42 protein-coding genes (1 of these 42 running past the window's edge) are annotated in these 57,671 nt (G+C 69.6%); 26 read left to right on the forward strand and 16 right to left on the reverse strand.

Going from position 1 to position 57,671, the window contains the following annotated elements:
* Positions 1–142, reverse strand: a 142-nt coding sequence (locus IT184_18390; GenBank protein ID MCC7010787.1) for a hypothetical protein, incomplete at its 3' end; no start/stop codon positions are given.
* 247 nt (positions 143–389) lie between these two features.
* On the opposite strand from IT184_18390, the gene IT184_18395 reads away from it, so the two are divergent.
* Positions 390–2,240 (forward strand): VCBS repeat-containing protein, encoded by a 1,851-nt coding sequence (locus tag IT184_18395; protein ID MCC7010788.1) that lies wholly within the window; start codon positions 390–392, stop codon positions 2,238–2,240.
* A gap of 24 nt (positions 2,241–2,264) precedes the next feature.
* On the opposite strand, the gene IT184_18400 is transcribed toward IT184_18395, so the two are convergent.
* On the reverse strand, positions 2,265–3,029 hold the full coding sequence (locus tag IT184_18400) for a sulfite exporter TauE/SafE family protein (protein ID MCC7010789.1): 765 nt from the start codon (positions 3,027–3,029) through the stop codon (positions 2,265–2,267).
* Between the two features lie 125 nt (positions 3,030–3,154).
* On the opposite strand from IT184_18400, the gene IT184_18405 reads away from it, so the two are divergent.
* Positions 3,155–4,219 (forward strand): exo-alpha-sialidase, encoded by a 1,065-nt coding sequence (locus IT184_18405; protein MCC7010790.1) that lies wholly within the window; start codon positions 3,155–3,157, stop codon positions 4,217–4,219.
* 119 nt (positions 4,220–4,338) lie between these two features.
* Entirely contained in the window at positions 4,339–5,745 is a 1,407-nt protein-coding gene (locus IT184_18410; protein MCC7010791.1) for a sodium:solute symporter, read from the forward strand.
* Positions 5,746–5,759: 14 nt separating this feature from the next.
* On the opposite strand, the gene IT184_18415 is transcribed toward IT184_18410, so the two are convergent.
* The 3 genes from IT184_18415 to IT184_18425 form a co-directional block, all read right to left on the reverse strand.
* A complete protein-coding gene (locus tag IT184_18415) occupies positions 5,760–6,533 on the reverse strand; it encodes a DNA alkylation repair protein (GenBank protein MCC7010792.1) in 774 nt (257 codons plus the stop codon).
* Entirely contained in the window at positions 6,530–8,371 is a 1,842-nt protein-coding gene (locus IT184_18420) for a PQQ-binding-like beta-propeller repeat protein (GenBank protein ID MCC7010793.1), read from the reverse strand. The genes IT184_18415 and IT184_18420 overlap by 4 nt, the downstream gene beginning before the upstream one ends.
* A gap of 145 nt (positions 8,372–8,516) precedes the next feature.
* Entirely contained in the window at positions 8,517–9,416 is a 900-nt protein-coding gene (locus IT184_18425) for a TIM barrel protein (GenBank protein ID MCC7010794.1), read from the reverse strand.
* A gap of 146 nt (positions 9,417–9,562) precedes the next feature.
* Here IT184_18425 and IT184_18430 point away from each other — a divergent pair, with 146 nt between their 5' ends.
* Positions 9,563–10,615 (forward strand): YncE family protein, encoded by a 1,053-nt coding sequence (locus IT184_18430; protein MCC7010795.1) that lies wholly within the window; start codon positions 9,563–9,565, stop codon positions 10,613–10,615.
* 269 nt (positions 10,616–10,884) lie between these two features.
* Here the strand turns inward: IT184_18430 and IT184_18435 are convergent, their stop codons facing one another.
* The 4 genes from IT184_18435 to IT184_18450 form a co-directional block, all read right to left on the reverse strand.
* Entirely contained in the window at positions 10,885–11,655 is a 771-nt protein-coding gene (locus IT184_18435) for a 3-oxoacyl-ACP reductase FabG (GenBank protein MCC7010796.1), read from the reverse strand.
* A gap of 103 nt (positions 11,656–11,758) precedes the next feature.
* Positions 11,759–12,625 carry a PEP-CTERM sorting domain-containing protein gene (locus IT184_18440; protein ID MCC7010797.1) on the reverse strand — a complete coding sequence of 289 codons (867 nt, stop codon included), beginning with the start codon at positions 12,623–12,625 and terminating at the stop codon, positions 11,759–11,761.
* Between the two features lie 106 nt (positions 12,626–12,731).
* Positions 12,732–16,589 (reverse strand): AAA family ATPase, encoded by a 3,858-nt coding sequence (locus tag IT184_18445; protein MCC7010798.1) that lies wholly within the window; start codon positions 16,587–16,589, stop codon positions 12,732–12,734.
* Positions 16,590–16,648: 59 nt separating this feature from the next.
* On the reverse strand, positions 16,649–17,248 hold the full coding sequence (locus IT184_18450) for a sigma-70 family RNA polymerase sigma factor (GenBank protein MCC7010799.1): 600 nt from the start codon (positions 17,246–17,248) through the stop codon (positions 16,649–16,651).
* A 175-nt stretch (positions 17,249–17,423) separates the two neighbouring features.
* Here IT184_18450 and IT184_18455 point away from each other — a divergent pair, with 175 nt between their 5' ends.
* From IT184_18455 to IT184_18475, 5 genes are all read left to right on the forward strand, one after another.
* The gene (locus tag IT184_18455) at positions 17,424–18,947 is read left to right on the forward strand and encodes an OFA family MFS transporter (protein ID MCC7010800.1); all 1,524 of its coding nucleotides are present in this window, start codon (positions 17,424–17,426) and stop codon (positions 18,945–18,947) included.
* A 64-nt stretch (positions 18,948–19,011) separates the two neighbouring features.
* Complete coding sequence (locus tag IT184_18460) at positions 19,012–20,145, forward strand: hypothetical protein (protein MCC7010801.1); 1,134 nt, start codon at positions 19,012–19,014, stop codon at positions 20,143–20,145.
* A 64-nt stretch (positions 20,146–20,209) separates the two neighbouring features.
* On the forward strand, positions 20,210–21,337 hold the full coding sequence (locus IT184_18465; protein ID MCC7010802.1) for a helix-turn-helix transcriptional regulator: 1,128 nt from the start codon (positions 20,210–20,212) through the stop codon (positions 21,335–21,337).
* A 210-nt stretch (positions 21,338–21,547) separates the two neighbouring features.
* Positions 21,548–21,835, forward strand: coding sequence for a helix-turn-helix domain-containing protein (locus IT184_18470; GenBank protein ID MCC7010803.1), 288 nt, complete (start codon positions 21,548–21,550; stop codon positions 21,833–21,835).
* Between the two features lie 106 nt (positions 21,836–21,941).
* The gene (locus IT184_18475; protein MCC7010804.1) at positions 21,942–22,871 is read left to right on the forward strand and encodes a PEP-CTERM sorting domain-containing protein; all 930 of its coding nucleotides are present in this window, start codon (positions 21,942–21,944) and stop codon (positions 22,869–22,871) included.
* On the opposite strand, the gene IT184_18480 is transcribed toward IT184_18475, so the two are convergent.
* Positions 22,843–25,149 (reverse strand): PQQ-binding-like beta-propeller repeat protein, encoded by a 2,307-nt coding sequence (locus tag IT184_18480; GenBank protein ID MCC7010805.1) that lies wholly within the window; start codon positions 25,147–25,149, stop codon positions 22,843–22,845. The two genes, IT184_18475 and IT184_18480, sit on opposite strands and share 29 nt — an antisense overlap.
* 201 nt (positions 25,150–25,350) lie before the next feature.
* Between IT184_18480 and IT184_18485 the strand changes: the two genes are divergently transcribed.
* On the forward strand, positions 25,351–26,064 hold the full coding sequence (locus tag IT184_18485; GenBank protein ID MCC7010806.1) for a phosphoadenylyl-sulfate reductase: 714 nt from the start codon (positions 25,351–25,353) through the stop codon (positions 26,062–26,064).
* Here the strand turns inward: IT184_18485 and IT184_18490 are convergent.
* The gene (locus tag IT184_18490; protein MCC7010807.1) at positions 26,061–26,408 is read right to left on the reverse strand and encodes a hypothetical protein; all 348 of its coding nucleotides are present in this window, start codon (positions 26,406–26,408) and stop codon (positions 26,061–26,063) included. The genes IT184_18485 and IT184_18490 overlap by 4 nt on opposite strands.
* Before the next feature lie 52 nt (positions 26,409–26,460).
* Positions 26,461–27,759, reverse strand: coding sequence for an HDOD domain-containing protein (locus tag IT184_18495; GenBank protein ID MCC7010808.1), 1,299 nt, complete (start codon positions 27,757–27,759; stop codon positions 26,461–26,463).
* A gap of 182 nt (positions 27,760–27,941) precedes the next feature.
* Between IT184_18495 and IT184_18500 the strand changes: the two genes are divergently transcribed.
* The 6 genes from IT184_18500 (at position 27,942) to IT184_18525 (ending at position 35,514) form a co-directional block, all read left to right on the forward strand.
* On the forward strand, positions 27,942–29,003 hold the full coding sequence (locus tag IT184_18500; GenBank protein ID MCC7010809.1) for an aldo/keto reductase: 1,062 nt from the start codon (positions 27,942–27,944) through the stop codon (positions 29,001–29,003).
* Positions 29,000–29,947, forward strand: coding sequence for a glycosyltransferase (locus IT184_18505; protein MCC7010810.1), 948 nt, complete (start codon positions 29,000–29,002; stop codon positions 29,945–29,947). The genes IT184_18500 and IT184_18505 overlap by 4 nt, the downstream gene beginning before the upstream one ends.
* A gap of 53 nt (positions 29,948–30,000) precedes the next feature.
* On the forward strand, positions 30,001–31,020 hold the full coding sequence (locus tag IT184_18510; protein ID MCC7010811.1) for a ThuA domain-containing protein: 1,020 nt from the start codon (positions 30,001–30,003) through the stop codon (positions 31,018–31,020).
* A gap of 12 nt (positions 31,021–31,032) precedes the next feature.
* Positions 31,033–33,768, forward strand: a complete 2,736-nt coding sequence (locus IT184_18515; protein MCC7010812.1) for a HEAT repeat domain-containing protein — start codon at positions 31,033–31,035, stop codon at positions 33,766–33,768.
* Complete coding sequence (locus IT184_18520) at positions 33,765–35,225, forward strand: hypothetical protein (protein ID MCC7010813.1); 1,461 nt, start codon at positions 33,765–33,767, stop codon at positions 35,223–35,225. Before IT184_18515 ends, IT184_18520 begins: the two co-directional genes overlap by 4 nt.
* A gap of 85 nt (positions 35,226–35,310) precedes the next feature.
* Positions 35,311–35,514, forward strand: a complete 204-nt coding sequence (locus IT184_18525) for a hypothetical protein (protein MCC7010814.1) — start codon at positions 35,311–35,313, stop codon at positions 35,512–35,514.
* A 135-nt stretch (positions 35,515–35,649) separates the two neighbouring features.
* Here the strand turns inward: IT184_18525 and IT184_18530 are convergent, their stop codons facing one another.
* A complete protein-coding gene (locus tag IT184_18530; GenBank protein MCC7010815.1) occupies positions 35,650–37,533 on the reverse strand; it encodes a VCBS repeat-containing protein in 1,884 nt (627 codons plus the stop codon).
* 168 nt (positions 37,534–37,701) lie between these two features.
* On the opposite strand from IT184_18530, the gene IT184_18535 reads away from it, so the two are divergent.
* Positions 37,702–38,754 (forward strand): Gfo/Idh/MocA family oxidoreductase, encoded by a 1,053-nt coding sequence (locus tag IT184_18535; protein MCC7010816.1) that lies wholly within the window; start codon positions 37,702–37,704, stop codon positions 38,752–38,754.
* A 34-nt stretch (positions 38,755–38,788) separates the two neighbouring features.
* Here the strand turns inward: IT184_18535 and IT184_18540 are convergent, their stop codons facing one another.
* Positions 38,789–41,185, reverse strand: coding sequence for a DUF2723 domain-containing protein (locus tag IT184_18540; GenBank protein MCC7010817.1), 2,397 nt, complete (start codon positions 41,183–41,185; stop codon positions 38,789–38,791).
* A gap of 127 nt (positions 41,186–41,312) precedes the next feature.
* Between IT184_18540 and IT184_18545 the strand changes: the two genes are divergently transcribed.
* Positions 41,313–43,106: a DUF1080 domain-containing protein gene (locus IT184_18545; GenBank protein MCC7010818.1), complete on the forward strand. Its 1,794-nt coding sequence runs from the start codon at positions 41,313–41,315 to the stop codon at positions 43,104–43,106.
* Between the two features lie 79 nt (positions 43,107–43,185).
* On the opposite strand, the gene IT184_18550 is transcribed toward IT184_18545, so the two are convergent.
* Complete coding sequence (locus tag IT184_18550; GenBank protein ID MCC7010819.1) at positions 43,186–43,578, reverse strand: hypothetical protein; 393 nt, start codon at positions 43,576–43,578, stop codon at positions 43,186–43,188.
* 157 nt (positions 43,579–43,735) lie between these two features.
* On the opposite strand from IT184_18550, the gene IT184_18555 reads away from it, so the two are divergent.
* The 4 genes from IT184_18555 to IT184_18570 are packed head-to-tail and all read left to right on the forward strand — an operon-like array spanning position 43,736 to position 47,622.
* Positions 43,736–44,656: a TIM barrel protein gene (locus IT184_18555; protein ID MCC7010820.1), complete on the forward strand. Its 921-nt coding sequence runs from the start codon at positions 43,736–43,738 to the stop codon at positions 44,654–44,656.
* A gap of 47 nt (positions 44,657–44,703) precedes the next feature.
* Positions 44,704–45,327 (forward strand): DUF1080 domain-containing protein, encoded by a 624-nt coding sequence (locus IT184_18560; protein ID MCC7010821.1) that lies wholly within the window; start codon positions 44,704–44,706, stop codon positions 45,325–45,327.
* A 22-nt stretch (positions 45,328–45,349) separates the two neighbouring features.
* Entirely contained in the window at positions 45,350–47,416 is a 2,067-nt protein-coding gene (locus IT184_18565) for a carbon starvation protein A (GenBank protein ID MCC7010822.1), read from the forward strand.
* Positions 47,413–47,622, forward strand: coding sequence for a hypothetical protein (locus tag IT184_18570; GenBank protein MCC7010823.1), 210 nt, complete (start codon positions 47,413–47,415; stop codon positions 47,620–47,622). Before IT184_18565 ends, IT184_18570 begins: the two co-directional genes overlap by 4 nt.
* A gap of 78 nt (positions 47,623–47,700) precedes the next feature.
* Here IT184_18570 and IT184_18575 read toward each other — a convergent pair whose 3' ends face one another.
* The gene (locus tag IT184_18575) at positions 47,701–50,415 is read right to left on the reverse strand and encodes a protein kinase (GenBank protein MCC7010824.1); all 2,715 of its coding nucleotides are present in this window, start codon (positions 50,413–50,415) and stop codon (positions 47,701–47,703) included.
* 272 nt (positions 50,416–50,687) lie between these two features.
* Between IT184_18575 and IT184_18580 the strand changes: the two genes are divergently transcribed.
* The 4 genes from IT184_18580 to IT184_18595 all read left to right on the forward strand — a co-directional run.
* Positions 50,688–51,992 (forward strand): Gfo/Idh/MocA family oxidoreductase, encoded by a 1,305-nt coding sequence (locus IT184_18580; GenBank protein ID MCC7010825.1) that lies wholly within the window; start codon positions 50,688–50,690, stop codon positions 51,990–51,992.
* Positions 51,993–52,049: 57 nt separating this feature from the next.
* On the forward strand, positions 52,050–52,832 hold the full coding sequence (locus IT184_18585; protein ID MCC7010826.1) for a nucleotidyltransferase family protein: 783 nt from the start codon (positions 52,050–52,052) through the stop codon (positions 52,830–52,832).
* Positions 52,832–54,184 (forward strand): galactokinase, encoded by a 1,353-nt coding sequence (locus IT184_18590; GenBank protein MCC7010827.1) that lies wholly within the window; start codon positions 52,832–52,834, stop codon positions 54,182–54,184. Before IT184_18585 ends, IT184_18590 begins: the two co-directional genes overlap by 1 nt.
* A gap of 228 nt (positions 54,185–54,412) precedes the next feature.
* A protein-coding gene (locus tag IT184_18595) for a TonB-dependent receptor (GenBank protein MCC7010828.1) crosses the window boundary here: on the forward strand, positions 54,413–57,671 show its 5' portion. Its footprint extends 461 nt past the window's final position; the window shows 3,259 of its 3,720 coding nt (coding positions 1–3,259); it begins with the start codon at positions 54,413–54,415; its stop codon lies off the right edge, out of view.

A 57,671-nucleotide genomic window follows, 5' to 3' on the forward strand; every position in this document is an offset into this window, starting at 1 on the left:
AATCCAACGACTGCGTGTCGGTCAGCCACCGGCGGTAGCGTCCGGTAGGTCCGGTTCCGCCGATGAAGTCGGTCGTCACGAACCACGAGACGCCGATCGCGTCGCGTCGTCCGATATTCCACATCACGCCCAGATCTCCCATGACTCGACCAGGCTGATTGCGAGCGGAACCTGGAGTTCGAGCGTGATCGCGACTCGTCCTCTGAGTATCTCCGCGTGGCCTCAGTGAGATTCCACGACCGTGGAGCGAATTGGCGAGAGGCGCGTTCGAGGGCCAGAAGGTGCTCTGGGCGTCCCGCGCCATGTGCCCACACACCAGGATAGGATTTTCGCGGCAGATCGGCCGGAGGGCGGGGGACATGGTGTCGGTGCGATGGATCGTAGGAGTCGTGAGCGCGATGCTGTCGTGGCCCGTGGTGGCCGCGCCGGGTAACTTCGTGCCTGACTGGACGTTCACGGGCACGGACCTCAGCGCGTGGCAGCGCATGGGTGACGCCGACTGGCGCGTCGAGCAGGGTGACATCGTCGGCGTGTCGCGTGGGGCGTCGGGAGGATGGCTCGTGCTGGAGCGATCGCTCCAGGACCTGCACGTGGCGGTGTCGTTCCGCTGCCAGGGCGCGTGCGAGGCCGGTGCCGCGGTACGACTGGAACAGACGCCCCAGGGATACAAGGGGCTGATGGTCAGGTTCGCGGGCGTGGATCCCGGTTTGTACGCCGTGGTGCTCGACCCTCAGGGGCACGAAACGTCGCGGGCGGCGCTCCAGCCGTCTGGCGGGAATTTCAGGCTCTCGCCGGGCGTCGCGCCGAATCCATGGGGACCACCAGGGCCGATGCCGGGCGGCGTGCCGTCCCCGTACGCGCCGCTGCCTCCCGCCGCAGCCGTCACGGGCGAGTGGAACGACGCAGAGGTCGTCGTCGACGCCAACATCCTCCGCACGTTCATGAACAAGCTCCGCGGTGCGGGCGGTACGGCCGACGAGGCATTCGGCGCATTCGGGCGTATCGCGCTGTACGTCGGCGGTGCCGGCGAGGTGCGGTTCCGCGGCGTGGCGCTCAAGGATCTCGCGCGCCGCATGACGCCGCCTGAGATCACCGGCGACGGGTTCCGCACGCAGAAGATCGAAGACTTCTACACGGCGTGGTCTGCCGCGGCGGGTGACTTCAATCGCGACGGCGTGCTCGATGTCGCGGCGGGCCATCGCTACTACCTGGGCCCGTCGTTCACCGAATCGCGCGAGATCTACCTGGCCCAGCCGTTCAATCCGGCGAAGGAGTACGCGCCCGGCATGATCAACGTCGCGTTCGACTACACCGGTGACGGGTGGGACGACGTGCTGATCACCGAGGGGCGGACGCCGGTGTTGCACGTGAACCCGCGCGGCGAATCTCGTCGATGGGATCGCTATGCGGTCTTCCCGCCCGTGACATCGGAGACGATCGTGTTCCGCGATGTGGATGGCGATCGCCGGCCCGACGGGGTGTTCGTGGGGAGCGATGTCGTCGGCTATGCGAGCGTCGATCCGGCGCGGCCCACCGCGCCGTGGCAGTTCCGCGCGGTGTCGGCGAAGGGGCCGTGGCCGATTCACGGAGTCGGCGTTGGCGACATCGACGGCGACGGCCGCCTGGACATCCTGACGCCGTACGGCTGGTGGGCGCAGCCGGCGACCGATACGGGACGCCCCTGGGCGTACTCGCCGGCGCGGCTGGGCCGCACGGGCCCGCCGTGGGGACCCGGTGGCAGCGAGATGTCGGTGTACGACGTCAACGGCGACGGGCTGAACGACGTCGTCACCAGCCTGGCCGCGCACGGGTGGGGTCTCGCGTGGTACGAGCAGCGTCGCGACGCCGCTGGAGCGCGCACGTTCGTCGAGCACATGATCATGGACGACTTCAGCACGAAGAACGCCGGCGGCGTGACGTTTTCAGAGCTGCACGGCTCGACCGCTGCGGACATGGATGGGGACCGTGTGCCGGATCTCGTCGTCGGCAAGCGCCACTGGTCGCACCTCGAAAGCTACTCCGATCCCGATCCGAACGGTCCCGGCGTCCTGTACTGGTACCGGACGGTTCGCAACCCGAAGGCGCCGGGCGGCGCGGAGTTCGTGCCGCATCTCGTTCACAACCGATCGGGCGCCGGATCGACCGTCACGGTCGTCGATCTCAATCGCGATGGGCTGCCTGACGTCCTGACCGGCACGACCCGCGGGACTTTCGTGTTCTGGGGCACGAGAAGGAGGTGAACGCGTGCATTGGGAACTGCCTCCCTACGTGACCAGATAGATGAGCCCGACGACCGCTCCGATCGCCACCACCGTCCACCGCAACGTGCTCGGCGCGATCATCCCGGCGACTTTTCCGCCGACGACACCGCCGAGCAGCGCGCCGGCGGCCATGACGGCGGCGGCGGTCCAGACGACCTGGCCGGAGAAGACGAAGAACAGCGCGGCGGCGACGTTGATCACCAGGCCGAGCGCGGACTTGAGCGCGTTCAGCCGCGTCAACGAATCGTCGAGCATGAGCCCCAGCACCGCGAGCATGATCACGCTGAGCCCGGCTCCGAAGTAGCCGCCGTACACCGCGCCGAGCGCGAGCGGCACGGCCACCCGCATGTCGGAGCCGTGGCCGGTGGTCCGGTGCCACGGCCGGCGGGCCAGCCACGCGCGCAGCCGATCCTGGGCGGCCAGCAGCGCCGACGCGCCGAGAATCAAGAACGGGATCAGCGAGCGGAAGACGCGTTCGCCGCCGATGACGAGCAGGATGCCACCCACGATGCCGCCGACGGCGCTGGCCGGCAGCACGATGCGCAGCCGGCGCTCCTGGCCGTCGAGATCGCGCCGCTGCGCGTACACCGCGCCGAGGAAGCCGGGGCAGAGCGCCACCGCGTTCGTGATGTTCGCCGCAACGGCCGGCACGCCGACCGCCGTCAGCACGGGGAACGTGATCAACGTTCCGCCGCCGGCGATGGCATTGACGAGCCCGGCCGCGAGGGCGGCGAGGCCGATGACGACGTAATCGGTGACGCTCAGCATCGGGTGCGAAGACCTGCCAGGTGAGTATTGGTCATTTGAGCATCGATCCCCAACCCTTCGGTCGAGGCCGATGCGGCGCCTGATACGATCGCCGTCCTCGTGCCGACGCAACCGCGGTGTGGCCTATGACGATCCGAACGGTGCTCACGCTCGCCTGCGGCCTGATGCTCACGGCCGCTGTTTCCGCCTCGCTTCGACATCAGTCGCCGATCATCCTGTCCGAGCTCATCTACGAGACCGCGCCGTTTCCCTCCTGCCATGCCTCGACCATCGCCGAGACGCCGAGCGGCCTGGTCGCCGCGTGGTTCGGCGGCACCGCCGAGCGCAATCCCGACGTCGGCATCTGGCTGTCGCGTCATGAGGGCGGCCGCTGGACGACGCCAGTCGAGGTCGCGAACGGCGTGCAATCGCCTGCGCTGCGCTATCCGACGTGGAATCCCGTCCTGTTCCGCCCGGCGGCCGGCCCGCTGTACCTGTTCTACAAAGTCGGCCCTTCGCCGTCGTCGTGGTGGGGCATGTCGATGACGTCGAGCGACGACGGGCGCACGTGGACGACGCCCGTGCGCCTGGCGGACGGCATCATCGGGCCGGTGAAGAACAAACCGGTGCAGCTCGCCGACGGCGCGATCGTCTCCGGTTCGAGCACCGAGCACGACGGATGGCGCGTGCACTTCGAGCGATCGACCGACGGCGGCCGAACGTGGCGCGCGACCGAGACCGTGGCCGACGGCACCACGAAGGGCGCGATTCAGCCGAGCGTGCTCGTGCACCGCGACGGCCGTCTGCAGGCAATCGGCCGCACGCGCTCGGGCCGTCTGTTCGAAACGTGGTCGGCCGACCAGGGACAGACGTGGAGCCCGCTCGGGCTGCTCGACCTCCCGAACCCGAGCGCCGGCACCGATGCCGTGACGCTGCGCGACGGCCGGCAGCTCCTCGTCTACAACCACACGGCGAGCGGCCGCAGTCCGCTGAACGTGGCCATCTCTGACGACGGCCGCGCCTGGCGCGCGGTCGCGGTGCTCGAGGACGATCCCGGGCGCGAGTACTCGTATCCGGCCGTCATCCAGACGGCCGACGGGCTCGTGCACGTGACGTACACCTGGCGCCGCGAACGCATCCGCCACGTCGTCCTCGATCTGTCGAGGGCAGCGACGCCACGTCCGATCGCCAACGGCGCCTGGCCGCGATAGACGTGTCGCGCCAGGCACTGCTCGGCGCGGTCGACGTCGCGGTGCTCGTGATCTACCTCGTCGGCACCGCGCTGCTGGGCCTGTGGGCCGGACGCCGCAGCCGCACGAGCGACGCGTTCATGTCGGCGGGCCGTCGCGTGCCCGCCTGGGCCGTGGGCCTCTCGATCGTCGGCACGTACGTGAGCAGCATCAGTTTCCTGGCGCTGCCGAGCAAGGCGTTCTCGAGCGACTGGAACCCGTTCGTCTTCAGCCTGGCGCTGCCGTTGACGACGTGGGCGGCGGTCCGGTGGTTCGTGCCGTTCTACCGCCAGTCGCGTGCGCTCTCGTCGTACGAACATCTCGAAGCGAGGTTCGGAGGATGGGCCCGCTCGTACGCCGTCGGCTGCTACCTGCTCACACAGCTCGCGCGCGTCGGGACGATCACCTATCTGCTGGCGCTCGCGCTCGCGCCGCTGACCGGCCTGTCGGTGCCGGCGCTGATCTTCATCACCGGCGTCGTCGTGATCGGCTACACCCTGTATGGCGGAATGGCCGCCGTCATCTGGACCGACGTCGTCCAGACGATCGTCTTCATCGGCGGGGCCGCGGCCTGTGTCGCCGTGCTGTTCGCCGGGATGCCAGGCGGTGCGTCGCAGGTGTGGTCCCTGGCGGCCGCGAACGGCAAGTTCAGCCTCGGCAGCGCGTCGGCCGACGTCGGGCAGTCCACGATCTGGGTCGTGCTGCTGTACGGCATCGTCATCAATCTCCAGAACTTCGGGATCGATCAGAGCTACGTGCAGCGATATCAGACGGCCGACTCGGATGCGGCCGCGCGCCGGAGCGTCTGGCTGGGAGCGCTCTTGTACGTGCCGATCAGCGCGGCGTTCCTGTTCATCGGCACGGGGTTGTTCGCGTTCTACACGGCCCGTCCGGATCTGCTGCCCGCCGGCATGGCGTCGCAGCCCGACGCCGTGTTCCCGCACTTCATCGCCACGGCGCTGCCGGCCGGCGTGGCCGGGCTCGTGATCGCCTCGGTCTTCGCGGCCGCGCAGTCGACGATTTCGAGCAGCCTCAACGGCTCGGCCACGCTCGTGCTCTGCGACGTCTACCTGCGATACGTGCGGCCGGACGCGCCGGAGGGCCGGCGCCTGCTCGTCCTGCGCGCCTCGACGCTCGTGTTCGGCGTCGCCGGTGTGGGCGCCGCGCTCGCGATGATGCGCATCCGAAGCGCGCTGGACGCCTGGTGGCAGCTCGCGAGCATCTTCAGCGGCGGCATGCTGGGGCTCTTTCTGCTCGGGCGCCTGTCGCGCGGCGCGCGCAGCGGCAACGCGGCGGCCGGCGTCGCCGCCGGCGTGCTGCTGATCGTGTGGATGACGTTCTCGCCGGGCTGGACCGGGGTCCTCGCGTCATGGCGCAGCCCGTTCCACCCGAACCTCATCATCGTGATCGCGACCGCCGCGATCCTGGCGGTCGGGTGGCTCGGCAGCGCGGTCGGGACGGCGCGGGAGGATGCCGGTGCGCCGGCGAAAGGCTCGATCCAGCCATGACGGCCCGGGAAACGTCAGGCCTTCGCGGCGCGCCGTCCGTCGCGCCGCGCGCGCGGGCGACCAAGGTACTCCTGCCGCAACGTGGTGGGGAACTTCTCGACGGCGTAGCGCAGCATCGTGCGCGGCATCGTCGCGGCGTGGCGGTCGAGGAACTGCTCGAGCGCGCGTCGATCCTGCTTGCCGACCTCGCGCAGCATCCAGCCGACGGCCTTGTGGATGAGATCGTGCGGATCGCCGAGGAGCTGTTCAGCCAGCGCGAACGTCCGATCGAACCGTCCCTGCCTGATGTCCCAGGCCGTGGCCAGCACCGCGATCCGACGATCCCACACGCTCGGCGATGCCGCCAGCTCCGCCAGCCGGCCGCCGTCGGCGTCGGCCCAATGGGCGCCGAGAATCCCCGGCGCCGAGCAGTCGACGAGATCCCAGTTGTTCACGTGCTTTCGGTGGCGGAGGTACATCGACACGATTCGCCGTCGCTGTTCCGGCGTACCCGCCGCGTGCTGGCGGACGAGGATCAGCAGGGCGAGCGTTCGCTCCTCGTGCCATCGCGAGGTGAGCAGCGTCTCGAGCACCGCGAGGCTCGCATGGGAGTGCGCGCGGACGGACGCTCGCACGGCCGACAGCGTCAGGCCAAGGAAACGGTCGCCCTCGCCGTAGCCGCCGGGGCCGGTCTTGAAGTAGCGGCCGAGCTGTGCGGCCCGCGCCGCGTCGGCCGTGCGTCGAAGGTCTCGTCTGATGACCGCGAGCGAAGACCCCCGGTGTGTCGTGGCCCCCGGGGACCGCGTCACGGCAACGCGTACGCGACGATGCCGGCCGGCCCGCTCCAGGCAGCGCCGCCTCCGCTCGCGGTGACGAGCAGGTACTGCTTGCCACCGTGCTCGTACATCGACGGCGATCCGCTCGTGTTCGCGCCGAGCGGCAGCTCGTGGAGCTGCCGGCCCGTGTCGCTGTCGTAGACGTGGACCTTCTGATCGGGCGCGGTCGCGAACACGAGTCCGGAGGCCGTCGGGATGACGGCGGTCTTCGTAGAGGACGCGGAGCCGGTGCCGGTGATCCCCTGACGCACGAGACGCAGGTCGTCGCCGAGGCCGATCTGCCATTTGATCGTGCCGGTGTTGAGGTTGTATGCCGTGAGCGTCTGGTACGGCGGGCTCACGATGGTCGGATACAGCCCGAAGCCGTCCATGATCGGGCGCTCCAGCGTCGAGACCGTGCCGGCCGCGCCGCCGCCGTTCGTCTGGCGCACCTCGCCGGGCTTGAGCAGCCGGATGAGCGCCGGCATGTTCAGGCTGATGACGTACACCGTGCCGTCGTTCGGGTTGGCGGCCGTGCTGCCCCAATTCGACCCGCCCGAGTTGCCCGGCACGTGCAGCGTGTCCTCGTAGGCGATCGGCGTGAAGGGGCCGTCGTAGCGCGCCGCCGCGACGCGCCGCCGGAACTGCTCGCGTTCATCGGGCGTGAGGATGTGCGGGTTCACCTCGTCCGGCTTCAGCGAGAGCTTCGAGAAAGGCGGCGGGCTCGTCGGGAACGGCTGTGTCGGCCAAACGCTCTCACCCGGAATCTCCGTGCGCGTCGGCACGGGCCGCTCTTCGATCGGCCAGATCGGCGCACCGGTGACGCGATCGAACACGTACAGATAGCCGGTCTTGCCGGCGACCGCGACGACGTCGATGCGCCGGCCGTTCTGCTCGACGGTCGTCAACTGCGGCGCCGAGTTGTTGTCGTAGTCCCAGATGTCGTGGTGGACGGTCTGGAAGTGCCACAGCCGCTTGCCGGTGCGCGCGTCGAGCGCCAGGATGCAGTCGCCGAAGAGGTTCGTACCGTGGCGATGACCGCCGTAGAAGTTGTGCTTGGGGCTGCCGGTCGGCACGTAGACGATCCCGCGCGCCACGTCGATCGACTGCTCGCCCCAGTTGTTGGCGCCGCCGACGGTCTTGTACGCGTACTCCGGCCACGTCTCGTAGCCGAACTCGCCGGGGCGCGGCACGGTGTGAAACGTCCACGCGAGCGCGCCCGTGCGGACGTTGTAGGCGCGGACGTCGCCCGGCGCGGAGTTGTATTCCTGATTCGTCGCCGATCCCAGGATGATGAGATCCTCGAACACGCGGCCCGGCGTGCCGGACTGCACCTTGATCGTGGACGGGTCGCGCTCCAGCCCCGCGCGCAGATCGACCTTGCCGTTCGTGCCGAACGTCGTGATGCGCTCGCCCGTGCGCGCGTCGATCTCCTGCAGTTGCTCGTCGATGGCGAAGATCAGCCGCCGATCGCTGCCGTCGGGCGCCTCCCAGTAGTTGAACCCGCGGCTCGTCATCCCCTGCAGGCCGTCGCGCAGCCACAGCTCTCGGCCCGTCGCGGCGTCGAGCGCCACGATGGCGTTGTTGCGAGCGCGGGCGTAGACGACGCCGCGCGCGACGATCGGGTTCGAGCCGGTCTGCCCGCCCGGATACGTCCAGGCGACCCTGAGCTCGGCGACGTTGGCTTTCGTGATCTGGGTGGTTGCGACGAATCTCGAACTGTCCGGGCCGCCCGCGTAGTCCTTCCATTCCCGCGGCGCCTGGGCGGGGAGGCGCGTGCCAGTGACGGCGATCATCGCCGCCGTCGCGACCAGGGAGAGGGCGATCGTCACGCGTCGAGTGGATGTCATAGCGAGGCCGGCGTGCGTGCGCCGAAACGAAAAAGGTCCCGGCGCACCGCGACGGGACCTTCGGACCAGTGGACCACGGGACGATGACGAACTCGGGACCTTGGACCAGGGACCCGGGACCGTGTCCTCATCCCTTGAACGCGAGCAGGAACTCCGCGCTGCGGCGGTACGATTCCAGGATGCTGAGATCGGCCTTCTCGAGCGGTGCGCCGTCGAGCGTGTTGGCGCCGTAGGCACCCACTTCGGCGATGACGCTCTCGACCTTGGCCTGCAGCGCCAGTTGGAAGATCGTCTTCCAGTCGAGCGTGCCGGCGCCCACTGGGACGGCGGCCTTGCCGCGCACGAAGTCCTTCGCGTGGAACGAGAAGTACCGGTTGTTGTACTTCCGCAGGTGCTCCACGGCGTCGCCGCCGCCGAACGTGAGATTGCCGACGTCGATCTGGTAGCGGACGATCGCCGGATCGGTGTTCATCATCAGAACGTCCCAGGGCACGTCGCCCTGCGGCGTCTTGACGAACTCGATCTCGTGGTTGTGATAGGCGATCGTGAGCCCTTCCTTCTTGGCCATCGCGCCGAACTTGTTGAGGTCGGCCGCCATCGACTTCCAGTCGTCGGTCGTTCGCAGTTGCGGCTTCGGCCCGCAGATGACGTGCTTCACGCCGAGGCCGTTCGAGTAGTCCATCGTCTGGCCGAACGTGTTGTTCCACGCGGCGTAGCCCCAATGGCAGACGTTGCACTGCAGCCCGACGCGCGCGAACTCCGCCTTGAGCTCCTTCGACGTCCGCAGGTTGTACGGATTCATGGCGACCATGTCGATCAGCTTGTAGCCCATCGACACCATCTGCTTGAGGGTGCCGTCCCAGTCCTTGTTCAGGTCGGGGACGATCTCGAACGCCTGGAAGCCGAGCGGCAGGTTGCCCGGCACGACCGGCGCCTCCGCCGCTTCCAGGGACGCGTGCGACAACATGGCCGTGCCGGCAACGGCAAGGCCGCTCTTCGTGAGGAACTGGCGGCGTGTTGATGTCATGGGCGACATTCTAGTAGGGCAAAGGGCAGAGGGCAAAGGGCAGAGGTAAAGGGGAAAGGGGAAAGGGAGGGGAAAGGGGAAAGGGTAAAGGGACTGCGCGCTGCGGCGTATCATCCTGAGAACGACCCACCAGGGAGGATTCGGTCATGCGTACGCGCCTCGTCGCTTTGCTCCTGTCATTGGCCGTCGGCTCGGTGTGGGCGGTCGGGTCGTCGCAGACGCCTCCGGCCGGCAAGGGGCGCCTGCTCGTGTTGTCGAAGGGTGCGCTCACGCTGTCGGTCGTCGACCCGGTCACGCTGAAGGTCATCGGCAAGGTGCCGTCCGGTCCCGATCCGCACGAAGTGGCGGCCACGCCCGATGGCCGCCGCGCCTACATCTCGAACTACGGCACGGCCAAGGGCGGGTTCAACACGCTCACCGTGGCCGATCTCGTCGAGTTCAAGCCGCTGCCGCCGGTGGATCTCGGCCCGTTGCGCGGTCCGCATGGCATGACGGAAGCCGGCGGCAAGATCTACTTCACCGCCGAGGTCGCGAAAGCGGTGGGGCGCGTCGATCCCGCGACGAACAAGGTGGACTGGGCGCTCGGCACCGGTCAGGACATCTCCCACATGGTCGTCGTGGCGCCCGATCTCAAGCGCATGTTCACGGTCAACGTGCAGTCGGCGAGCGCGAGCATCATCGAGCGCGCGGTCGGCCGCGCGGGCCGCTTCGCGCCAGCCGCCGACGATGACTGGACGGTGACGTCGGTGAAGGTGGGCGAGCCGTCGGACGACTTCGAGGGCTTCGACGTGTCGCCAGACGGCCGCGAGCTGTGGACGGCGAGCCCGCGCGGCAAGATCTCCATCGTCGACACGATCGGCAAGAAGATCGCGCAGAGCTGGGACGCGGGCGTCACGGGCGCCAACCGCGTGAAGTTCACGCCCGATGGCAAACGCGTGCTGATCTCGCGCCTCTCGGCGCCGGCCGGCAGCGGCGGCACGATCGTCGTCTTCGACGCGGCGACGCGCAAGGAGATCAAGAAGATCGATGCCGGCGCCGGCGTCGGCGGCATCCTGATGCAGCCCGACGGCGCGCGCGCCTACGGCGCCTCGTCCCGCAGCGGCTTCGTCGTCGTCATCGACCTGCACACGCTCGAGGTGGTGGGCAAGATCGACGCCGGCCCGAATCCGGACGGGACCGCGTGGACGGTACAGCCTTGACGGGTACGACGGGTACGACCGGTACGACGGGTACGACAGGTTCAAGGAACGCGCTGACGCTGGCCGACTGGTTCACGGGTGCGACAGATCAGGGCGGGTTCGTAGGTTCAAGGAACGCGCTGGCGGTCCGCTTCCGAGTCGTGACATGCCGTAGCGGGCATGAGCCCGTCGCTCAGCCTTCAAGAAGACCAGTTGGCCAGCGTGAGTTCGTTCTTTGGACCTGTCGTACCCGTCGTACCCGTCGTCCCCGTGGTCCCTGTCGTCTCCCGTCAATACGCCCAAACGGCCTGCGTGAACAACCCGCCGTCGACCCAGATCGTCTGTCCCGTGATGAACGACGCTTCGTCGCTTGCGAGGAACACGACGGCGCGGCCGACGTCGGCGGGGGTGCCGACCCGGCGGAGCGGCGTGACGCGGCCCCACACGCCGGCGTAGTCCGTGTTCTCTTCCCGCGTGCGTTCGATCTCGATCGCGCCGGGGGCGACGCAGTTGACGCGGATGCCCGCCGGCCCGAGCTCCACGGCTGCGACGCGCGTGAACATCTCGAGGCCGCCCTTGCTCGCGGTGTAGGCGGCCAGCTTGGGGAACGGCGCCTTGTTCGACCCGGAGCCGATGTTGACGATGGCGCCGCGCCCTTGCGCGGTCATCTGCCGCGCGGCCGCCCGCGTGCAGAGGAAGCAGCCCTTGAGGTTCGTGTCGAGCACGCGATCCCATTCGACCTCGGCGAGGTCGACGAGCGGGCCCCACGTCTGCACGCCGGCGTTGTTGACCAGCACGTCGAGCCGTCCCCAGCGCGACACGAGGGCGTCGAACATCGCCTCGACGTCCCGCGCCTGGCTCACGTCGGCGCGCACGGCGAACGCGTCGACGCCGATCGCGGCCAGCGCCTCGACCGTGTCGAGGGCGGCGTCCTCGCCGCTCGCGTAGTTGACCGCGACGTGGCAGCCGGCGCGCGCGAGCTCAAGCGCGATCCCCCGGCCGACGCCGCGCCCGCCGCCGGTCACGAGCGCCGTGCGTTCCGAACGCGTGAGTGGGGCCATGCCCACGACTATATCGAGGTCACGGCGACGCTCGTCATGGTGCCGCGTTGTCCACGCGGCGCGCGTCTCGGCGACGGTATGCGGCGATGCGTGCTGCCGACGATCAGGGTCTCCGACTGGTCGAGCCGCCTGCCCTGGCGAGTCGTCGCCGGGCCATGGCCACCAGGCCGCCGCCGAGCAGCAGCAGCGTCGACGGCTCCGGCACGGGCGAGGCGCCGGGATCGGGCGGCGCCGCGAGGCTGTAGACGCGACCGGACGCCGACGTGTACGTCACGTTGTCCGGCAGCGTGATGATCAAGGGATCGGTGATCGACGCGTCGGCCCCGTTCGAGGCCTCGGCCTTGACGCTGGCGAAAAGGAAGTAGTTCCCGTTCGTGATCTGCCAGGGCGTGGTGAACGTGTAGTCGCCGGCGACCTCGCCGGACGGCGTCGTGAACGGCGGCGACGGTAGGCGCGTGAAAGCACTCGTGTAGACCAGCGGGTCATTGAAGGCGGGATTGGGAACGCCCCAGCCGTTGTAGCGGTTGAAGCCGCTGGCGCCTGGTTTCGAGAGCATCAGGTCGAATTCGACGCGGAAGTCGGCATTGACGCTGTAGTCGTACGTGCCCCCCCAGCCGCCGGACATCGTGACCCAGACGGTGGCGCTCGAAGCTCCGGTGATGGTGAACGTGATCAGGTCGTCGAGGAACGCCCGCGCCATCACGCCTTCGCCCGGCGCGGTCGTGAGATCGACCGAGAGAAACCCCGTGGCGAAGCTGGCGCTGCCCGCCGCGCTGCTGGATCCACAGTCCTGAGCGTCGGTTGCCGAGGAGACCCCTGTGACCAGGATTTCCGGGGTGCAGGCCGTGATGCCGACGCCGGCGATGGGCGACGATGCCGCCGAACGCGGTACGAGAACCACGATGAACAGGAATCCCAGTGTCTGCGCCACACTGCTGAAGGTCCAGCGGGCGGCGAATGATGTGCTCATGATCCGGCTCCAGGCTCAACGTCTTCGTGAGGAAGAACTTAGTCTTCCCGCCGAGCTCTCCCGCTCGCGCGTTATTCCTACACGCGTCAACCACGGGAAAACCGGGTCAACCGGGCAGGTCGCGGAATCCAGGGACGAGCAGGCGGGCCATCGCCAGCGGATTGCGGATGTCCTCGTCGGCCATGTAGCGGTCGGATTGCTGCCGCAGCGTGCGTCCTCGTTGGCTCGGCGCGAGCGCCGCCAGGCGCCGGCGACCAGCGGCCGCGTAGAGCTGCATGTCCGCGCGGTCGAACAGGTCGATCGCCGCTTGGAGCCGATCGGCCGCCGCGCGCTCGTCGCCCTCGAGGTTCGCCGCCGCCGCGCGGACGACGAGCGCGGCAGCGCCCGCCCAGTCCGTCCCTTCGCGCGCCAGCACGCGGGACGCCCGCTCGGCCGTCGCGAGCATGCTCCTGACGTCGCGGCCCTCGGCCGCCATGGCGATCGCGCATCGAGCGTGGATGAACGTGAACTCCACGCGCATGTACTGCACGTGGAGCCACAGGCTTCGCCGGATCGCCGCGTGCGACGCGGTCACGGTGTGCCACGCGCGCTCCGCGTCGCCACGGTACAGCGCCGCTTGCACCCGCGCGATCACATGGTTGTAGTGCTGCCGGTAGAACCCGGCGGCCGACCAGCGGGCGATCGCCTCGTCCGCCTGCCGCTCCCCCTCGTCCGGGCGATCCTTCGCGAGCCACGCGAGGCTCATCCGGGCGCTGATTTCGACTTCGAAGTAGAGGTTTCCCCGCTCCCGCGCCGAGCGAAGCAGATCGGGCAGCCAGGTCGTGACGCGCCGTATCTGGCCCCGGAACATGAGGGCTCCGAGGAAGAAGTTCTGCGCGAGCGTCGATTCCCACACGGCGCCGGTGCCCTGCTGGCGAAGCAGAGTCAGGGCCCGCTCGCAGAGATCGGTGGCCGTCGTCCAGTCGGAGCGGACGAACCGCGCGATGCCGGCGGTGAGCCATGACAGGGCGATCACGTGGGGATGATGCAGACGATCGGCGAGCCGGCGTGCGCGCTGGGCGAATGCTTCCGAGCGTGCCATGCCGGCCCGGCTGCCGGAGGCTGCTGAGAAGCAGGCCTCGAGCGCGAGAGCACGCGCCACCCGGTAGGGTTCGCCCGTGTCGAGCGCCAGCCGCAGGTGGCCGACGTGAAACGATGCCGCGCGCAGCGTGTCGACGAGCATCAGCCCCGTGGAGATGGCCCAGCACGTATCGATGCGGAGGAGCTCCGCTCTCGTGACCGCGTTCGGATCGCGGGGCTCGAACTCGAGCCCGCGCCACGCCAGCCTGGCGCGCCGGAGCAGGAGCAGTCCAACGGCGGCCCGCGGCCCGCGGGGTTGCCTGAGGCCCACGGCAGGCAGCACCGAGTCGATGATGGCGAGGCCACGATCGATATGGCCGCCCATCAGCAACTGTTCGGCTCCCTTGCGTTTCCACTCGACCTGCTGGATCCCGGAGGTTTCGGTCGCGGCCTCGAGATAGGCCTCCGCCGCCTCAGCGGGCCGGCCCGCATGTTCGAGCGAGCGGGCGAGGCCGATGCGCCACGCCGTGCGATCGCTCGCGTCCGGCTGCAACTCGAGCGCGGAGCGGAAGAAACTCGCCGCGCGGTCGAATGCGAGGACCTGCCCGGCTCGTGTCGCGGCGGCCGCGGCGCAGGCGGCGGCTGCCGACAGTTCCCCAGCTCCCCGCCAGTGGTCGAAGAGCGCCTCGGGCTCGTCGTCGCCGTGGGCGAGCAAGACGTTCGCGACGCGAGCATGGATCGCTCGAACGGCTGCCGGGCTGGTCGCGCCCAACAACGTTTCCCGGATCCGGTCGTGGTACAGCTCGACGTGGTCCGACGATCGGCTGGTGCGGAGAAAGTGCGTGGCGCACAGTCGCGCCACGAGAGGGCGTTCGTCGCCCGTCAGCCCGCAGGCTTCGAAGACGCGTGCGGCCGGCATCGGCCTTCCGCAGACGGCCAGCGTTTCGACGAACGGACGGCACCCGGGCGGCAGGGCCGACAGGCGTTGCTGCAGCATCGCGCCAAGCCCCGGCCGCCCGCGCGCGGCACGGCCGGCGCCAATCGCGCGCGTCAGTTCCTCGACGAGGTACGGGTTGCCCGCCGCTTCGCGGGCGATTCGGTCGCGCTCGTCCGCCGAGACGCCGGCCGACCGCGCGTGCGCGTCGATCATCCGAGCGCATTCGTCCGCCGTCATGGGCGCAAGCGTGATCACGGCCTTCTGAACGGGATCGACCGGGTCGATCAACGCGCGCAGAAAGGGCTTGGCATCCACCTCGTCCGTGCGGAACGCGAGAAGCAGCAGAAAGGGCGGCGGAGCGGGTGGTCGCAGCAGCGTCGTCAGGATCGCGGCGCTATCGGCGTCGGCCCAATGGAAGTCGTCGATCGCCGCGACGACCGGCGCGCGCGCGGTGAGCCGGCTCAGCAGGTCGCGAAGCGCCGCAAAGGCCTGCTGCTGGAGCATGACCGGGTCGGTGTCGTCATCGGCCGGCACGTCGTCGACGTTCCTGAACACCGGAAACAGCCGTGCAAGGGCTCGCGCCGCGTGATCAGCCAACGGCACCGTCCGGATGTGCCGGCTGAGGCTGTCGACAAGGCCGTCGAGGCCTTTGTAGGCGACCGACTCGTGTGCGTGGCATCGACTGCGCAGGACGATGGCATCTCGAAGAGCGGCCGTGGAGTCGAAGAAGTGCTGCAGGAGCGCGCTCTTCCCGATGCCTGCCGGACCGTGCACGCAGACCAGCACCGGGCAGCCGGTGGCGGCCTGGTCGAACGCGCGGCTCAGCATCGCGAGCTCACTCGCGCGGCCGACGAACGGCGGTGCGGTGGGCGTCGCGGCGCGCGGATCGGTGTTGCCGAGGCCAAGGCGTGCGAGCGCGTCGGATCCGGTGATGCGTGCCGTGGGGTCCGTCTCGAGCAGTGCCATGCAGACGTCGCTCAGATCCTGCGGAGCGCCCGGTGCCACGGTCAGCACGGCCGGCGGCATTGCCGCGATCTTGCGGCGCAGGACGTCGAACACCGGGCCCTCGAAGGGCGCGTGCCCCGTCAGCGCGTGATAGAGCGTCGCGCCCACGCCATACCAATCGCTCGCCTGCGTCGCGACGGCGCCGAGGCACTGTTCGGGAGAGACGTACGCGGGCGTACCGGCGACACCGCCCTCGTGCCGTTCACGATCTGGACCGGGCCGCGACGCGAGGCCGAAGTCGACCAGAACCACGCGACCCTCAGGCGTCACCAACACGTTGGACGGCTTGACGTCCCCATGGAGCGTGCCGTGTCGGTGGAGCTCCTCGACGGCGCGGACCAGTTGCCCGAACACGTGACGGGCTCTCGTGTGGTCGGGTGCTCCGGCACCGCGCACGTGGACATCGACGCTCACGCCTTCGACGAGCTCCATCGTGAAGAAGCAGCGCTCGTCGTCGACCACGAGGTCGTACAAGGAAACGAGGTTCGGGTGAGCGAGATCGGCGAGGCTGCGGAACTCCCGCTTGAACTGGAGCAGGGCCGCGCCGTCGGCGCGGTGAAGCACTTTCAGGGCAACGGGCTGACGACGCAGCCGATCCTCGACCTCGTAGACGACGCCCATGCCGCCGGCGCCGATCAGGCGGCGGACGGCGTATCGGCCGGTTCCGCGGAACTCGCGCTGTGGCCGCGGTCCGCTCGCCTCCACGACGACCGGATCTTGCGCCCGGTCCGCGAACGCCCCGTCCGTGAGGGCGTCGACGAAAGACCGCGCGCCGCTGACGAGGACGGCCGGGTCCGTGTACAGGTCCGTCGCGGCTTCCGCCGCGGCGAGCAGTGAGGCGGCTTCGCGACGCACGTCCTCGTCGCTGGTCTGTGTTTCGAGGTAGTGCTGCCGCTCGATGATCGGCCGCGCGAGCGCCTCGGCAACGAGGTGCTTGATCCTGGACCAGTCGGCGGGAATCATGACGCGGCCATCCGGCACCGGATCACATCCCGGTACGCGTCATCGCTTCGGTCCCGGGCTCAGGCCGAGTCCGGTCCGCGCGCGCCGGTCAGCTCCCCGTACAGCCACCCCTTGGCCACTGCCCATTCCCGCTTGACCGTGGCAGGCGAGATCCCGAGCGCCGCGGCGGTCTCTTCGATGGTCAACCCGCCGAAGAAACGAAGCTCGATCATGCGGGCCTGACCTGGATCGAACGATTCGAGCTTGGACAGGGCGCGGTCCAGATCCAGCGCGTCCACGGCATCCGTGGGATTGTCGGTCGCCACGGCCGACGCTTCGTCGAGCGCGAGCGGCAGCTCGACGCCTCCGCGCTTCTGCCGGGTCAGGAGCCGGCCGTGATCGATGAGGATCCGCCGCATCAGCCGCGCGGCAATCGCGAAGAAGTGCCCGCGGTTCTGCCAGTCGACCTGCTGTTGCTGCAGGAGCCGCACGTAGGCTTCGCTGACGACCGCCGTCACGTTCAGACGGTCGTGACGCCATTCGCGCGAGAGCTGCCGAGCGGCGATCACCCGCAGCTCCTCGTAGATCATCGGCACCAGCCGGCCGAAGGCCTCTTCGCTGCCGGTCTGCCAGGCGTGGAGCAGTTGCGTGATGTTCGCGGCGTCGTCGGCTGCGTCCAAGAACGAAGCCTCCTTGGGAACGGGTCCGCTTGCTGCCGCCAAGTGTGTATGAACGGTGAGTGGACTTAAGCACAGCGGCACGGCAGCGTCAAGGCGCGCCGCAGCGGGCGTGGGCTCTGTCCGCGGGTGCCTGCGGGGGGCCGCCGTTTCGTGCTAGCGTCTGTCCCCGAAAAACATGGCGGCTCTCTCGTTTCTCGATCGTGCTCACACCGTGGCGCCAGCGGGCTACAGCCGCTGGCTCGTGCCCCCGTCGGCCCTGGCCATCCATCTGTGCATCGGCCAGGCGTACGCGCTGTCGGTCTTCAACCTTCCGATGAACCGGCTCCTCGGCATCACGGCGCCGGCACCTGGCGACTGGCCGCTGACGACGACGGTCTGGATCTTCAACATTGCGATCGTCTTCCTGGGCCTGAGCGCCGCCGTGTTCGGCACGTGGGTCGAACGTGTGGGGCCGCGCAAGGCGATGTTCGCGTCGGCGTGCTGCTTCTCGGGCGGGTTCCTCGTGTCGAGCGTCGGCGTCTCGCTGCACGTCATCTGGCTGGTCTACCTCGGCTATGGCGTGCTCGGCGGCATCGGCCTGGGCCTCGGCTACATCTCGCCGGTGTCCACGCTGATCAAGTGGTTCCCGGATCGCCCGGGGATGGCGACCGGCATGGCGATCATGGGCTTCGGCGGCGGCGCGATGATCGGCTCGCCCCTCGCGGAGATCCTGATGCGCGCCTACGCGTCGCCCGCGTCGGTCGGCGTGTGGGAGACGTTCGTCACGATGGGGCTCGTGTACTTCGCGTTGATGATGTTCGGCGTCTTCAACGTGCGCGTGCCGCCCGATGGATGGACGCCGGCCGGGTTCGTGCCGAAGGCCGCCACGAACCGGCTGATCACGACCGCGAACGTCACGGCCGACGAGGCCATCCGCACGCCGCAGTTCTGGCTGCTCTGGGGTGTGCTGTGCATGAACGTGACGGCGGGCATCGGCATCCTCGCGCAGGCCTCGCCGCTCATCCAGGAGTCGTTCCCCGGCCGCGTCACGGCGGCGGCCGCTGCCGGGTTCGTCGGCTTGCTGAGCCTGTTCAACCTGGCCGGCCGCTTCTTCTGGTCGTCGCTCTCGGACCTCGTCGGACGCAAGACCGTCTACATGATCTACCTCGGCCTCGGCATGCTGCTGTACTACCTCGTGCCGTCGTTCGCGAGCGCGGGCAACCTCGTGTTCTTCGTCGCCACCTTCTGCGTCATCCTGAGCATGTACGGCGGCGGCTTCTCGACGATCCCGGCGTACCTGCGCGATCTGTTCGGGACGATGCAGGTAGGGGCCATCCACGGCCGTCTGCTCACGGCCTGGTCCACGGCCGGCGTGCTCGGCCCGTCGATCGTCACCTACATCCGCGACTACCAACTGCAGCGCGGCGTGGCCAAGGCCGACGCGTACTCGATGGCCATCTACATCATGGTCGTCGTGCTCGCGGTGGGATTCGTCTGCAACCTGCTCACGCGCCCGGTCCACGAGCGCCATCACTACAAAGGCCCCCTGCCGCAGAAGGCGCCGGCATCGCGTGGCGGCTCGGTTGCGAGCGCCGTGCCGCTCGAGGCGGGCACGCCCACGTCCTCCGCGCGGCTCGCCGTGGCGTGGGTGTTCGTGAGCATCCCGCTGCTCTGGGGCGTCTACCAGACCCTCCTCAAGTCGTTCGCGCTGTTCGCCTGAAGATCAGTTAAGATTCGCCCACTCCGTTCGACATCGACGATGGCCGGATGACTCGGGTGGTTGCATGGATCCTGGGAGTCACCTGTTCGGGCTGATTCAGCAGCTCTACGCCGCACCCGGAAGCGTGGACGGGTGGAGCACATTCCTCGACCGCCTGCGGGCCTCCCTCCACGGATCGACCGCCCACCTGATTTCGCACGATCTGCAGTCGCGCCACGGCGACATGGCGGCCACCGCCGGCGCCGATCGCGGAGCCCTGACGCAATACCAGGAGTACTGGTCTGCCTTCGACGCCTGGGCCTACAGCCCGAAGCACGCGCAGCTCGGATCGGGAGCCGTCACGGTCGGAGACTCGCTCGTCGACCACACGCAATTGCAGCGCACGGCGTTCTACGCCGACTTCGCCAGGCACTACGACCTGGTGCGAATCATCGGCGGGGTCATCGAGGCCAGCCCCGCAGCGGCCTCGGTGCTGTCCATCTCACGAAGCGAACGGCAGGAGCCGTTCGCCGGCGCCGAGGTGACGCTCCTCAACGCGCTCGTTCCGCACGTTCAGCGCGCCCTGCAACTGCACCGGCGGCTCGTCGAATCCCGGGCTGCTGCCCACAATCTGGCCGTGGTGCTCGACCGATCGGCGCGTGCCGTGCTGTTCCTCGATGCATCCGGACGCATCACGTTCATGACAGACGCGGCCTCGCGCCTGCTGACCCGGCATGACGGCCTGAGCGTGGAGCGGCGCGAACTGTGGGCGTCGAACATGGCGGACCGCACGCGGCTGCGGGCCGCGATCTCGGGCGCGTTGAGCACGTCCAGCGGATCGGGATGCGCGACCGGCGTCGTGACCGTCGACCGCCATTCAGGACGGCGGCCCTGGATCGTCCTCGTGAGCCCGGTCACGCGCCAGCGCACGCCCTTCCCGGGCATCGAATCGACCGCGGCGATCGTGTTCGTGAAGGATCCGGAGCGGATGGCGATCCCCGATCACGCGACGCTGCAGGCCATGTTCGGCCTCACGCCGGCCGAAGTGAAGCTGACGCGGTTGCTCGTCGAGGGCTGCACGCTGCAGCAGGCAGGGACGCAGCTCGGTCTCCAGCGAGAGACCGCCAGAAGCCGCCTGAAGACGATTTTCGAGAAGACCGGTACGCACCGCCAGGCCGAGCTCGTGCTGCACGTGTTGAGCGCATCGCCAGTGATCTAATCGAGGCGACGCGTCCGGTCCGCGTCCCGAACACCGTTCGCTGTGCGTGCGATGCAGGGGGGCTATGGACATCGCGATCTTCTTCGAGGTGCTCGACGCGGTGTACGACGCCGCGGGTGATCCGAACGCCTGGCTCCAGTGCCTCGAGCGTCTGCGCGACGCCGTCAGCGGCAGCTCCGCTCACTTCGTGTCGGTCACGCCGGCCCAACAGCGATCGGTGGCGCTCTCCACGCTTGGCGACCCCGAAGCGTTCCGCGTCTACAACGAGCACTGGGGCGCGCGCGACCCCTGGGGACGCAGCCCGCGCGTTCGGGCGATCGCCGAGCCGACCGTCGTGCTGGGGGACGAGCTCGTGCCGCACTCGGCATTCACTCGCACGGACTTCTACGACGGTTTCGGGCGACCGTACGACATCGGCCGGTGCGTCGTCGGGTTCGTCGAAACGGGCCCGCGCAACCTCACCGTCCTCACCATCACCCGAGCCGACCGGCAGCGCGCGTTCGCCACGCAAGAGGCCGCGTTCCTGCACGCGCTGCTGCCGCACCTGCAGCGCAGCCTGCAGTTGCAGCGCCGGCTCGCCGAAAGCGAAGCCGCGTCGCGCGATGTCGCGTCGGTCGTCGACCACGGCAGGCACGCGGTGATGCTCGTCGACGGCAGCGGACGCGTGACCTATATGAACGGCGCCGCCAATCGCCTCCTCGCTGCGCGCGACGGCCTCGTCGTCGACGGACGTGAGCTCGAGGCGGCGGCGTCCAGCGATACGGCGCGCCTTCGGTCGCTGATTCAGGAGGCCGCCGGGACTTCTGCCCGTACCGCCCTCGGAGCCGGCGGTCTGCTCGTCCTTGGGCGTCCGTCCGGAAGCCGCCCCCTCACGGTCGTCGTTGCCCCGTTGTCATCCCGGCGTCCCGAGGTGCCTGGTGCCGATGCCGCCGCAGCCATGGTGATCGTGGTCGACCCGGAAGCTGCCGCTCGCGTGAACGACGACGTGCTCCGTGCCTTGTTCGGGTTCACGTCGTCGGAACTGCGGCTCGTTCACCTCCTGGTGAGCGGCCACGACGTCAACGAAGCGGCGGCACGGTTGAATCTGTCGCACCAGACCATCCGCACGACCCTGAAGCGGGTGTTCGAGAAGACGAACACCCATCGACAGGCCGAATTGGTCGCGCTCGTCGTCGCGGCCACCCGCGACTGACCTTGCGCTGACCGCGTCGACCGGCGCGGCCCGTACGCCTACCGGCTCGAACCCCGCCGCTCCCGCCCTATTTGAGGGTTGTGGCGATCTCGCCACCGCTGGCATCGTCAGCTCGATGATCTCCGACACGTAACGAACCACGGCAGGACGAAGGAAGTCGTCCTGCCATTGGACGTCGTCGCCGCCTTGGCTCGCCGGGCGACGACCGTGATGGGAATTGTCTTGGCCACTGGACGTCGCGGACGTCTCGTGCTGATGCGCGAGGCGCGCGACACGTTGGAGCGGTGGGCGCGACAGCGCACCGCCGAGTACCGCATCGTCCGGCGCAGCCGCATCCTGCTGCTGCTCGTGGACGGGATGTCGGCTCGTGAGGTTGCGCGCGTCCTGCTGACGACGCGGCACACGGTGGACCTGTGGCGCCGGCGATTCGAGGCCGAAGGCGTGGAGAGCATTCTCAAGGACCGTCCCGGCCGGGGCCGACGCCGACGATCCGTGTAGCGGCGAGGCGCCGAGAGCGCTGGCCTAGTTATTTCCGATCAGGCAAGGGGACGACGCATTGGATTCGATGTTGCACGACGTGAGGCCCGCCCGTTCTGGAGGAGACATGTCGACCACACGTCTGGCTGTAATCGCTCTGGCTGTCGTTGCGCTGCACGGATCGGCGGACGCCTCGCCGATCTTCTATTCCAGCGTCTTTGCAGGCGTCACGACGTTCCCTTCCGGCGAATCGGTCAGCGATTCACAGTTGGTGTTTTCCACGGATACGCTGGGGCCGGAAAAGGCTTCGCTCGCCGACGGCTCGGCGTGGGCATCGGTCACCGACGGCGCCCTGCGCGCGTACGCCACGACGGGCGGGAACTCCGCGGCGAACGGCACCGCTGGCTTCTTCGACACGCTGCTGTTGCAGTCCGCCTCTCTGGCACCCGGAACGGCCGTCCAACTCGCCGTGGAACTGCTTTTCACACGCACGCTTTCAGAAAACGGAGCTCCAGGCCCGTGCAGTTCGAAGGCCTTGGCGACCGCCAGCATCGACGGTAGCAACAGCCACGGTAACGCGGGCCAGGTTCTCGTGACGGACGCCACGTGTAACAACCAAGACGTCAACAACCCAACGGCCCTGTTCACGGGATTCATCGGCGAAGAATTGACGCTCGCCGCGTCCCTGGCCGCCTCCGTCGCCCCATTCAGTGGTTCTGCTACCGCAGACGCCAGCGCCGACTACTCGGTCGACGCGTCACATGCGCTCCGCTTCCTCGTGACGCCGGTCGGCGACTTCACCTACACGACGGCCAGCGGCAACAGCTACCTGGCGGCCGCCGCCCCGGATCCCGCGGCGGTCCCCGAGCCGGCGACCCTGCTGCTGTTCGGCAGCGCCCTCTCCATCGCCGCTGCCCGGGCGCGCAAGCGATCGAGAGCGCACGAGGCGAAATCGAGCGGCGCTCGCGGGGGCTGCTGGGCCCCCACTTCGCGCCGCCGGCTCGTTCCCGCTCGCTCGCGTCCTTACTTTACTTTCCGGGCAACGCGAGCGCGATGAGGCCGGTCGGGCCTTTCGCCGGCGGGATTCGTGGGTCTGGGGCGCCGGCGCCACGCATGCCGGCTTCCGAGGCCGTCACCAGGACGTACTGCCGCCCGTTGAGCTCGAACATGGACGGCGAGCCGCTCGAGTACGCGCCGAGCGAGAACTCCCACAGCGGCTTGCCGGTGTCGGCGTCGTAGACGCGCAGCTTGCGATCGGTCGTGTTCACGAACAGCAGGCCCGTCGCTGTGGGAATGACCGAGCCCTTCACCAAAATGCCCTGCGCGCTGCCGGTGCCGGTGATGCCCTGCGAGACGAGCCGCAAGTCGTCGCCGAGGCCGATCTGCCACTTGATCGTGCCCTTGTTCAGGTCGTACGCCGTGAGCGTCGTGTACGGCGGGCTGATGATGTCGGGGTAGAGGCCGTAGCTCTCCATCACGAGCCGGTTCTCGGGCGCGTCGACATCGGGCGGATAGCCGCCGGCGCCCGACAAGGAGAAGCCGCCGCCGGCGCGGCCACCCTCGCGGACGCGCGCGGGGCCGCTCTCGACGGTCGGTCCGGGAGGGAACGACGGCGCCGGGCCGGCGGATCGTCCGAAACCGGCGCCGCCGCCACGTCCGCTGTCGGCCGTGGTGAGGAACGCGAGCAGCGCATCGAGATCGGTGGCGCTGAGCTGATGGAACGGCGGCATCTGGCCGCGCCCGTTCTGGATGGTGTTGCGCAGCTCGGCTTGCGAGAGGCGCGACGTGATGCCCACGAGCGGCGGAATCGCGGCCACGCCCGCGCGGTCCGGGCCGTGGCAGACCTGGCAGTTCTGCTGGTACACGGCCAGGCCCGGGCCGGCGGCCGGGCCCGCCCCGCCGCCGCGCATCGGGGGCTCTTCGCCCGGCCTCAGCAGCCGCATGATCGCGGGCACGTTGTAGTTCGTCACGTAGACCGTGCCGTCGTTCGGGTTCGCCGAGGTGCTGCCGAAGTTCGATCCGCCGTGATTGCCCGGCATGTGGATCACTTCGCTGAAGCCGATCGGCGTGAACGGACCGTCGTTGCGCGCCTTGCGCACCCGCTCCCGGTACTGCTCGCGCTCGGCCGGGGTCAGGACGTGCGGATTGATGTCGTCGGCGGTGAACGTCTGCCGGCCGAACGGGGGCGGCGTCGTCGGAATCGGCTGCGTCGGCCACAGCACCTCGCCCGGCACGTCCGTCTTCGTCGGCACCGGCTTCTCCTCGATCGGCCAGATCGGCGCGCCGGTGACGCGGTCGAACACGTACAGGTACCCGGTCTTGCCCGCCATCGCGACGACGTCGATGCTGCGGCCGTCCTTGCGGATGGTCGTCAACTGCGGCGCCGAGACGTTGTCGAAGTCCCAGAGGTCGTGGTGCACGTTCTGGAAGTGCCAGAGGCGCTTGCCCGTCCGCGCGTCGAGCGCGATGAGGCAGTTGGCGAACAGGTTCTGGCCCACGCGATCCGCGCCGTAGTAGTCGAACGTCGGCGAGCCGGTCGGGAAGTAGGCGATGCCGCGTGCGGCGTCGATCGAGAGCTCGCCCCAGGTGTTCGTGCCGCCGATGTACTTCCAGGCGTCCTTCGGCCAGGTCTCGTAGCCGAACTCGCCCGGTCGCGGCACCGTGTGGAACTGCCAGACCTTTCGGCCGGTGACGACGTCGTAGGCACGCACGTCGCCAGGGGGCGAGAAATAGCCCTCGCCCGTGGCCGAGCCGAGCAGAATCAGGTTCTCGAACACGCGGCCTGGGGTGCCGGACTGGATTCGGCCGACGGTCGTCGGATCGCGGTCGAGGCCCTCGCGCAGGTCGACGACGCCGTCGGTGCCGAACGTGCGGATGGACTTGCCGGTCCGCGCGTCGATCTCCTGCAGATAGTCGTTGATGCTGAAGATCAGCCGCCGGTCGCGGCCGTCGCGGCTTTCCCAGTAGTTGATGCCGCGCGTCGTCATGCCCTGGAGCCCGTCGTGGATCCAGAGCTCCTTGCCCGTGGCGGCGTCGAGCGCGACGAGCGAGCTGTTGCGCGCGCGCGTGTAGATGATGCCGCGCGCGACGATCGGGTTGAACAGCGTCTCGGCGTGTGGGTATGCCCAGGCGACGTCGAGCCGGCCGACGTTGGCCTTGGTGATCTGTTCGAGCGGCATGAACCGCGAGCTGTCCGGGCCGCCGGCGTAGTCGCGCCATTCGCGGCGGCCCTGCTGACCGAGAACCGGGGCGACGAGCGCGGCGGCGAGCGCCGCGATGCCCGCGGCGCCGAGCAGCCGCCGGCGCAGGTATGAACGAGTTCGTGTGTCGGCCATGTGGCCATCTCCAGTCCGGCAGCCGGGCGCCGGACGGTGAGCCGGGGATGGCCGCCAAATCACTCCCTGCTGGGGCGCAGGGATTGCGTTGACGTAAGCCTACCGCCCCGGTGGGCGGCGGGCAAGGCGGGTGCGCGCTGGCGGCGCACGAGGTGCCAGCGTTTGGCAACGATCTCACCGCGCCGGTAGAGTAGAGAGGCGATGCTCGACGTCACGGCGATTCCGGCCATCGCGGCCGAGTACGGCGCGCACGACCCCCAGCAGATCGTCGCGCTGGCGTTGCGGGAGTACTCTCCCGATCTCGGGCTGTCGTTCAGCGGCGCCGAGGACGTGGCGTTGATCGAGATGGCGGCGCGCACCGGCTATCCGTTCCGCGTGTTCTCACTCGACACGGGCCGGTTGCACGGCGAAACGTACCGCTTCATCGAGAAGGTCCGCACGCACTACGGCATCCCCATCGACGTCTACTTCCCGCAGCCGGATCGCGTGCAGGCGCTCGTCCGCGCCAAGGGGCTGTTCTCGTTCTACGAGGACGGGCACAAGGAGTGCTGCGGGATCCGCAAGGTGGAGCCGCTCGCCCGCGCGCTCGCCCCGCTCGCGGCGTGGATGACCGGCCAGCGGCGCGACCAGAGCCCCGGCACGCGCGCCGAGGTTCCGGTCGTGCAGGTCGACCCGGCGTTCAGCACGCCGGACCGGCCGCTCGTGAAGTTCAACCCGCTCAGCCAATGGACGTCGCGGCAGGTCTGGGCCTACATCCGCGAACACGACGTGCCCTTCAATCCGCTGCACGAACGCGGCTTCATCTCAATCGGGTGCGAACCCTGCACCCGCGCCGTGCATCCGGGCCAGCACGAACGCGAAGGGCGCTGGTGGTGGGAAGAGGAAACCAAGAAGGAGTGCGGGCTGCATCGCTAGATGCCGCCGATGTCGTCCACGTCGATCGTCGCCGCGGCGACGGCCGCGGGCGCCGATCGGGCCGCCGCGGGCGCTACCGGCTGGAGCCGATCGCGAATCAGCACGAGCACGCTCGTGTAGACGTGCTCGCCGTTGTCGTCGCGGACGATGAAGAAGGGCGCGCGATCGACATCGAGCCGGGCGGCCAATCGCATGCCGGGGCTGTCCGCGTGGCCTTCGTCGGCCCAGACGATCTCGTCGATCCGATCCGAGAGTCCGCGCGCCTGGAGCAGCGCGGTCGCCTCGACGCACTTGCGGCAGTCGGAGCCGTCCGCCAGCCGCTTCTTGATCATCGTGATGTGCACGCCTCGATCATATCGGCTCCGGCGCCGGGATCGCCCGGATCGGGGTCAGGCCTCAGGCCGTCTTCTTCGCCGCCGGGCGCACCAACTGCTCGGCCCATCCGAGCGCGTCCGCATGGGCCGCCGGCAGCCAGGACGGCTGCAGGCCGGCGACGGCCGCGAGCCGCAGGCACATGTCCCAGTCGCCGCGCTCGTAGGCCATGACGGTATCGAGCAGGTTGCGGGCGGGGTTCTCGCGGCCGAGCAGGGCGGCGCTGATCTGCGGTGAGAGCGGCAGGGCTTCCAGGACCGCGCTCATCGGCTGCTCGAGGATAGCGTCGAGACACGAGCACATCCCGAGCAGAAACCCTTCGCCTTCGGAATCGGGACCGGCCTGGCGCGCCATGAGCAGCTCGCACAGGCGCCCGCGAATGCTCGCCATGTGCACGAGCTCCTGACGATCGTCGGAACCGAGCCCCGCGAGGATCCAGAGCGACGCCCAGCGCCGCATGGTGTCGCGGCCCACGAGCAGCAGCGCTTGCCGCAGCGTCGTGACCTCGCGCGACTGCGCCCAGGCCGCGGAGTTCACCGTCTGCAGCAGCCGGAAGCAGAGCGACGCGTCGTGCTTGATCAGGTCCTCGAGGCCGGCGACCGACAGGTTCGGATCGTTGAGCGCCTGGAGGAGCCGCAGGTAACCGACCTGGCCGCGCGGGATCGGCCGTATCTCGGAGATCGCCGGCCGCTCGAAGAAGAAGCCCTGGATGTGGTGGTAGCCTTCGCGCACCGCCCGGTCGAAGACGTCGGCCGATTCCACCTTGGTCGCGACGAGCGACGGCCGCGCGAAGTGCTGGCTCGCCGCAATGGCCGCCTGTCCGTACTTCGCGTCGACCGACAGGAAGTCGGTCTTCACGAAATCAGCGAGCGCGAGCAGCGCGAACGCCGCGTCTCCCGGGACGAACCGGCTCAGGGCGACGGCGTACCCGCTCTGTTTCAAGACCCGGCAGGCCTCGACCGTGTCGTTGGTCAGGGACGGGTCGGCTGCCACCTGCAGCACCACGCTCGCCGGGGGCAGCGCCTTGATCACGTCGTGGACGAGAAACGCCGGTGTCACCTCGATGAAGGCCCGCCGGCCGCCGGTGAGCCGCTGCAGGCCGAGCGCCAGCACGCCCTCGGTGATCACCCGGGCCACGGTCTCGTCTCGGCTCATCTCGGCCGCGTCGAGCGCCGATGGCCGGCACACGAGCTCATAGCCGAACACGCGCCGCTGTCGATCGAAGATGGGCTGGCGTCCGACCATGACCCTGGCGAACGGCGGTGTCGTCGCGGCCGGCGGAGGGGCGGAAGCGGCTGGCGTGTCTCGGGTGAAGATCCGCATGGTGCAGTGGCCGTCCGGGCAATCGGCCGAGCCCGCCGGAACTTGAGGGGAACCGACGTCGGTCGCCGCGGATTCGTACGCCTCGGGTCAGTGTGAGCCAGCGGCGCGAGGTGCCGCGTGACGGTTGTCGGACGCGTGGCACCGGCTCACCCTGTGACGTTCCGTGTAGACTGACGCCGCCGATGGTGCCGACGTCGCCCTTGCCGCGCCGCAGCTTGCGGACCCGGACCACGCGGCTGCCGCTGACCGTCCTCGGGTTCGGCGGCGCGCCGCTCGGCAACCTCTACGCGCCGGTGGCGGAGGAGGACGCGCGCGCCACGCTCGAGGCGGCGTGGGCGGAGGGCCTGCGCCTGTTCGACACGGCGCCGTTGTACGGATACGGGCTCTCCGAAGAGCGCTTCTCGCGCCTGCTCGCCGTCAAGCCGCGCGACGAGTTCGTGCTGTCGACCAAGGTCGGCCGCCTGCTGCGCGAGTGCGCGCCCGGCGAGGTGCCGCGCGGGCAGTTCCACGACACGCCGCAGCGGACGTTCGACTACGACTACTCGTACGACGGCGTCATGCGTTCGTACGAGGACAGCCTCCGGCGGCTGCGGCTCGACCGGATCGACATCCTCTTCGTCCACGACGTGGACGTCTTCACGCACGGCTCGCGCGCGGCCGCCGACGCGCGCATCGACGAGCTGTTCTCGCGGGGCGGCTACCGCGCGCTCGAAGCCTTGCGCGCGTCGGGCGCGATCGCAGCGTTCGGCGCCGGCGTCAACGAGTGGGAGATCTGCGAGGCGCTCGCCCACCGCGGCGACTTCGACGTGTTCCTGCTCGCCGGCCGATACACGCTCCTCGAGCAGGACGCGCTCGCGTCGTTTCTACCCCTCTGCGAGGCCCGCGACATCGGCGTCATCGTCGGCGGGCCGTTCAACTCGGGCATCCTCGCGACCGGGGCGGTGCAGGGCGCGCACTACAACTACAGTCCCGCGCCGCCGGACGTGCTGGCGCGCGTCGAACGGATCGAGCGCGTGTGCCGCGCCCACGGCGTCGGGCTGAAGGAGGCCGCGCTCCAGTTCGTGCTCGGCCATCCGGTGGTCAAGAGCGTCATCCCGGGTGCGAACGCTGCGGCGCAGGTGCGGGCCAACGCGGCGCTCCTTCGCGCGCCGATTCCGGACGCGCTCTGGGCGGATCTCGAGGCGCAGGGTCTCGTCCGCGCCGGCGCGCCCGTACCCGGCTCTGGCGGCGCGCTCCGGCGATGAGCGTCGCGCTGTCGTTCGTCATCCCGCTGTACTTCAGCGCCGAGACCATCGCCGACGTCGTGCGCGAAATCGAGTCGCTCGTCATCGAAGGCGGCCACGAGATCGTGCTCGTCAACGACGGCAGCACGGATCGGACGAGCGACGTCTGCCGAGACCTCGTCCGCCGGGCGCGCGTGCCGATCACGCTCGTCGAGCACGCGCGGAACTTCGGCGAGCACAACGCGGTGCTGACGGGCTGGCGTCATGCGCGCGGCGCCTACCTCGTGAACCTGGACGACGACGGCCAGAATCCGCCGGCGGAAGCCGCGAGGCTCTGGCAGCACGCGAGGGCCGAAGGGCTCGACGTCGTGTACGGCCACTACGTCGAGAAACGGCACTCGCGATTCCGGAACTTCGGGAGCTGGATCACCAACCGCGTCACCGACGTGGCGCTCGACAAGCCGCCGGGGTTCTACCTGTCGAGCTTCCGCTGTGTCAGCGCGTTCGCCGCATCGCAAGTGGTGGGCTATCACGGGCCGTATCCGTACATCGACGGCCTGCTGCTGCAGGTGACCCAGCGGATTGGATCCATCACCGTGCGCCATGATCCGCGCCGCGCCGGCCAGAGCACGTACACTCTGCGGCGGCTGATTCGGCTCTGGCTCAGCGCCTGGATCAACTTCTCGGTGCTGCCGCTGCGCGTGGCGACGCTGGCCGGCACGGTGCTGGGTCTGCTCGGGCTCTCCGCCCTCGCGGTGATCGTCTGGCTGTGGTGGCACGATCGCGGCCCGGGCTACGGGTTCGGCCTGCTCATGTCGGCGCTGCTCATCTTCTCCGGGACGCAGCTCGCCGTGCTCGGGCTGATCGGCGAGTACCTCGGCCGCCTGTTCCTCACGGTCAACCAGCGGCCGCAATCGGTCGTGCGGGAAGTGGTCAGCACCACGACAGCGCAGCGCGTGGACTGACCGTTGTCGATCGGCGGTCGTAGCCTGCTAGTATCCGCTCCACAGGAGGATCCATGCCGGCGATTGCGCGACGGCTCGCAATGCTGTGCGGGAGCCTGCTCCTCGCGATGCCCGCCTGGGCGCAGAATCCCCACCTCGTCGTCTACAAGGGCGATCAGGGGCCCGGCGCCGGCAGGCACATCGTGCTGCTCGCCGGGGACCACGAGTACCGCAGCGAGGAGACGATGCCGGCACTCGCGCGGATCCTGGCGCGGCGGTTCGGATTCACCTGCAGCGTCTTCTTCACGACCGATCCCAAGACCGGGTTCATCGAGCCCGGCAGTTCGAACATCGCCGGCCTCGAGGCGCTCAGAACCGCCGACCTGCTGATCGTCTTCCTGCGCTTCCAGGATTTTCCGGACGTCGAGATGCAGCACATCGTGGACTACCTCGGTCGAGGCAAGCCGGTGATGGGCCTGCGCACGGCGACGCACGCGTTTCAGATCCAGCGGCCCGATGCGCCGTTCGCGAAGTTCTCCTGGAAGGGCGTGCCAGGCTACGAGGGCGGCTTCGGCCGACAGGTGCTCGGCGAGACGTGGGTGTCGCACTACGGCGCCAATCACAAGCAGAGCTCGCGCTTGGTGCTCGCGCCCGACAGGGCGTCACACCCGATCCTGCGCGGCGTGAAGGACGTGTGGGTGCAATCGGGTGGCTACACCGCCGATCCGATGCCGGACAGCGTCGTGCTCGCGCGCGGCCAGGTGCTCGACGGGATGACGCCCGACGCGCCGGCGGCGCCCGACAAGGACCAGTTGCCGGTCGCATGGACCCGCACGTACCGCGGCACGTCCGGCGCGACGGGCCGCGTGTTCACGACGACGCACGGCGCGTCGGAGGATTTGTCGAACGAAGGGTTCCGCCGCATGCTCGTCAACGCGGCGCTCTGGGCCGTCGGCCTCGACGGGGCCATTCGCCCCGACAGCGACGTCGGGTTCGTCGGCCCGTTTCACCCGTCGTCCTACAGCTTCGGCGGGTTCGTGAAGGGCGTCAGGCCGGCCGACATGGCGGGGTGGGAGTCGGCGATTCCGAAGTAGGCCGGAGCAGCGATGTCGACCTTTCTGCGATCGCTCCGCGTCTTCGTCACCGCCGCGGCCGTTGCGGCGGGCTGGTCCGTCCTTTCGGCACAGAGTCCGGCGCCGGCCTTCACGCTTCACCCTCGCGAGCACATCGCGATCGTCGGCAACACGCTCGCGGAACGGTTCCAGTACGACGGCTGGCTCGAAGCGACGATCCAGACGCGATTCCCCGCGCACGAGCTCGTGTTCCGCAACCTCGGGTTCAGCGGCGACGAGGTGGCGACGCGGCTGCGATCGTTGAACTTCGGCACGCCCGACGAGTGGCTCGGCGCGAACCCCGCACCGATCGGCGGCTACCAGGAGAACCGGTTCGAGGGCATCAACACCCGGGCGGACGTCATCTTCGCCTTCTTCGGCTACAACGAATCGTACGGGGGAGAGGAGGGCCTGCTCCGGTTCAGGACCGACCTCGCCGAATGGCTCGATCACACGCTCGCGCAGAAGTACAACGGCCAGTCCGCGCCGCGCGTCGTCGTGTTCTCGCCGATCGCGCACGAGGACGTGCGCAATCCCGACCTGCCGGACGGCCGTGAGAACAACGCCAGGCTGGCGCGCTACACGCAGGCGATGCGGGAGGTGGCGGCCTCGAAGCAGGTCACGTTCGTCGACCTGTTCGCTCCGAGCCAGGCGCTCTACGCGACGGCTGCGCGCCCGCTGACGCTTCAGGGGATCCACCTGACGGCGGAAGGCAACCGCCAGATCGCCGCCGTCATCGATCGCGCGCTGTTCGGGCCCCGGCCGACGGTCTCGCCCGAGACGCTCGAGCGCGTGCGCCAGGCCGTCGTCGAGAAAGACTTCTACTGGTTCCACCGTTACCGCGTGACGAACGGGTACTCCACGTACGGCGAGCGCGCGTTCCTGACGTTCGTCAAGGGCACGCCGCGAAACGTCGATCCGCAGAACCTGACGGCCGAGGCGAAGAACGACGTCCTGCCGTCGAACTACGAGGTGCTGCAGCGCGAGCTCCCGGTGCTCGACGTGATGACGCGCAACCGCGATCGGCGCGTGTGGGCGGTCGCCCGCGGCTCGGACCTGCAGGTCGACGATCGCGAGACGCCGGCGTTCATCGACGCCAAGACGAACATGCCCGACCTTCCGCCGATGTTGTCGGGCGAGGAGGGCATTCGGCAGATGACGCTCGGCGTCGGGCTCGCGGTCAACCTGTTCGCGTCCGAGGCGGAGTTCCCGGAGCTGGCCAACCCGGTCCAGATGGCATTCGACACGAAGGGCCGGCTCTGGGTCGCGGCGTGGAAGAACTACCCGCAGTGGCAGCCGAAGGCGCCGATGGACGACGCGCTCCTCATCCTCGAGGACACCGATGGCGATGGGCGCGCCGACAAGCGGACGGTCTTCGCCGGCGACCTGAACAACCCCACGGGCTTCGAGTTCTACGGCAACGGCGTCATCGTCGCCCAGGCGCCGAACGTGGTGCTGCTGAGGGACACGAACGGCGACGATCGCTACGACGAGAAGACGATCCTGCTGCACGGGTTCGATACCGCCGACACGCATCACGCGCTCAACAGCTTCACGTTCGATCCGGGCGGCGCGCTGTATCTGCGCGAGGGCATCTTCCATCGCACGCAGGTCGAGACGCCGTGGGGCCCGGTGCTGCGCCAGGCCGACGGCGGCGTGTATCGCTACGAGCCGCGGACGTGGAAGGTCGAGACCTACGTGCCGTTCAACTTCCCGAACCCGCACGGCCACGTGTTCGACGCCTGGGGGCGCGACATCATCACGGACGCGACCGGCGGCCAGCCGTACTACGGCCCGTCGTTCTCCACGAAGAAGTACTACCCCGCGATGGAGACGAAGGCGGCGCCGAAACCGGGCGACGTGCGGGTGCGGCCCGTCGGCGGAACGGCGCTGCTCTCGAGCCGGCACTTCCCGGAGCCGCTGCAGGGGAACTTCGTCGTGCTGAACGCGATCGGTTTCCGCGGGCTGCTGAGCTACCGGATCAGCGAGGACGGCGCCGGGCTGAAGATCACCGAAGCGGAGCCGATCCTCCAGTCCGCCGACGAGAACTTCCGTCCGGTGGATGCCGAGGTCGGTCCCGACGGCGCGCTGTACTTCCTGGACTGGTACAACCCCATCATCGGGCACATGCAGCACAACCTGCGCGACACGTCGCGCGACCACTCCCACGGCCGCGTCTACCGCGTGACGGCCACGGGCCGGCCGCTGCTCACGCCGCCGAGGATTGCGGGCGAGCCGATTCCCGCGCTGCTCGAACTGCTGAAGTCCCCGGAAGACGGCGTGCGGTACCGCACGAGGATCGAGCTCGGCGGCCGCGACACGGCGGCGGTGCTCGAGGCCCTGCGCGCATGGACCGCGCGCCTCGATCCGGCCGATCCGCGACACGAGCACCACATGATGGAAGCGCTCTGGGTGCAGCAGTGGCACAACCGCGTGGACCAGGCGCTGCTCGGCAGGATGCTGCGATCACCCGAGCCGCTCGCGCGCGCGGCGGCCACGCGCGTGCTCTGCTACTGGCGCGACCGCGTGCCCGACGCGCTCGCGCTGCTGCGCGGCCTGGCGCGCGACCCGCATCCGGCCGTGCGGCTCGAGGCGGTGCGGGCGGCGTCGTTCTTCACCACGACCGAAGCGGCCGAGGTCGCGCTCGCCTCGCTGGACCTGCCGCAGGACCGCTTCCTGTCCTACACGCTCGACCAGGCGATGACGACGCTGAGGCCGTTCATCCGATGAGACGCAATGGCCGCCGCCGGCGTCCCATCACCGTGGCCTGGGCATTCGTGCTGGTCTGCGGCGTCGCGGCGCTGGCGGCCGCGCAGGCGCCGCCGGCGAATCCAGCCGGGCCGCCGCGCATCCTGCTCGATCTGTCGCCGCGCGCCGTCGAGTACCAGCTTCGCCGCCTGACCAACGACGAGCTCGCGACGACAGCGCGCCGTCCTGCCGATCCGCGTTACCGGCTCGTGTACTACGCGTTGCTGACGCGGACGGGGCTCGCGAAGCAGTACCGCGACGAGGCGCTCGACGTGCTCGTCGCGATGGACGGTGCGTCGCGGCCGCAGGTGCTGCTGCGTGCCCTTGGGATGGTTCCGGGCACGGACGACGTGGCCGTGGCGCGGCTCGCCGGCATCCTGCTCGACGAGCCGATCGACGCGCTGCGCGCGGAGCGCGCGGCGTTCGAGGCGGCGGCCGACGCGTCCGACGCGCCGGGAGCCTCGCGGCGCGCCGCGTATGCCGTGTTGCTCCAGATCGAAGGGACGGCCGCGCGGATCTGGCCGCAGGCGGCCGCATCGCGCGATCGGCTGGCCGACCTGCTCGGCGCCGTTCCGCTCGTGGTGCGCAGCGCGCGCGGCGGCGCGCTGCAGCCGGAGCTCGCGCAGGCGATCGCCGCCGTGCTCGAGGACGATGCGCTCGAACCCAGCGTCCGGGCAGCGGCGGTGTCGGCGCTCGGGGCCGTGGCGCGCGAGCGGGCGGCGGTGGAGGCCGTGCTCCGCGAGTTCAGACGTGCGGGAGACGAAGCGGTGTCGGCGGCCGCCGTCGGCGCCTTGCAGCAGATTCCGCTGGACGTGTGGCCGCAGGACGAGGTGCTCGCCGTCGCGCACGCCATCGTCGCCAGTCTCGGCGGACGGCCGCCGTCACAACGCACGTCGCCGGCCGCCATCGACGCGCTCCAGCTCGGCGAGCGCCTCGCGGCCGCACTGCCGGCCGATCGGCGCACGGCGATCGGCCGCGACCTCGCCGCGCTGGGCATCCGCGTCGTGCGGATCGAGACCGTGCCCGAGCAGATGCGCTTCACCCAGAGCTGGTTCGTCGTCGAGGCCGGCGCACGCGTGCAGATCGTGCTCTTCAATCCCGACGCGATGCCGCACAACGTGGTCGTCGGCCGGCCCGGCACGCTGCAGGAGATCGGCACGGCCGGCGGCGCGATGTCGATGCCGGCCGATCCCGCCGCGAAGCCGTTCGTGCCCGACAGCCCGTCGGTGATCGCCGCGACGCCGCTCGTGTGGGAGGGGGAGACCGCGCGGCTCAACTTCGTGGCGCCGAAGGCGCCGGGCGAGTACGTCTATCTCTGCACCTATCCCGGCCATTGGGCCCGGATGTACGGCGTCATGCTCGTCGTCGAGCGTCTCGAGGCCTGGGAGGCGAACCGCGTCGCGCCGCGGGATCCGCTGAGCGGCGAGACTCTTCGCTGACGCCGGCGTTGCTCGAACGGGCCGTCGGCAATCCGATCGCGCGTCGGGTTGTTCCTGATTGTCGAGGACGAGGGAGGTCCGCGTCATGACCACAAGGTCGCTCCGCCGCGTCGCGCTGTCGTTGGGCGCCGTCGCGATCGTCGCGCTCGTGCTCGCGGCGATGGCGCTGCAGGACATCTATCACCAGGAGAGGGACGTCCGGCTCGAATGGAACATGGTGCGCATCGCGTTCCTCGTGATGCTGGCGTTCACGTTCACGGCGATGACCGCGCTGTGGAAAGACGAATAGGCATGGATGCCGCACCAGGCGGCTCCGTCCGGCACGCGTGCGCGAAGAGCGCGCCGCGGCGGTCGAGAGAGCGCCGTTGCGACCAGGAGATCCCGGCGTCCTTGCCGCAGCCTTCGCTCGCACCGGACCCGGGAGCTACTTCAGGTTCAGGAACGCGTAGACGCCCTTGCGTGCCGCGGTGAGCACGTCCGGCCGTTTGTCGCCGTTGACGTCCGCGACTTCGATCTGCGTGCCGATGCCCGCGTAGTTGTTGATGATCTGCGGCACGAACGACATGGCGCCGCCGGGCCTGCGCACGGTCCTGAACCATGCGACGACCGGCGGATCGTCGCGATCGTTCTCGGGGTACTCGAGGCCGTGCGACAGCCAGCGCTTGCCCGTGACGATGTCCTTCAGGCCGTCGCCGTCCATGTCGACGAGCTCGATCGCGTGCAGCTCGGTGAACGCGATCGACTTGTCGCTGATCTCCCAGCTCGCGCGCTGAGCCGCGGGCGTCTCGGGGCCGTCCATGATCACGTGCATCTTCCAGGAGATCGCTCCCTGCGGCGATCGCTGCTGCTCGTACCAGACCAGGCCGGGTCCGTGGGCGAACAGGCTGGTGATGACGTCGTTGAGCTTGTCGCCGTTGAGGTCGTAGGCGTACATGTCCGCGCCGCGGACGAACGGATCGGTGCCGCGGCCGAACGGCACCGCCGAGAACTTCCAGCCGCCCTGCGCCGCGTTCGCCGCCGGCTGTTCCCACCAGCCGCTCCCCTGGATGATGTCCATGCGGCCGTCGCCGTTGACGTCGCCGACGCCGTATCCGTGCCCGCCCCAGTCCCCCTTCTCTGACACGGCGACGAACGTCCACTTCTGCGCCGGGTCCGCGCCCGGCTTCGCGTAGCCGACGACGCGCCCGGGGCCGCTGCCCATCGAGAGCAGCAGCTCAGGCTTGCCGTCGCCGTCGACGTCGGCGAACTGCGTCGTCTCGGCGGAGATCGGATCGGTCACCTGCGTCACGGGCCAGTGGCGCGACTCGCCCTTCGGGTTCATGTAGAGGAACGCGCCGTCGAAGTTGACCTTCAGGTAGTCGCCCCAGCCGTCGCCGTCGAAGTCGTGCACGTAGCTGAGGAAGTTGTCCGTGTACTGTCCGGCCATCGTCTGGTTGGCGATGGGGTAGGTCTGCGGCGGATAGATCTCGATCGCGCGCGTGAAGTTCGGGCCGATGTAGGCGTACGGGCCGCTCGCCACGTCGACGATGCCGTCGTGGTTGACGTCGCCGGCCGAGACGCCCTCCGCGTAGAAGCGATCGGTGAGTTGCACGCGCCTGAAATTGGCCGCCGTCACCTCCGGCGCCACGCCGGCCGCCGGACGGAGCAGGTCGGTCAGCAGCACGTCCTTGATCCGGATGTCGCCCGCGTTCAGCCGGAACGCCGGCGGGCCGAAGCGCGACGGCTCGTCGGGCCCGGGCGGCGCGGAGGACGTCGCCGGATTCGATCCGCTTCCCGGTGGCGGCATCGTTCCAGCATTGGCGCGGACCATGAGCCGCACGTCCTTCCAGCCGCCGCCGCCGTCGATCACGCGCAGTTGCATGCCGGTCGGGTTCTGCCGGCCCGACCACTCGTAGAACGGCTGCCGGTTGAGCTCCTTGCCCTGTGCGTCCAGCGTGACCCGCGAGGCAGTCATCGCGTCGGGACCGGAGAGGGCCACGTAGATCGCGCTCGTCGTGCCCGGCGCGCCGCCGGGCGCCGGCGCGTTGCGCAGGAGCACACCCGCATCGCAGCCGGCACACTGGAAGGCGAACCGCAGGATCGCGTCCTGGTAGCTCTTGTCGAGCACGAGCGTGCCGGGCGTGGCCGTGGCCGATCCGACGATCTCGCCGCTGGCCACCCGCCACTGCGCGCCGCCCTGCGGCCGCCAGCCGGTCAAGCTGGTGCCGTTGAAGACCTTGGTCGTGTCCGAATGCGGCCCTTGCGCCGTGCTCGAGGCCGACAGCGCCACGACCGCCATCGCGACGGCAAACCACGTGCGACTCATCATGCTGCTCCTTGTCTGCCCATCGCCAACCTGGAGGATTTAAGCACCTGACGAGACGGAGAGACAAGGCGAGAGGCAGCCCGATCGGCCGGATCGTGATGGTAAAGTGCCGGCGGGTCGTCGATCGACGGACGACCGGACGTTCAGCGACGAGGAGAAGGGTCAGACACGATGGCACGTCGGTGGAGAGTGGCGATTCTCGGGTTGGGACACTGGTACTCGGCGTACGGGCTGGCGCGGGCGCTGCGTGAGTACCCGAAGGCGGAGCTCGTGGCGGCGGCGTGGGAGCACAAGGGCCAGCTCGACGCGTTCACGTCGACGTTCGGCGTGAAGGGATATCAGGACTACCAGGAGCTGCTCGATCGCGAGCAGGTCGACATCGTGCACATCGCGCCGCCGGTGTCGGCCATGGCGGAGATGACGATCGCGGCCGCCAGGGGAGGCAAGCACATGGTGCTCGGCAAGCCGATGGCCATGACGATGGCGGAAGCCGATGCGATGGTCGCGGCCGTCGACGCGGCCGGCGTGTCGTGCCTGCCGTTCCAGGGCATCATGCGGCTCCAGGGCGCGGAGCTCAAGGCGCGCGTCGATCGCGGCGACATCGGCGAGCTGCTCGTGATGCACCAGACGAGCCGCTGGTCCATCGCCGAGGACTGGTACAACTCGGGCACGCCGGGCTGGTTCGCCGATCCGCGGCACGTCCCCGGCGGTGCGCTCATCGACGAGGGCATCTACCAGATCGATTTCATGACGTGGCTGGCCGGATCGCCGGTCGTCGAGGTGCAGGCCCGCACGGCCAACCTCGTGCACAGGGAGATCGGCGTGGAGGACTGGGGGCTGGCCACGCTCACGTTCGCCGACGGCCGAATCGCGACGCTCGAGGCCTCGTGGACCATCACGGCGCCGCGCGTGACGGCGCCGTCGCCCAAGCACAACAGCGTCGTGCGCCTGGAGCTCGTGGGCAGCCGCGGCGAGATCATCGACCAGTGGTTTCGCGAGCCGGGGCGCGCCGTGCTGGCGGCCGGCGCGAGCGACTGGGTGTTCGAGCGGCACTCGCGGCCGAGCTACGGACCGTCCGTCCCATTCCCTCTGAACGTGCTGGTCGACAGCCTCGAGACCGGCGGCCCGCCGCCGGTCTCGATCCAGGACGCGCGGACGGCGTTCAACGTGTGCCTCGCAGCATATCGGTCGGCGCAGGAGCAGCGGCCGGTGCGCATCGGATAGGCGCGTTCGAGGGCCTGGCTGCAGCGGGCGGCGTTCAAGGCGACGACGCCGGCGCAGCCGAGCCCGCGGATCCCGCGCCGATTGGCGTGGATCCGCAAACCGTCGCCCGCCGCGGGTTGTTCAGATCGACCTGGGCGCGGGCGACGGCGCTCGCCGGCGGCGCGGCCAACGTGAAGCTCGTCGCAGACGACTGGCCGTCGTCGTTGACGGCCACCGCGAGGCGTGCGGCGAATGGCGCGGCCAGGAGCGCCGGCGCCGGCAGCACGCCATCGCGCGCCAGCGCGGCGGCGAGGCGTGCGCGATCGGCCGCCGACTCGCTGAACCGATCGATCGTCACGATCGGCGTCCCCGCGCCAGCCGTGCCGGCCCGCGCCGGCGCGAGGTCGCGGTCGCCGGCGACGTAGAGCGTCGCGGTGCTGTCGAACGGCCGGTAGTTGTCCACCCGCAACACGATGGTCGTCGCGGCGGCCCGTGACACGTCCGTCCAGCCCTGATTGCCGATCGACACGCACCGGCCGAACGTGGTCGCGCGGAACACCGGCAGGTCCGAGGTGTCGACGGGCACGCGGACGGCGCGGGTGGCGTCGATGCGAGCCGCGGACACGGCCCGTCCGCCCGCCGCGATGATGACGAGCGCGAGCCCGTCGCGCACGCGCGCGCGCTCTTCTCCGCCGACGGCAATCGCCGCGGCGTCGGCCGACAGGCTCGCGCGAACCGCCAGCGGCGCTGGGTGCCCGGTGCCCCCGATCGGAACACCCGATTCGACCGCCACGTCCGCATTCTCGGGCGCGAGCTGCTCGAGGGCTCCGGATGCCGCGCCCGCGACGCCGATGGCGACGAGTCCGCGGCGCTCGGCGCCGTAGAACGTGGCCTCGATCCCGAGCGTGGCCAGGCTCGCCGCATCGTCGGGCCCGAAGCCGAAGGCGGCGCCGGGCCGGGCCGCGATCGCGACGACCGTTCCGGCCGGCAGCGAGCGCAGCACCATGTACAAAGGCTCGTCGAGCGCGACCGGCTGAAGCGTGAAGCCGTGATCGGCGAGCAGCGCGGCGCCCGAGTCGAACGCGACGATCGGATGGCCGTCGCCCGCGAAGGCTGCCGCGCGCTCGGGGTCGCGCGGCACCATGCTGATCGTGCGGGTGAGGGCATCGTCTTCGGCGTACAGCTTGTAGAGCACCAACTGATCGATGGCGTATCCCTCCTGCAGGATCCCAGCCCCTGTCGGAAGCCGATCGAACAGTGCGGTCAGGAAGCGGCGTTCGAAGTCACGCCGGTGGTGGTCGTTGGCGGCGTAGTTGGCGCGCAACTGCACCGCGGCGACGAGGACGAGGATGGCGGCTGCCGCGAGGGACGTGCCGCGGGTCCCGCCGCGCGAGAGCGCGTTGCGCGACGCCCGCACGCCCCCGGCGAGCGCGTGCGCGCCGGCGCCAGCGGCTATCCACGCTGCGACGTACGCCGGCGTGAGGAACCCCTCCATGTCGCCGAACACGTTCAGCACGAGCAGCACGACGCCCGTCAGGGCGCCAGCGAGGAGCACGAACGCCGACGGCCGCCGGCGGCCCAGCCACACGAGGCCGATCGCCGCCAGCGGGGCGCCCGTCCATCCGAGCTCGCGCCAGAGCGAGGCGAGCGATTCGGGTACACGGTCGTGCACGACCTCGCCGGCGGTGTAGTGGAACATGTCCGCGGCGAAGCGCCGCGCGGTCACGACGTCCACCAGTTCGCGGAACGAACGCGCAGTCGCCTCGAGTGCGACGGCGCCCTGCGCGGTTCGCAACCACACGTAGCCGTACTGCGCGGCGCCCGCGAGCACGATCGCCGCGACCGCCGCCATGACGCGGGGCCGCAGTACCCGCCGCCAGTCGGTCAGCAGGACGAATGCGACGAGCGACGGCACGACGAACAGGATCGACAGATGGTTGCCGAACGCGAGCGAGGCGAACGCCACGCTGGCGTAGAGCCAGCGATCCGTCCGGAGCGTCGCCCATCGCAGCACCGTCCAGAGCGACAGCGCCGTCAGCGCGCCCGCCAGCGTGTAGACCTCCGCGACCACTGCCTTCGCCCAGAACGCCCGCCCGAAGGCCAGTCCCAGCGCGGCGGCGGCCGCCGCCGCTCTCGTGGCGCCGATTTCCCGTACAGCCAGGTACACCGCGAGCGCAGCCACGACGCCGAAGACGGCGGACATCAGGTTGGCGCGGTAGGCGACCGAGCCGACGGGCAGCCAACTGAACACGTGCCCGAGCAGGACGTAGAGCGGGTATCCCGGTGGATGGGCCGTGCCCAACATCTTCCCCAAGTACTGGAACTTGACGGAGTCGCCGCCCCCGCCGATGTCGGGGAAGAGCGTCTTCGCGTAGACGAGCGCCGCGAGCGCCGCGAGGCCGCAGAGCGTGAGGGCGTCACGCCAGCGGCCGGAGAGTCGTGTCTCGGACACAGTCTGGATGGTAGGACCGGGCGCGGGATTTTGTGAAGCTCGCTGCGCCGGTGGACCTGGTGTGGAGTAAGCTGCGGCCTTCGAGCGCGAGGAGGACGGAATGCAGAAGAGATGGAAACGGTCGGTGATGGTGTCGGCCGTGGCGATCGTCGCCGCTGCCGCCGGCGTGTGGGCAGCCGATCCGCCGGACTTCGTGCCGGACGCGAAGTTCACCGGGTCGTCGCTGACCGGGTGGCGGGTTCTCGGCCAGGCTGACTGGCGGGCGGAGAACGGCGAGCTCGTCGGCCGTGCCAAGGGCGATGCCGGCGGCTGGCTGGTCATGGACAAGGCCTTTCAGGATCTCCAGTTCTTCGCGAACCTGCGTGGCGATGCCGGTAGCCGGACGGGCGTGCTGCTGCGCGCGGAGAAGACCGCGGATGGTGGGATGCGCGGCGTCTACGTATCGTTCGCGGATGGCGATCACGTGTCCTATCGCGTGACGCTCGACGCGCAGGGACGGGAGACGAACCGCGTGCGGATCGGCACGGCGCCGGCGGCTGGTTCACCGGCCGCGACGGCGGCCGCCGCCGCGAAGCTCGCGCCGGGCGACTGGAACCCCGTCAAGATCAACATCTGGAACGAGACCGTGCGCACGTGGCCGGGCGCGGGCGGCGTGTTCGCCGATCAGGAGACCGGCACGTTCGGACCGGTCGCGCTCTACGTGGGAGGCACGGGCGAGGTCCGCTACAAGGACGTCGCGTGGAAGGACGTCAACGTCGTGGAGCTGCCGGACGAGGTCGTGAACAGCCGGTTCACGATCAAGCGGCTGAGCGAGCTGTACTACGGCTGGTCCGCCGTCGCCTCGGACGTCAATCGCGACGGCGCCATGGACATCATCTCGGGCCCGTTCGTCTACTTCGGGCCGAACTTCACGATGCGCCGGATCTACCGGATGGATCGGGTCTACAACCCGGCCACCGAGTACGCCCCGGACATGGTGAACTTCACCCACGACTTCACCGGTGACGGCTACCCCGACGTCCTCGCTTCCGGCTGGGATCGCAAGCTGGGCACGCGGCCCATCGATCTGTACGTCAACCCGAAGGGCGAGCCGCGGCGCTGGAGTCACACGACCGTGATGGCGACGCCGATCTCCGAGAGCGTGCTGATGAAGGACGTCGACGGCGACAGCACGCCGGAGTTCATCTTCGCGGTGGCGGACGGCTACGCGTTCGCGAAGCCGGGGCCGGATCCGGCGCAACCGTGGATCGTGCACAACGTCGCGCCGGCGGGCCAGCGAGGCAACATCCACGGGCTCGGCGGCGTCGGCGACGTGAACGGCGACGGCAAGGCCGACATCGTGACGATCAGCGGCTGGTACGAGCAGCCGGCCGGCGGCGCCACCGTCAAGCCATGGGCGTTCCATCCCTACTCCTTCGGGACGGCGTCCACCGAGATGGGCGTCTTCGACGTCAACGGCGACGGGCTCACCGACGTCGTCGCGAGCCTGAGCGTGCACGGCTGGGGGTTGGCCTGGTACGAACAGAAGAAAGCGGCCGACGGCAGCCGGACGTTCGAGAAGCACGACATCGCGACCGACTACTCCACGAAGAACGCCGGCAACGTCGTGTTCTCGGAGGCGCACGCGGCGCGGTTCGTCGACATGACCGGCGACAAGATCCCCGACTTCGTCGTCGGCAAGCGCTACTGGTCGCACCTCGAGACGTACAACGGCCCGGATCCCTACGGCCCCGCGGCGATCTACGTCTATCGAACGGTGCGGAACGCGAAGGCACCCGGCGGCGCCGAGTTCGTCCCGGAGCTCCTGCACAACCGGGGAGGCGTGGGCTCCGCGTTCGAGGTCGCCGACCTCAACAAGGACGGCAAGCCCGACATCGCCGTCGCCAACGCATACGGCACGCAGGTGCTGCTGAGCAAGTGAGCGGCCGCCATCGAGGGTCTGCACTGCTCACGGCGTGTCGCCGCGGAGTCGCACGCCGGGGCGGCAGACCCTCGCGGCCTCATTCACAGTAGAGTCCCGTGCACTCCGGAGGTGGCGCGCCGGAGGCGGCGCTCACGCTGCCGATCATCGACGGGTGGATCGAGCAGTGATAGTTCGTGCCGTCGGACGGCATCGTGACCTCGGTGCTCGTCGCGCCCGGCGCGATGTCGCCCGTGTCGATCGATCCGTCGTTCAGCACGACGCGGTGCGTGACCGTGTCGTCGTTCTTGAACACGACCGGCTTGCCGCCGGCGGCCGCCGGATTCGGATTGAACGACTGCGCGCCGTTCTCTCGGATGACGTGAACGACGACCGCGTTCGCCGACGGTTCCGTCGGCGACTTGGCCTTGCTGCACGCGCCGCCCAGGATGCTGGTGGCGACGACGGCGCACGTGAGGAGACACACTCGCATAGACCCTCCGCGCAGCCTGTGCGCAAGTCAGGTGCCACGTGGAGGCAAGGCGAGAGAACCCGCGAGGCCGGCGCGGGTTTACGATGGCCGAAACCGCTTACGCGAGACGAGGCCCGTGGCCCCGAAGCCCCGAGGCGAAGAGGCAAGGAGGAGCGCGATGCCCAGTCGTGACACTCGCACCGAAGTGAGCCGGCGTGATCTGTTGCGCGCGAGCGCGCTCGCGCCCGTCGCGCTCGTCAGCCTTGACCGCCTCGACCGCGCCACGCCGGCGGCCGTGGTGCCGCCGCCCTACACGTTGTCGATCAACATCGAGATCATGTTCCGCGCCACGCGGCTCACGAGAGCCGACCGCATCCGGTTCATCGCGGATCGCGGCTTCAAGGCGTACAGCTTCTGGAGCGCCGACGAGGCCGAGCGTGCCGCGATGCTGAAGGCGCAGAAGGAGACAGGGCTGACGTGCGTCAGCCTCGTCGGGACGGGCACCGCCGGTGGGACCACCGGGTTCACCCGACCGGGAGCGGCCGACGCGTTGCTCGGCGAGTTCCGCGAGCGTATCGCCATCGCACGCCAGTTCGGCACGCCCGACCTGATCAGCTTCGTCGGGGAGCTGCAGGCCGACGTCTCGTGGGAGACGCAGCGCACCGGCATCGTGGATGGCTTGAAGCGCGCCGGCGACCTGGCGGCCGCGGCTGGCGTGACGATCACGGTCGAGCCCTTGAGCGTCGGACCGAAGGAGCGGCGCCGCGCGCTGGATCGCACCGCCGAGTGCTATCCGGTGATCCGCGACGTGGGCCACCCGAACGTCAAGGTCTGTTTCGATCTCTACCACTTGCAGCGGACCGAAGGGAATCTCGTGGAGAACCTGCGCCGAGGGTTGCAGGAGCCGTTGATCAAGATCGTCCAGATCGGCGACAACCCCGGCCGGCTCGAGCCTGGCACCGGCGAAATCCACTATCCCTTCGTCTTCAAGGAGCTTCGGCGCTTGAACTACCGCGGCTACCTGGACACCGAGATGGGCACGTCCAGCACGCCCGAGCACGCGATGGACGTGGCGCGCCGGCTGTCCGAGGAGAACTGACCGTGCCGATCGGAGGCTGGCGCGTGTGGCTCGTTGCCGCGCTCGCCGTGAGCGCCACCGCCGTCCGGGGGCAGGAACCGGCCGGCGACGAGGCCGGCTTCACGCCGATCTTCGACGGGCGGACGCTCGCCGGCTGGCGGCTCGTGAACGGACGCGGGCCCGGCTACGTCGTGAAGGATGGCACGATCGTCTGCCCGAAGAACGGCGGCGGCAATCTCTTCACCGAGAAGGCATACGCGGACTTCGTGCTCCGCTTCGAGTTCCGCACCGAGCCCGGCGGGAACAGCGGCATCGGCATCCGCGCGCCCTACGAAGGGACGTCGTCGTCCGAAGGCATGGAGATCCAGATACTGGACGACGGCCATCCCATGTACAAGGGCGTCATCCGCCCCGAGCAGCACCACGGATCGATCTACGATGTCATCCCCGCGCGCACCGGATTCCTGAAGCCGGCGGGCGAGTGGAACAGCGAAGAGATCCGCGCGGACGGACGCCGGATCCGGGTGACGCTCAACGGCGCGATCGTCGTGGACGCGGATCTCGACATCGTCCGCGAGCCGGCCGTGCTCGCGAAGCATCCGGGTCTCGCGCGGCGCGCGGGCCACATCGGCCTGCTGGGGCACGACTCGCTGGTCGAGTTCAGGAACCTGCGGATCAGGCCCCTCGGCTGAGACCCGTGTTCAGCACCCCGCCATGCCTCGTGTTCTGCGTCATCTGATCTGGATCGGCGTCGCGGTGCTCACCGCGTTCGCGCTGGCGGGCATCGCGCTCGACCGCGGCGAGCCGGTCAACAGCATGTGGCTCGTCGTGGCGTCCGTCGGCTGCTACGCCATCGGCTACCGCTTCTACGCGAAATGGATCGCCGCGCGGGTGATGGCGCTCGACGATCGGCGCGCCACGCCGGCCGAGCGGCTTCGCAACGGGCACGACTTCGAGCCCACCAACAAGTGGATCGTGTTCGGCCATCACTTCGCGGCGATCGCCGGGCCCGGCCCGCTCGTCGGCCCGACGCTCGCGGCCCAGTTCGGCTATCTGCCCGGCACGCTGTGGATCATCGTCGGCGCGGTGCTGGCTGGCTGCGTGCAGGACTTCGTGATCCTGTTCGCCTCGATGCGGCGTGACGGCAAGTCGCTCGGGCAGATGGCGAAGGAGGAGATCGGCGCGATCGGCGGCGTCACGGCGCTCGTCACCGTGCTGCTCATCATGATCATCCTGCTCGCCGTCGTCAGCCTCGTCGTGGTCAACGCGCTGCGCGACAGCGCCTGGGGCACGTTCACGATCGCGGCGACGATGCCGATCGCCGTGTTCATGGGCGTGTACCTGCGGTACTGGCGTCCGGGCCGCGTGCTCGAGTGCTCGTTGATCGGCTTCGTGCTGGTCGTCGCGAGCATCGTGGGCGGCCAGGCGGTGGCGGCCTCACCGTCGCTCGCGCCCGTCTTCACCTTGAGCGGCATGACGCTCGCGTGGCTGGTGATCGGCTACGGCTTCCTCGCGAGCGCGCTGCCGGTCTGGCTGCTGCTCGCGCCGCGCGACTACCTCAGCACGTTCGTGAAGCTCGGCGTCGTCCTGCTGCTCGGCCTGGGCATTCTCTGGGTGCGGCCGGATCTCGAGATGCCCGCGCTGACGCAGTTCGTGGACGGCACGGGGCCGGTGTTCAAGGGGAAGATCTTTCCGTTTGCCTTCATCACGATCGCGTGCGGGGCGATCTCGGGCTTCCATGCGCTGATCGCGTCCGGCACCACGCCGAAGCTGATTGCGCGCGAGTGGCACGCGTGGCCCGTCGGCTATGGCGGCATGGCGCTCGAGAGCTTCGTCGCCGTCATGGCGATGATCGCCGCCTGCGTGATGGAGCCTGGCGTGTACTTCGCCGTGAACGCGCCGGCCGGCGTCGTCGGCGCCACGCCGGCTGCGGCGGTGGCGACGATCTCCTCCTGGGGATTCCCGGTGACGGCCGATCAGATGTCCGCGCTGGCGGCCGGCGTCGGCGAGGCCACGCTCTTCGCGCGCACCGGCGGCGCGCCCTCGCTCGCGCTCGGCATGGCGCACATCTTCTCGTCGAGCATCGGCGGCGCCGCGCTCGTCGGGTTCTGGTACCACTTCGCCATCATGTTCGAAGCGCTCTTCATCCTCACGATCATCGACGCCGGCACGCGCGTCGGGCGCTTCATGCTGCAGGATCTGCTCGGGCACGTGTACGCCCCGTTCGCTCGGACGAGCTGGATGCCGAGCGTGCTCGTCTCGAGCGCGCTCGTCGTGCTCGCCTGGGGCTACTTCCTCGTTCAAGGGGTGCTCGATCCGCTCGGCGGGATCAACTCGCTCTGGCCTCTCTTCGGGATCGCCAACCAACTGCTCGCCGCGACGGCGCTCTGCGTGGCGACGACGATCCTCGTCCGCATGCACGGCGCGCGCTACATGTGGGTGACGTGCGTGCCGCTCGCCTGGCTGCTGGCCGCCACGCTCACCGCCGCCTGGCAGAAGGTGCTGTCGCCGATGTCCGCGCTCGGCTTTCTCGCGCAGGCGGCCGAGCTCCAGCAGGCGCTCGACGGCGGCCGCGTGGCCGCCGACCGCATCGCCGCGACGCGCGCGCTGATCTTCAACGCGCGGTTGGACGCGGCCGTCTGCGCGCTCTTCGCCGTGCTGGTCGTCGTGATTGCGGCCGACTCGGTCCGAATCTGGGCGGGCGTGCTGCGCGGAACGCTGCGGCGCACGACCAGCGAGGCGCCCTTCGTGCCCTCGCAACTCGAGCCGGAGGAGCTGTGAGCGCGCGGAGCGCGCTGCGCCGCTTCGTCGGCGGGCCGGCCCGCCAGGCGGCGCGGCTCGTCGTCGATCTGTGTCGCGAGCTGTCGGACGAGCGCGCGTACGAGCGGCATCTCGCGGCGCACCGGACCGCGCACAGCCCGGACGAATGGCGCCGCTTCTGCGACGAGCGCCTGAAGGCCAGGTTCGCGAGAGGCCGCTGCTGCTGAGCCGCCGCAGGCGTGAGATGACGCCAGGCGAGCCGGAGCGCTCGTGACCGCGGCGCCTCGTCCACGCCCGGGATCACCTCACCGCGCGACGCCCTCCAGCCAGTTGACGACGACGCCGAGCGGCTGATTGCCGGGCTCCTCGCCGACCGGCGCTTTCAATCGCACGAACCGGCCATCGGGGCTCACGTCGTAGGTCGGCGGCTGGCCGCCGCGCAGATAGCTGGCTTCGTACAGTTGAACTGGCGGCTTGTAGCGGAACTCACCGGCGCGTTCGGCATTCGCGCCGAGCGAGACGCTCACGGCCATCATTTTGTTCACTTCCAGGTAGAACAGCTCGCGGCCGTCGCGCGACCACACCGGTTCGTCGCCGCCGCTGGGCGACACGCGCACCGGGGCACCCGGCCCGGGATAGGGCCGGACCCACACTTCCTGACGGCCCGTCGCATTCGACGCGTACGCCAGCCATCGCCCGTCGGGAGAGAGCGCGGCACCGGCCCCGCCATCGTTGCCCGGCGTCTCGACCACCGGCGTCGGCCGGGTGCGGGCGTTCGTCGCGAGCGCGAAGGAGACGACGTTCGTGTCGGGCGGACTGATTTCGACGGCCAGCAGCTCGGTGCCGCTCGGCGACCAGCCGACCGGATGAAAGTGGCCGGGCAGCGTGAGGTCGTCGGCGGCCGTGCTGCTCGCGTCGGCGGCAATCGAACGCAACGGCGAGGGCGACACGGTTTCGTACACGATCCGCCGGCCGTCGTTCGTCCAGAGCGGCGTGTAGTGACGCGACGTGGCGCCGTCGAACGTGAGCCGGATCGGCGGGCGCCCTTGCAGATCGTCCACCCACAGGTCGCGGTTGACGATCAGCGCGAGGCGCCGGCCGTCGGGCGAGAAGCGCGGGAACTCGACCGTGCCGAGCGCCGGGTTGACCGGGCCCAGCTCGCGCCCATCGCGATCGACCCACACGGGTGTGCCGCCGGGCTCCTCGACGGCGCCTTCATACACGAGCACGCCCGCGTTGGAGACCGAGAAGAGCGTCATCGAGCCGCCCTCGGGAATCGCTACCGTCTGCACGCGCTCGGCAACGGCGACAGGTTCGCCGCTGACGACGCCGCTCGCCGGATCGAACGGCTGAGCCATCACGGTGCCTTGCCGTCCGAACACGAGGTATCCGGGCGGCGCATATTGGGCTCTCGAATCCGAGTCCATGACGCGCGTGCGCGCGTCGCTGTCGAGCGACGCGAGATACACCGTGTTGCCGGGCTGCGCCGTGTAGAGGAATCGCCGGCCGTCGGGCAGGAAGACCGGCAGCACGTGATGGGTCTCCCTGCGCGCGGCATCCGGCGTCGTGAGCTCGACGAGTTGCCCGCTCCCGGCAGCGAGCCGCGACAAGCCGCCGGTGGCGTGGCCCACGACGATCGTGCCGTCGAGCGCCCAGGCGCCGCCGGCGGCGGCCGGCGCATCGCAGACCGTCTGGACGGTGCCGCTCTCGACGTCGATCTTTTTGAGCTTGCCGTCGGCGAAGAAGCCGAGGGCGCGGCTGTCCGGCGACCAGAAGGGCATCTGGGCGTCGAGCGTGCCTTTCAGCTCGCGGGCGTTGACCGAGTCGAGCGCGCGGATCCAGAGCGCGGCCTGCTCGCCGGGCCGATAGGCGCGGAATGCGACCAGTCGGCCGTCCGGAGAAATGGCCAGGCTCGACCGGGTCGTCGCGGTCGGGAACCTCGCGCCCGGCGGCGGCGCGAGCAGGAAGCGCACGGAGGTCGGCGGGCGGACGGCCGGACGAGCCTGCCACACCAGGAACCCGATCAATCCGGCGACGATCGCGCCGAGGCCGAGCAGCGTGCCGCGCGGCCACGCCGCACGCGCCGGCGCGGGCGGCGGCGCGCCGGCAGGGCGAGCCGTCGCTGGCGCGGCGAGCGCGTCGGCGATCTCGAGCCGCGCGACGCCGATGTCGGAGAGCCGCGCTTGCACGTCCTTGACGAGACACCGCCGCAGCAGCCGGCGAATCGGCTCGGGCGTCTCGAGCGGCAGCGCGCTCCAGTCGGGATCGCTGCGCAGCACGCTGGCCAGCGTGTCGGAAACCGTCTCGCCGTGGAACGCGCGGCGGCCGGTCAGCATCTCGAACAGCACGCAACCGAACGCCCAGATGTCGGCGCGTTTGTCCGCCTGCCGGCCGCGGGCCTGTTCGGGCGCCATGTAGGCCGCCGTGCCGAGAATCACGCCGAGGCGGGTGAGCGCCGGGCTCGTCACCGTCGGCGAGTTGGCCGCCTCGGGCGACGGCACGGCCTGCGCCGCCCCTGCCGGATCGACGAGGCGCGCCAGACCGAAGTCGAGCACCTTCACGGTGCCGTCGGGCCGCAGCTTGATGTTGGCGGGTTTGAGATCGCGGTGGACCACCCCCTGCGCGTGCGCGGCGTCGAGCGCCTCGACGATCTGCCGCGCAATCGGCAGCGCCTCGTCGAGTGGCAGCGGCGCGAACCGCAGCGGCTCGGCGAGCGTCGGCCCGTCCACCAGCTCGAGCACGAGCGCGCGCACGAGATGCGCCGACCCGGCCGTCGCCGCGTCCTCGACGCCGTAGATGGCCGCGATGTTCGGATGATTGAGCGAGGCGAGAATCTGCGCCTCGCGCTCGAACCGCGCGCGCCGATCGGGATCGCGCGCGAACGCTTCCGGCAGGATCTTGAGCGCGACGTCTCGTCCAAGCTTGGTGTCGCGCGCCCGGTACACCTCGCCCATGCCGCCGGCCCCCAGCGGGTGCTGGATCTCGTACGGGCCGACACGCGTACCCTCCGGATAGCTCATCCGTCCACGGATTATACGGGGACGATCGCGTGCGACACCGGACGACGGACGGGCGCCGGAGAAGCTGTCAGCCAGGCGTCGCGTCGCGAGCGCCGACTCACCCTCTACGATCCACGACTCGGTACTCGCACGCGCCGCGGCCCGCGCCGCGCCGGTCGCTCGCAGCGCGGGCCGCGAGCCGCGATCTATCATTCGTCCCGCAGGCATTTTCCACGGAGCACGTCATGACGATGGTCGACGATGCGTTCATTGATCGGCGGGAGTTCCTGAGGATGAGCGGCGCCGCCGGCGTCGCGACGACGATGGCCGGTGCGCGGGCCGGCGCCGCGACGCAGCCCGCGCCGACGCCGTTTCTCGCCGCGCCGCCGCTCGAGACGGTGCGCATCGGGTTCGTCGGCATCGGCTTGCAGGGTGGCAGCCACGTCAACAACCTGCTGCGCATTCCCGGGTGTCGGATCGCGGCCGTCTGCGACACTCGACCGGAGCGCACCGATTGGGCCGCGAAGGCCATCGTCGCGGCGGGCCATCCGCCGCCTGCCATCTACACGCGCGGCCCGCGCGACTTCGAGCGGCTGTGCGAGACGGAGGATCTCGACCTCGTCTACACCGCCACGCCGTGGGAGTGGCACGTGCCCGTGATGCTCGCGGCGATGGCACATGGCAAGCACGCGGCCACCGAAGTGCCGGCGGCGACAACGCTCGAGGATTGCTGGGCGCTCGTCGAGGCGTCCGAGCGGCACGAGCGCCACGCCGTGATGATGGAGAACTGCAACTACGACCGCATGGAGCTGATGGTGTTCAACATGAGCCGGCAGGGCGTCTTCGGAGAGCTGCTGCACGCCGAAGGCGGCTACCTGCACGACCTGCGGGCGATCAAGTGGGACACGAAGAACGAGGGGCTGTGGCGCCGCGCCTGGTCGGCGAAGCTGAACGGCAACCTGTATCCGACGCACGGGCTCGGGCCGCTCGCCAACTGCCTCGACATCAACCGCGGCGACCGCTTCGACTACCTCGTGTCGATGAGCGGACCTTCGCGGGGCCTGCAGGACTGGGCGCGCGAACACTTCCCGGCGGACGCGCCCCAGCGCCGCGAGTCGTTCGTGCTCGGCGACGTCAACACGAGCCTGATGAAAACGGCCAACGGCCGGACGCTCCTGGTGCAGCACTGCACGAACCTGCCGCGGCCGTACAGCCGGATCCACATGCTGCAGGGGACGAAGGGGCTGTTCGAGGGCTATCCCAACCGGGCGTACGTCGAAGGACGCGGCAAGCTGGATCAGTGGGTGCCGGCAGAGGATCTGCTCGCCGAGTTCGAGCATCCGCTCTGGGCCGGCATGGCCGCGCGGTCGTCGGGCGCGGGGCACGGCGGCATGGACTTCATCGAGGACTACCGGCTCGTCACGTGCCTGCGCGAAGGGCGACCCACCGACATGAACGTCTACGACGCTGCGGCGCTGAGCGCCGTCGTCGAGGCGAGCGTGCGGTCGGTCGCGTCCGGAAGCCGGCCGGTCGATCTGCCGGACTTCACCCGCGGACGCTGGCGGACGAACCCGAAGCTCGACATCCTTCGCGCCTGAGGTCCAGCGGTGGCCGACATCGTCGCTCTCGTCCTGGCACGCGGGCTGGGACGTCGCATGCGCGAGGACGCAACCGCAGCGGACGTCCCGCTGACGGCCGCGCAGGACGCGGCGGCGCGCGCCGGGCTGAAGGGGCTCATGCCCGTGGGCGGCGGCGCCGGGCGGCCGTTTCTCGACTACGTGCTCAGCGCGCTCGTCGATGCCGGCATCCGCGAGATCGGGCTCGTCGTCGCGCCGGAGCACGACGCGATCGGGGCGCAGTATGCCGGCGAGCGGACGCCGTCGCGCGTCGCGCTGCACTACGTCGTGCAGCGGGAGCCGATCGGCACGGCTGACGCGGTCGGCTCGGCCGAGTCGTTCGTCGATGGCCGGCCGTTTCTCGTCGTCAACGCCGACAACCTCTATCCCGTGGAGACGCTGGCGGCGATGCGGGCGCTCGACGGCCCCGGCCTGCCGGGTTTCGAGCGCGACGATCTCGTCCGGTCGAGCGGCATCCCGCGCGAGCGCGTGGCGGCGTTCGCGCTGCTGAAGGTGGCGCCCGACCGCACGCTGATCGACATCGTCGAGAAGCCGGGCGTGGCGGCGATCGAGGCTGCCGGGCCGCACGCGCTCATCAGCATGAACTGCTGGCGCTTCGACCGGCGAATCTTCGCCGCGTGCCGCGACGTGCCGCGATCGGCGCGGGGTGAGTTCGAGTTGCCGGAGGCGGTGCGCCTGGCGGTGCGCCGCGGCGTGCGGTTCCAGGTCGTGCCCGCGCGCGGTCCGGTGCTCGATTTGTCGCGCCGCGCCGACGTGCCGCTCGTCGCCGAGCGGCTCGCGGCTGTCCGGGTGCGGCTCTGATGTCGAGCGTCGCCGAACGGCTCGTCGGCTGCGGCTTCGAGGCCGACGCCGCGGCGTCGCGCGCCGCGATGCTCGAACGCGCCGCGGCCGCGCAGATTGCGGTGGCGGGTGCCGCGCCGGTGTGGCGCTGGATCGTCCCCGGTCGGATCGAGGTCTTCGGGAAGCACACCGACTACGCCGGCGGCCGGTCGCTCGTCTCGGCGGTCCCGCGCGGGTTCGCCGTCGTCGCGCGGCCGCGCGACGATGACCTCGTGCGGGTGATTGACGTGGGGAGCGGCGAGAGCACGACCGTGGATCGCAGCGGGTGCGCGCGGCCGCGCCGCGGGTGGGCCACGTACATCTCGACCGTCGTCCGGCGGCTCGCCGACAACTTCCCGGGCCGGCCGCTCGGCACCGACATCGCGTTCGTGAGCGATCTGCCGCGCGCCGCAGGCCTGAGCAGCTCGAGCGCGCTGCTCGTCGCGGTCGCGACGGCGCTCGTGCGCCGCGGCGAGCTCGAGGCGCACCCTGCCTGGCGCGCCGCGATTGGCTCACCGTTCGACCTCGCCGGCTACTTCGGGTGCATCGAGAACGGGCAGACGTTTCGGAGCCTCGCCGGTGCGCGCGGCGTCGGCACGCGGGGCGGCTCGGAAGACCACACCGCGATCCTGCTCGGCAGAGCGCGGACGCTGCGGCAGTTCAGCTACACGCCGGTCCATCTCGAGGACGAGGTGACGTTCCCGCGGGACTGGCGGTTCGTCATCGCGTCGAGCGGCGTGCACGCCGACAAGGCGGGGAGCGTGCGGGATCGGTACAACAGGGCCGCGCGAAGCGCGGGCGTGCTGCTGTCGATCTGGAATCGGCGCACCGGGGCGAGCGCCGTGTCGCTGGGCGTAGGGCTGCGCGGCGCATCAGATGGGCCGAACCGTTTGCGAGCCTGGCTGCGCGCCGCGAACGCCGACGAGGAGGCGGCCGGATTCTCCGCCGACGATCTGTCTCGGCGTCTCGAGCACTTCATCGAGGAGGACGGGCGGGTCGCCGAAGCCGTGGCGGCCATTCGCGCCGGCGATGTCGCCGAGCTCGGACGGTTGGCGATCGCGTCCCAGGCGGATGCGGAGCGGCTGCTCGGGAATCAGGTGCCGGACACGATGGCGCTCGTGGAGGAGGCCGTCGACGTGGGCGCCACGGCTGCGGCGAGCTTTGGTGCGGGGTTCGGAGGCAGCGTGTGGGCGGTGGTCCCGGCCGACGAGGCGCTGGCCTTTGGAGAGCGGTGGATGACGAGCTACCGCGAACGGTGCCCGGGGCTCCCGAAGAGTGAGTGGTTCGACGGTGTGCCGGCGCCGCCGCTCGTGGAGGTCGCCGGGTCGGCCTGACCATCGGCTCATGCCTATCTTGACCGATAATACTGTCACCACAGGATAGCTATCCCTCCATCCCGCCCGTAGGCTTCCAAAGCCGAACAAAGTGGTCGTCAGCGCCGACGTCTGTGGCGTTGTCCGCAGTCGTGTACACGGGCGATTGCCATGTCCGGCCGACGGCCCGCGGGGCCAGAGGAGCGACGAATGAAAGGCACGTGGCACGCAAGGATCCTCGTACTGGGGATGATCCTGCTCGCAGGCGCGGCGAACGCGCTTGCGCAAACCGGCAACGCCACCCTCACCGGTACGGTCGCCGACAACGTCGGCGTTGTGCCGGGCGCGACGGTCACCGCCACTCAGGCGCAGACCAACGTCAACCGCAACACCGTGACGAACGACCAAGGGGTCTTCCGTATTCCTGCCCTGCCGCCTGGCCGCTACGTGGTCAAGGTGGAGATGGAAGGGTTCCGGCCCCTGACCATTGCCGAGTTCAACCTGCTCGGGAACGAAATCCGGGACCTCGGGAGGCTGACCATGACGGCCGGCGGCGTCTCGGAGTCCGTGACGATTACGGCGGAAGTGACGCCGGTGCAGACCGCGACGAGCCAGTTGACCAAGAACATCACGAGCGACACGCTCGTGTCGGTGCAGGTCAAGGGGCGCGACATCTTCGGCATGATGAAGATCCTGCCGGGCATCATCGACTCGAAGGCGAGCCGCGACTACGCCTCGTGGGACTCGGGGCGCTACCTGAGCATCAACGGCGGCAGTTCGCTGAACAAGAACACGACGATTGACGGCGTGCCGGTCGGCGAAGAAGGCGGCAACGGCACGACGCACATCACGCCGAACATCGACTCGATCGGCGAGGTCAACATCATCACGAGCGGCTACAACGCCGAGAACGGGCGCCAGTCGTCGGGGCTCGTGTCGATCGTGACCAAGTCGGGCACGAACCAGTTCCGCGGGTCGGGCTGGTACAACATGCGGCGCGACGAGTGGAACAAGAACGACTTCTTCCGCATCCAGTCGCGATCGCCGAAGCCCTTCTTCGAGGTGAACATCGGCGGGTACAGCATCGGCGGGCCGATTCTGATCCCGGGCGTGCTGAAGCGTGAGAGCCAGAAGAAGGCGTACTTCTTCCTGTCGCAGGAGTTCGTCGAGGACATCCGGCCGACCGACGTGTACCGCACGAACATGCCGACGGATCTCGAGCGCCAGGGCGACTTCTCGCAGACGTTCTTCGGCAAGGCGACGCTCGGCGCCGACGGCGCCGTGACCGGCACGAGCACGCTCAACACCATCACCGACCCGGTGACGCTGCAGCCGTTCGCGGGGAACAAGATTCCGCAGAACCGCATCAACCCGATCGGGCAGAACATCATCAACCTGCTGAACCCGCCGAACAACCAGCGGGACGGCACGACCAACGCCTACTGGAACTCGAACGACGCCACCGACGTGACCCCGCAGCACACGCGGCGCAACTTCGTGTCGCGCGGCGACATCGTCTGGAGCCAGAACACGCGCTTCAGCGTGCGGGCGCTGTTCGACCGCGACGACAGCATCACCTACAACGTCGTGCAGCCGCGCGAGAGCAGCTCGAACAACGTGTTCCCCGGCGACCTCGTGACCGGATCGATGAGCAAGGTCATCTCGCCGACGGTGGTCAACGAGTTCACCGCGGGCTACAGCCACAACCACTACGGGTTCCGGATTGGCAAAGGGGCGGTCGACCAGGAGGAGTATCTCCAGTACTACCGCGATCGGTATCCCTGGTCGTCCAGCCTGCCGCGCATCGAGGGTTTCAATCCGGATCCGGGCCCGATCGGCTTCAGCCGCTACAACAAGCAGGAGTGGCCGTTCATGCCGGACTTCCTGTTCGCGGGCGGCAACCGCAGCAACCTCCAGCCGTGGCGGCCGTTCGGCGGCCGGTCGCGCCTCGCGATGACCTGGAACGAGAACTACCGGTTCACCGTGCAGGATGACCTCTCGTGGACCAAGGGGCGGCACAACTTCAAGTTCGGGTTCGCCACCGAGCGGAACAGCAAGACCGAACCGGGCTCGCAGGACTACACCGGCGTGTTCGACTTCGGGCACAGCGCGGACAACCCGATCAGCAGCGGCAACGGCTTCGCCAACGCGCTGCTCGGCGTCCTGACGAGCTACAGCGAGCGGGACAACAGGCTCGACCGCGACAACCTCCACTGGTACAGCGCGGCATACGCGCAGGACAGCTGGCGCCTGACGTCGCGCATGACCCTGGATATCGGGCTGCGCGTCGAGCATCACGGCGCCTTCTACGAAGGCCGGAAGGAGAACTCCGGCTTCGACCCGGCGCTGTTCAATGCGGCCCAGGCTCCCGTGCTCTACATGCCGGCGTGCCGGACGGGCGTGGCGGGCAACCAGACGTGCTCGTCGGCCAATCAGGCGGCGATCGACCCGCGGTTCCCGGGCGTGTACCTCTCGCGCGCCTACGTGGGCAGCGTGGTGCCGGGCACCGGCTCGATCACCAACGGCATGTGGGTGAACGGGATGAACAGCCACCCGACGAAGGCGGATTCCGGCAAGAAGGACGGGTGGTACTACGACCTGCCGATGTTCTCGTGGGCGCCGCGCGCCGGCTTCGCGTGGGACGTCTTCGGCGACGGCTCGACCGCACTGCGTGCATCGGGCGGGATCTTCTACAACTTCGTGGCCGGCCTGTATCCGTTCAACGGCGGCCCGCTCGTCACTCGCGTGCGCACCATCCGCAACGTGACGCTCGCGGACCTCGCGCAGTTGGCGGCGGCCGGCACGGCCTTCGCCGAGAGCCCCCAGACGACGGCGCTGCCGGCTGGCTTCACGCTGCCGCTCTATGGCCAGCAGGAGAACCCGGGCAAGCTCGAGCCCGAAAAGAACTACCAGGCGAACATCGCCTTCCAGCGTGACCTCGGGTTCAACACGGTCGCGGAAGTCGCCTACGTGACCAACATCGGCCGCAAGGGCCGCCGCACGCGGACGACCAACAACATCCCGGTGAACGCGTACGCGGATCCCAAGAACCTGTTCAACAACGAGCCGATTACGGCCAACCTGATCCGCCGGGATTGGCGCGGCATCGGCAGCGTCCAGTATCTCTACACGGATGAGGACGTGCTGAACTACAACGCGATGCAGACGAGCGTCCAGCGTCGTCTCACGAAGGGCCTCCAGATGGGGCTGGCCTACACGTTGTCGTGGAACCGCGGCATCCAGGGCTGGGACTTCATGACCGAGGAGCTCGGCGGCAGGCAGGGTCTCCGTGACTTCTACTACGGACCGCCGGCCGGCAACCCGACCGGCGTGGACACGGGCGTCCAGGATCGCCGGCACTCCCTGGTCGTGAACTACAGCTATCAGGTGCCGAACCCGATGCCGAATGCGCCCGTCCTGAAGTACGTGCTGAAGGACTGGGAGGCGTCCGGCGTCGTGCAGTACCTGAGCGGCATGGCGCTCTCGCCGACCTGCAACACGAACCAGT

This window comes from Acidobacteriota bacterium (assembly GCA_020853395.1).
Classification (GTDB): domain Bacteria; phylum Acidobacteriota; class Vicinamibacteria; order Vicinamibacterales; family SCN-69-37; genus JADYYY01.

Coding starts and splice junctions, on each gene's coding strand:
- IT184_18550 (MCC7010819.1), bottom strand. CDS start 43,578: ATGCGAGTGTGTCTCCTCACGTGCGCCGTCGTCGCCACCAGCATCCTG.
- IT184_18545 (MCC7010818.1), top strand. CDS start 41,313: ATGGTGTCGGCCGTGGCGATCGTCGCCGCTGCCGCCGGCGTGTGGGCA.
- IT184_18575 (MCC7010824.1), bottom strand. CDS start 50,415: ATGAGCTATCCGGAGGGTACGCGTGTCGGCCCGTACGAGATCCAGCAC.
- IT184_18500 (MCC7010809.1), top strand. CDS start 27,942: ATGGTGCCGACGTCGCCCTTGCCGCGCCGCAGCTTGCGGACCCGGACC.
- IT184_18590 (MCC7010827.1), top strand. CDS start 52,832: ATGTCGAGCGTCGCCGAACGGCTCGTCGGCTGCGGCTTCGAGGCCGAC.
- IT184_18475 (MCC7010804.1), top strand. CDS start 21,942: ATGTCGACCACACGTCTGGCTGTAATCGCTCTGGCTGTCGTTGCGCTG.
- IT184_18585 (MCC7010826.1), top strand. CDS start 52,050: ATGCGCGAGGACGCAACCGCAGCGGACGTCCCGCTGACGGCCGCGCAG.
- IT184_18400 (MCC7010789.1), bottom strand. CDS start 3,029: ATGCTGAGCGTCACCGATTACGTCGTCATCGGCCTCGCCGCCCTCGCG.
- IT184_18515 (MCC7010812.1), top strand. CDS start 31,033: ATGTCGACCTTTCTGCGATCGCTCCGCGTCTTCGTCACCGCCGCGGCC.
- IT184_18435 (MCC7010796.1), bottom strand. CDS start 11,655: ATGGCCCCACTCACGCGTTCGGAACGCACGGCGCTCGTGACCGGCGGC.
- IT184_18465 (MCC7010802.1), top strand. CDS start 20,210: ATGGACATCGCGATCTTCTTCGAGGTGCTCGACGCGGTGTACGACGCC.
- IT184_18440 (MCC7010797.1), bottom strand. CDS start 12,625: ATGAGCACATCATTCGCCGCCCGCTGGACCTTCAGCAGTGTGGCGCAG.
- IT184_18410 (MCC7010791.1), top strand. CDS start 4,339: ATGTCGGCGGGCCGTCGCGTGCCCGCCTGGGCCGTGGGCCTCTCGATC.
- IT184_18495 (MCC7010808.1), bottom strand. CDS start 27,759: ATGCGGATCTTCACCCGAGACACGCCAGCCGCTTCCGCCCCTCCGCCG.
- IT184_18455 (MCC7010800.1), top strand. CDS start 17,424: ATGGCGGCTCTCTCGTTTCTCGATCGTGCTCACACCGTGGCGCCAGCG.
- IT184_18555 (MCC7010820.1), top strand. CDS start 43,736: ATGCCCAGTCGTGACACTCGCACCGAAGTGAGCCGGCGTGATCTGTTG.
- IT184_18425 (MCC7010794.1), bottom strand. CDS start 9,416: ATGACATCAACACGCCGCCAGTTCCTCACGAAGAGCGGCCTTGCCGTT.
- IT184_18565 (MCC7010822.1), top strand. CDS start 45,350: ATGCCTCGTGTTCTGCGTCATCTGATCTGGATCGGCGTCGCGGTGCTC.
- IT184_18505 (MCC7010810.1), top strand. CDS start 29,000: ATGAGCGTCGCGCTGTCGTTCGTCATCCCGCTGTACTTCAGCGCCGAG.
- IT184_18580 (MCC7010825.1), top strand. CDS start 50,688: ATGAGCGGCGCCGCCGGCGTCGCGACGACGATGGCCGGTGCGCGGGCC.
- IT184_18485 (MCC7010806.1), top strand. CDS start 25,351: ATGCTCGACGTCACGGCGATTCCGGCCATCGCGGCCGAGTACGGCGCG.
- IT184_18405 (MCC7010790.1), top strand. CDS start 3,155: ATGACGATCCGAACGGTGCTCACGCTCGCCTGCGGCCTGATGCTCACG.
- IT184_18470 (MCC7010803.1), top strand. CDS start 21,548: ATGGGAATTGTCTTGGCCACTGGACGTCGCGGACGTCTCGTGCTGATG.
- IT184_18510 (MCC7010811.1), top strand. CDS start 30,001: ATGCCGGCGATTGCGCGACGGCTCGCAATGCTGTGCGGGAGCCTGCTC.
- IT184_18530 (MCC7010815.1), bottom strand. CDS start 37,533: ATGATGAGTCGCACGTGGTTTGCCGTCGCGATGGCGGTCGTGGCGCTG.
- IT184_18480 (MCC7010805.1), bottom strand. CDS start 25,149: ATGGCCGACACACGAACTCGTTCATACCTGCGCCGGCGGCTGCTCGGC.
- IT184_18535 (MCC7010816.1), top strand. CDS start 37,702: ATGGCACGTCGGTGGAGAGTGGCGATTCTCGGGTTGGGACACTGGTAC.
- IT184_18520 (MCC7010813.1), top strand. CDS start 33,765: ATGAGACGCAATGGCCGCCGCCGGCGTCCCATCACCGTGGCCTGGGCA.
- IT184_18430 (MCC7010795.1), top strand. CDS start 9,563: ATGCGTACGCGCCTCGTCGCTTTGCTCCTGTCATTGGCCGTCGGCTCG.
- IT184_18445 (MCC7010798.1), bottom strand. CDS start 16,589: ATGATTCCCGCCGACTGGTCCAGGATCAAGCACCTCGTTGCCGAGGCG.
- IT184_18460 (MCC7010801.1), top strand. CDS start 19,012: ATGGATCCTGGGAGTCACCTGTTCGGGCTGATTCAGCAGCTCTACGCC.
- IT184_18525 (MCC7010814.1), top strand. CDS start 35,311: ATGACCACAAGGTCGCTCCGCCGCGTCGCGCTGTCGTTGGGCGCCGTC.